The 57,671-nt window shown below is 71.7% G+C and carries 47 protein-coding genes and 5 tRNA genes (2 of these 52 cut by a window edge); 20 read left to right on the top strand and 32 right to left on the bottom strand.

Annotation, left to right across the window (positions count from 1 at the left end; translation table 11 throughout):
* Both rsmD and recG read right to left on the bottom strand, forming a co-directional pair.
* On the bottom strand, positions 1-298 hold the 5' portion of the coding sequence (gene rsmD / locus AC069T_RS09445; protein ID WP_478782172.1) for a 16S rRNA (guanine(966)-N(2))-methyltransferase RsmD. 290 nt of this gene lie to the left of the window's left edge; only the first 298 of its 588 coding nucleotides appear in the window; its start codon is at positions 296-298; the stop codon falls past the left edge of the window.
* A 110-nt stretch (positions 299-408) separates the two neighbouring features.
* Positions 409-2,610 carry an ATP-dependent DNA helicase RecG gene (recG, locus tag AC069T_RS09450; protein ID WP_478782173.1) on the bottom strand — a complete coding sequence of 734 codons (2,202 nt, stop codon included), beginning with the start codon at positions 2,608-2,610 and terminating at the stop codon, positions 409-411.
* A 161-nt stretch (positions 2,611-2,771) separates the two neighbouring features.
* Here recG and AC069T_RS09455 point away from each other — a divergent pair, with 161 nt between their 5' ends.
* Positions 2,772-4,616, top strand: a complete 1,845-nt coding sequence (locus tag AC069T_RS09455) for an HSP90 family protein (RefSeq protein WP_478782174.1) — start codon at positions 2,772-2,774, stop codon at positions 4,614-4,616.
* On the top strand, positions 4,613-7,654 hold the full coding sequence (locus AC069T_RS09460) for a tetratricopeptide repeat protein (RefSeq protein ID WP_478782175.1): 3,042 nt from the start codon (positions 4,613-4,615) through the stop codon (positions 7,652-7,654). The genes AC069T_RS09455 and AC069T_RS09460 overlap by 4 nt, the downstream gene beginning before the upstream one ends.
* Before the next feature lie 9 nt (positions 7,655-7,663).
* On the opposite strand, the gene AC069T_RS09465 is transcribed toward AC069T_RS09460, so the two are convergent.
* Positions 7,664-9,448: a DAK2 domain-containing protein gene (locus tag AC069T_RS09465; protein ID WP_478782274.1), complete on the bottom strand. Its 1,785-nt coding sequence runs from the start codon at positions 9,446-9,448 to the stop codon at positions 7,664-7,666.
* A 258-nt stretch (positions 9,449-9,706) separates the two neighbouring features.
* Here AC069T_RS09465 and rpmB point away from each other — a divergent pair, with 258 nt between their 5' ends.
* On the top strand, positions 9,707-9,892 hold the full coding sequence (gene rpmB / locus AC069T_RS09470; protein WP_004924906.1) for a 50S ribosomal protein L28: 186 nt from the start codon (positions 9,707-9,709) through the stop codon (positions 9,890-9,892).
* 188 nt (positions 9,893-10,080) lie between these two features.
* On the opposite strand, the gene AC069T_RS09475 is transcribed toward rpmB, so the two are convergent.
* Positions 10,081-11,046 (bottom strand): thiamine-phosphate kinase, encoded by a 966-nt coding sequence (locus AC069T_RS09475; RefSeq protein ID WP_478782176.1) that lies wholly within the window; start codon positions 11,044-11,046, stop codon positions 10,081-10,083.
* 206 nt (positions 11,047-11,252) lie between these two features.
* On the opposite strand from AC069T_RS09475, the gene AC069T_RS09480 reads away from it, so the two are divergent.
* Positions 11,253-11,486, top strand: a complete 234-nt coding sequence (locus AC069T_RS09480) for an Lrp/AsnC family transcriptional regulator (protein WP_358855817.1) — start codon at positions 11,253-11,255, stop codon at positions 11,484-11,486.
* Between the two features lie 20 nt (positions 11,487-11,506).
* Positions 11,507-11,995 (top strand): DUF3515 domain-containing protein, encoded by a 489-nt coding sequence (locus AC069T_RS09485; RefSeq protein ID WP_478782177.1) that lies wholly within the window; start codon positions 11,507-11,509, stop codon positions 11,993-11,995.
* 16 nt (positions 11,996-12,011) lie between these two features.
* On the opposite strand, the gene AC069T_RS09490 is transcribed toward AC069T_RS09485, so the two are convergent.
* The 3 genes from AC069T_RS09490 to AC069T_RS09500 all read right to left on the bottom strand — a co-directional run bounded on the left by AC069T_RS09490 (position 12,012) and on the right by AC069T_RS09500 (position 15,082).
* On the bottom strand, positions 12,012-13,169 hold the full coding sequence (locus AC069T_RS09490; RefSeq protein WP_478782178.1) for a D-alanine--D-alanine ligase family protein: 1,158 nt from the start codon (positions 13,167-13,169) through the stop codon (positions 12,012-12,014).
* A 135-nt stretch (positions 13,170-13,304) separates the two neighbouring features.
* Complete coding sequence (locus AC069T_RS09495; RefSeq protein WP_478782179.1) at positions 13,305-14,315, bottom strand: NAD(P)H-dependent glycerol-3-phosphate dehydrogenase; 1,011 nt, start codon at positions 14,313-14,315, stop codon at positions 13,305-13,307.
* Positions 14,312-15,082 carry a lysophospholipid acyltransferase family protein gene (locus AC069T_RS09500; RefSeq protein WP_478782180.1) on the bottom strand — a complete coding sequence of 257 codons (771 nt, stop codon included), beginning with the start codon at positions 15,080-15,082 and terminating at the stop codon, positions 14,312-14,314. The genes AC069T_RS09495 and AC069T_RS09500 overlap by 4 nt, the downstream gene beginning before the upstream one ends.
* A gap of 143 nt (positions 15,083-15,225) precedes the next feature.
* Between AC069T_RS09500 and cofC the strand changes: the two genes are divergently transcribed.
* Together cofC and AC069T_RS09510 are read left to right on the top strand one after the other, a co-directional pair.
* Complete coding sequence (gene cofC, locus AC069T_RS09505; protein ID WP_478782181.1) at positions 15,226-15,894, top strand: 2-phospho-L-lactate guanylyltransferase; 669 nt, start codon at positions 15,226-15,228, stop codon at positions 15,892-15,894.
* Positions 15,895-15,985: 91 nt separating this feature from the next.
* Positions 15,986-16,189, top strand: coding sequence for a hypothetical protein (locus AC069T_RS09510; RefSeq protein ID WP_478782182.1), 204 nt, complete (start codon positions 15,986-15,988; stop codon positions 16,187-16,189).
* 85 nt (positions 16,190-16,274) lie between these two features.
* Here the strand turns inward: AC069T_RS09510 and AC069T_RS09515 are convergent, their stop codons facing one another.
* From AC069T_RS09515 to leuC, 4 genes are all read right to left on the bottom strand, one after another.
* The gene (locus AC069T_RS09515; RefSeq protein ID WP_478782183.1) at positions 16,275-16,940 is read right to left on the bottom strand and encodes an HU family DNA-binding protein; all 666 of its coding nucleotides are present in this window, start codon (positions 16,938-16,940) and stop codon (positions 16,275-16,277) included.
* Positions 16,941-17,077: 137 nt separating this feature from the next.
* Positions 17,078-17,308, bottom strand: coding sequence for an SCO5555 family protein (locus tag AC069T_RS09520; protein ID WP_478782184.1), 231 nt, complete (start codon positions 17,306-17,308; stop codon positions 17,078-17,080).
* Between the two features lie 277 nt (positions 17,309-17,585).
* Positions 17,586-18,179, bottom strand: coding sequence for a 3-isopropylmalate dehydratase small subunit (gene leuD, locus AC069T_RS09525; RefSeq protein WP_358855826.1), 594 nt, complete (start codon positions 18,177-18,179; stop codon positions 17,586-17,588).
* Between the two features lie 6 nt (positions 18,180-18,185).
* A complete protein-coding gene (leuC, locus tag AC069T_RS09530; RefSeq protein ID WP_478782185.1) occupies positions 18,186-19,619 on the bottom strand; it encodes a 3-isopropylmalate dehydratase large subunit in 1,434 nt (477 codons plus the stop codon).
* A gap of 190 nt (positions 19,620-19,809) precedes the next feature.
* Between leuC and ndgR the strand changes: the two genes are divergently transcribed.
* On the top strand, positions 19,810-20,526 hold the full coding sequence (gene ndgR, locus AC069T_RS09535; RefSeq protein WP_028806673.1) for an IclR family transcriptional regulator NdgR: 717 nt from the start codon (positions 19,810-19,812) through the stop codon (positions 20,524-20,526).
* A gap of 184 nt (positions 20,527-20,710) precedes the next feature.
* Here ndgR and AC069T_RS09540 read toward each other — a convergent pair whose 3' ends face one another.
* Positions 20,711-21,298, bottom strand: a complete 588-nt coding sequence (locus tag AC069T_RS09540) for a DUF4188 domain-containing protein (RefSeq protein WP_478782186.1) — start codon at positions 21,296-21,298, stop codon at positions 20,711-20,713.
* 82 nt (positions 21,299-21,380) lie between these two features.
* Here AC069T_RS09540 and AC069T_RS09545 point away from each other — a divergent pair, with 82 nt between their 5' ends.
* Entirely contained in the window at positions 21,381-22,025 is a 645-nt protein-coding gene (locus tag AC069T_RS09545; RefSeq protein WP_478782187.1) for a MerR family transcriptional regulator, read from the top strand.
* A gap of 106 nt (positions 22,026-22,131) precedes the next feature.
* Here the strand turns inward: AC069T_RS09545 and AC069T_RS09550 are convergent.
* From AC069T_RS09550 to AC069T_RS09590, 9 genes are all read right to left on the bottom strand, one after another.
* Positions 22,132-22,204: transfer RNA gene (locus tag AC069T_RS09550), tRNA-Glu, on the bottom strand.
* A gap of 19 nt (positions 22,205-22,223) precedes the next feature.
* Positions 22,224-22,295 (bottom strand) — tRNA-Gln (locus AC069T_RS09555).
* Positions 22,296-22,316: 21 nt separating this feature from the next.
* Positions 22,317-22,389, bottom strand: a tRNA-Glu gene (locus tag AC069T_RS09560).
* Between the two features lie 62 nt (positions 22,390-22,451).
* Positions 22,452-22,524: transfer RNA gene (locus AC069T_RS09565), tRNA-Glu, on the bottom strand.
* Positions 22,525-22,566: 42 nt separating this feature from the next.
* Positions 22,567-22,638 (bottom strand) — tRNA-Gln (locus AC069T_RS09570).
* A 90-nt stretch (positions 22,639-22,728) separates the two neighbouring features.
* Entirely contained in the window at positions 22,729-23,463 is a 735-nt protein-coding gene (locus AC069T_RS09575; protein WP_478782188.1) for an HAD family hydrolase, read from the bottom strand.
* A gap of 111 nt (positions 23,464-23,574) precedes the next feature.
* Positions 23,575-25,089, bottom strand: a complete 1,515-nt coding sequence (gene gltX / locus AC069T_RS09580) for a glutamate--tRNA ligase (protein WP_478782189.1) — start codon at positions 25,087-25,089, stop codon at positions 23,575-23,577.
* Positions 25,082-25,870, bottom strand: a complete 789-nt coding sequence (locus tag AC069T_RS09585; protein WP_478782190.1) for a fumarylacetoacetate hydrolase family protein — start codon at positions 25,868-25,870, stop codon at positions 25,082-25,084. The genes gltX and AC069T_RS09585 overlap by 8 nt, the downstream gene beginning before the upstream one ends.
* A gap of 134 nt (positions 25,871-26,004) precedes the next feature.
* On the bottom strand, positions 26,005-26,193 hold the full coding sequence (locus AC069T_RS09590) for a hypothetical protein (RefSeq protein WP_478782191.1): 189 nt from the start codon (positions 26,191-26,193) through the stop codon (positions 26,005-26,007).
* A gap of 596 nt (positions 26,194-26,789) precedes the next feature.
* Between AC069T_RS09590 and AC069T_RS09595 the strand changes: the two genes are divergently transcribed.
* From AC069T_RS09595 to AC069T_RS09630, 8 genes are all read left to right on the top strand, one after another.
* On the top strand, positions 26,790-30,587 hold the full coding sequence (locus tag AC069T_RS09595; RefSeq protein ID WP_478782192.1) for a sensor histidine kinase: 3,798 nt from the start codon (positions 26,790-26,792) through the stop codon (positions 30,585-30,587).
* A 9-nt stretch (positions 30,588-30,596) separates the two neighbouring features.
* The gene (locus AC069T_RS09600) at positions 30,597-31,010 is read left to right on the top strand and encodes a roadblock/LC7 domain-containing protein (protein ID WP_010984127.1); all 414 of its coding nucleotides are present in this window, start codon (positions 30,597-30,599) and stop codon (positions 31,008-31,010) included.
* Between the two features lie 110 nt (positions 31,011-31,120).
* Positions 31,121-31,519, top strand: coding sequence for a DUF742 domain-containing protein (locus AC069T_RS09605; RefSeq protein WP_059131717.1), 399 nt, complete (start codon positions 31,121-31,123; stop codon positions 31,517-31,519).
* Positions 31,500-32,075: a GTP-binding protein gene (locus AC069T_RS09610; protein WP_358855758.1), complete on the top strand. Its 576-nt coding sequence runs from the start codon at positions 31,500-31,502 to the stop codon at positions 32,073-32,075. Before AC069T_RS09605 ends, AC069T_RS09610 begins: the two co-directional genes overlap by 20 nt.
* A 365-nt stretch (positions 32,076-32,440) precedes the next feature.
* On the top strand, positions 32,441-35,662 hold the full coding sequence (locus AC069T_RS09615) for a nitrate- and nitrite sensing domain-containing protein (RefSeq protein ID WP_478782193.1): 3,222 nt from the start codon (positions 32,441-32,443) through the stop codon (positions 35,660-35,662).
* A gap of 10 nt (positions 35,663-35,672) precedes the next feature.
* A complete protein-coding gene (locus AC069T_RS09620) occupies positions 35,673-36,086 on the top strand; it encodes a roadblock/LC7 domain-containing protein (RefSeq protein WP_030948713.1) in 414 nt (137 codons plus the stop codon).
* A 94-nt stretch (positions 36,087-36,180) separates the two neighbouring features.
* The gene (locus tag AC069T_RS09625; protein ID WP_358855760.1) at positions 36,181-36,771 is read left to right on the top strand and encodes a DUF742 domain-containing protein; all 591 of its coding nucleotides are present in this window, start codon (positions 36,181-36,183) and stop codon (positions 36,769-36,771) included.
* Positions 36,752-37,333, top strand: a complete 582-nt coding sequence (locus tag AC069T_RS09630) for a GTP-binding protein (RefSeq protein ID WP_471500765.1) — start codon at positions 36,752-36,754, stop codon at positions 37,331-37,333. The genes AC069T_RS09625 and AC069T_RS09630 overlap by 20 nt, the downstream gene beginning before the upstream one ends.
* Before the next feature lie 138 nt (positions 37,334-37,471).
* On the opposite strand, the gene AC069T_RS09635 is transcribed toward AC069T_RS09630, so the two are convergent.
* The 4 genes from AC069T_RS09635 to AC069T_RS09650 all read right to left on the bottom strand — a co-directional run bounded on the left by AC069T_RS09635 (position 37,472) and on the right by AC069T_RS09650 (position 42,370).
* Positions 37,472-37,663 carry an acyl-CoA carboxylase epsilon subunit gene (locus AC069T_RS09635; RefSeq protein WP_478782194.1) on the bottom strand — a complete coding sequence of 64 codons (192 nt, stop codon included), beginning with the start codon at positions 37,661-37,663 and terminating at the stop codon, positions 37,472-37,474.
* Between the two features lie 57 nt (positions 37,664-37,720).
* Entirely contained in the window at positions 37,721-39,313 is a 1,593-nt protein-coding gene (locus AC069T_RS09640) for an acyl-CoA carboxylase subunit beta (protein ID WP_478782195.1), read from the bottom strand.
* A 154-nt stretch (positions 39,314-39,467) separates the two neighbouring features.
* Entirely contained in the window at positions 39,468-41,789 is a 2,322-nt protein-coding gene (locus AC069T_RS09645) for a polysaccharide lyase 8 family protein (protein ID WP_478782196.1), read from the bottom strand.
* Between the two features lie 83 nt (positions 41,790-41,872).
* Complete coding sequence (locus AC069T_RS09650) at positions 41,873-42,370, bottom strand: hypothetical protein (RefSeq protein WP_478782197.1); 498 nt, start codon at positions 42,368-42,370, stop codon at positions 41,873-41,875.
* Positions 42,371-42,662: 292 nt separating this feature from the next.
* On the opposite strand from AC069T_RS09650, the gene AC069T_RS09655 reads away from it, so the two are divergent.
* Positions 42,663-43,283, top strand: a complete 621-nt coding sequence (locus AC069T_RS09655; RefSeq protein ID WP_478782198.1) for a YceI family protein — start codon at positions 42,663-42,665, stop codon at positions 43,281-43,283.
* A 195-nt stretch (positions 43,284-43,478) separates the two neighbouring features.
* On the opposite strand, the gene AC069T_RS09660 is transcribed toward AC069T_RS09655, so the two are convergent.
* Together AC069T_RS09660 and AC069T_RS09665 are read right to left on the bottom strand one after the other, a co-directional pair.
* Positions 43,479-44,840, bottom strand: coding sequence for a hypothetical protein (locus AC069T_RS09660; protein WP_478782199.1), 1,362 nt, complete (start codon positions 44,838-44,840; stop codon positions 43,479-43,481).
* Between the two features lie 138 nt (positions 44,841-44,978).
* Positions 44,979-48,005, bottom strand: a complete 3,027-nt coding sequence (locus tag AC069T_RS09665) for a glycoside hydrolase family 3 protein (protein ID WP_478782275.1) — start codon at positions 48,003-48,005, stop codon at positions 44,979-44,981.
* 279 nt (positions 48,006-48,284) lie between these two features.
* Between AC069T_RS09665 and AC069T_RS09670 the strand changes: the two genes are divergently transcribed.
* On the top strand, positions 48,285-50,171 hold the full coding sequence (locus AC069T_RS09670; protein WP_478782200.1) for a ricin-type beta-trefoil lectin domain protein: 1,887 nt from the start codon (positions 48,285-48,287) through the stop codon (positions 50,169-50,171).
* Positions 50,172-50,232: 61 nt separating this feature from the next.
* Here the strand turns inward: AC069T_RS09670 and cimA are convergent, their stop codons facing one another.
* The 5 genes from cimA to ureA form a co-directional block, all read right to left on the bottom strand.
* Positions 50,233-51,837, bottom strand: coding sequence for a citramalate synthase (gene cimA / locus AC069T_RS09675; protein WP_478782201.1), 1,605 nt, complete (start codon positions 51,835-51,837; stop codon positions 50,233-50,235).
* Positions 51,838-52,194: 357 nt separating this feature from the next.
* Positions 52,195-52,755, bottom strand: coding sequence for a TetR/AcrR family transcriptional regulator (locus AC069T_RS09680; RefSeq protein WP_478782276.1), 561 nt, complete (start codon positions 52,753-52,755; stop codon positions 52,195-52,197).
* Between the two features lie 80 nt (positions 52,756-52,835).
* A complete protein-coding gene (locus tag AC069T_RS09685; RefSeq protein WP_478782202.1) occupies positions 52,836-53,873 on the bottom strand; it encodes an agmatine deiminase family protein in 1,038 nt (345 codons plus the stop codon).
* A 10-nt stretch (positions 53,874-53,883) separates the two neighbouring features.
* Positions 53,884-55,581 carry an urease subunit alpha gene (locus tag AC069T_RS09690; protein WP_478782203.1) on the bottom strand — a complete coding sequence of 566 codons (1,698 nt, stop codon included), beginning with the start codon at positions 55,579-55,581 and terminating at the stop codon, positions 53,884-53,886.
* On the bottom strand, positions 55,578-56,366 hold the full coding sequence (gene ureA, locus AC069T_RS09695; protein WP_478782204.1) for an urease subunit gamma: 789 nt from the start codon (positions 56,364-56,366) through the stop codon (positions 55,578-55,580). The genes AC069T_RS09690 and ureA overlap by 4 nt, the downstream gene beginning before the upstream one ends.
* A gap of 166 nt (positions 56,367-56,532) precedes the next feature.
* Here ureA and AC069T_RS09700 point away from each other — a divergent pair, with 166 nt between their 5' ends.
* Positions 56,533-57,671, top strand: the 5' portion of a protein-coding gene (locus AC069T_RS09700; RefSeq protein WP_478782205.1) for a cytosine permease. 295 nt of this gene lie beyond the right edge of the window; 1,139 of the gene's 1,434 nt are visible here — the first part of the coding sequence; its start codon is at positions 56,533-56,535; the stop codon falls past the right edge of the window.

The following is a 57,671-nucleotide window of genomic DNA, read 5'->3' on the forward strand; positions in this document are numbered from 1 at the left end:
TCACCTCGGCGCCGGGCAGGGCCAGCGACGCGACGTTCTCCCGGATCACCCGGGCCGCGCGGGCGTCCGCCTCGACGAGGAGGGCGTGTCCGGCGCCGCGGCTGAGCGCCTCGAGACCCACGGCGCCCGAGCCGGCGTACAGGTCGAGGACGCGCTCGCCGTCGAGGGGGCCGCCCAGGAGGGACTGCCAGGTGGAGAAGAGGCCCTCACGCGCCCGGTCGGAGGTGGGGCGGGTGCCGGTGCCCGGCGGGACGGCCAGACGGCGTCCGCCGGCCCGGCCGGCGATCACGCGGGTCATCTCTTCTGTCCTTCGTGCGTGGGGGCCCGTGCGGGCGGGTGACCTCTCCAGTCTGTCAGCCCCGGCCGGGGCGGCGCCCTCTCACCCCGCTCACTCCCGTCCCCCTCTTGTCACCCCTTGTCGAGGTACTGCTCGCGCTCCTCGTCCAGCAGGGCGTCCAGAGCGGTGCGCAGGCCCGGAAGGTGCTCCAGCTCCGGGTCGGCGGCGACGACCGCGGCCGCCTCCTCGCGGGCCTCGGCGATGATCTCCTCGTCGTCGATGACCGTGAGCATGCGCAGCGAGGAGCGGACGCCCGACTGGGCCTGGCCGAGGACGTCGCCCTCGCGGCGCTGCTCCAGGTCGATGCGGGAGAGCTCGAAGCCGTCGAGCGTGGACGCCACCGCGGTCAGCCGCTGCCGGGCCGGGCTGGCCTCCGGCATCTCGCTGACCAGCAGGCACAGGCCGGGGGCGGAGCCACGGCCGACGCGGCCGCGCAGCTGGTGCAGCTGCGAGACGCCGAAGCGGTCGGCGTCCATGATCACCATCGCGGTGGCGTTCGGCACGTTCACCCCGACTTCGATGACCGTCGTCGCGACCAGGACGTCCGTCTCGCCGGCGGCGAAGCGCCGCATCACGGCGTCCTTGTCGTCGGGGGGCATCCGGCCGTGCAGGACTTCGACCTCAAGTCCCTGGAGGGGCCCCTTGGCGAGCTGTTCGGCGATGTCGAGGACGGCCAGCGGCGGGCGCTTCTCGGCGTCGTCCTCCGGGGTTTTCTTCTTCGCCTTGGCGCCCTCCTCCTCGTCGCCGATGCGGGGGCAGACGACGTACGCCTGGTGGCCGCCCGAGACCTCCTCGCGCACCCGCTCCCAGGCGCGGGCCAGGAAGTGCGGTTTGTCGGCGGCCGGGACGACATGGCTGGCGATGGGCGAGCGCCCGGCGGGGAGCTGGTCGAGGACCGAGGTCTCCAGGTCGCCGAAGACGGTCATCGCGACGGTGCGGGGAATGGGCGTGGCGGTCATGACCAGCAGGTGCGGGGGCTGCTTGCCCTTGCCGCGCAGGGCGTCGCGCTGCTCGACACCGAAGCGGTGCTGCTCGTCCACCACGACCAGGCCCAGGTCGTGGAACTGCACCTTGTCCTCGATCAGGGCGTGCGTGCCGATCACGATCCCGGCCTCGCCGGTGACCAGGTCCAGCAGGGCCTGCCGCCGGGCCGCCGTGCCCATGGAGCCGGTGAGCAGCACGACCTTGGTGGAGTTCTCGGCGCCGCCGAGCATCCCGCCCTCGGCGAGCTCGCCCATCATCTCCGTGACCGACCGGTGGTGCTGCTGGGCGAGCACCTCGGTGGGCGCGAGCATGGCCGCCTGGCCGCCCGCGTCGACGACGGCGAGCATCGCGCGGAGGGCGACCATCGTCTTTCCCGAGCCGACCTCTCCCTGGAGGAGCCGGTGCATGGGGTGCTCGGTCGCCAGGTCGTCGAAGATCTCCGCGGAGACCTTCTGCTGGCCTTCGGTGAGGGTGAAGGGCAGCTTGGCGTCGAACGCGGTGAGGAGACCGTCGGGGCTCGGCCTGCGGGCCACGGCGGGGAGCTGGGCGTCCGCGTACCGCCGGCGGGCCAGGGCGACCTGGAGGACGAAGGCCTCGTCCCACTTGAGGCGGGAGCGGGCGTCCTCGACGTCCGCCTTGGTGTGCGGACAGTGGATCTTCAGGAGTGCCTCGGGGAGGGGCACAAGGCCGCGGCCCTCGCGCAGGGATTCCGGCAGCGGGTCGACGGCCTCCTGGGCGCTCGGCAGGACCGTCTGCACCGCCTTGGCGATCTTCCAGGACTCCAGCTTCGCGGTCGCCGGATAGAGGGGGATGAGGGATCCGGCCCAGGTGTCGACCGCCTCGTCGCCGTCGCCGCGCAGCAGCTCGTACGCCGGGTGGGCGAGCTGGAGGCGGCGGTTGAAGACGGAGACCTTGCCCGAGAACATCGCGCGCGTGCCGGGCAGGAGGTCCTTGTGGGGCTTGTGCACGCCGTTGCCGAAGAAGACCAGCTGGAGGCGGCCGCTGCCGTCCGTGATGGTCACTTCCAGGCGCTGGCCCTTGCCGCGCGGGGCCTTGGGCGAGGAGAAGGTGAGCAGCCGGGCGTCGGCGACCTGGGCGACCACCGTCGCGTGCTCGTCCAGGGGCAGGTCGGCGAGGTGGGTGAGCTGCCCGCGCTCCTCGTACCTGCGGGGATAGTGGTGGAGCAGGTCCCCGACGGTGTGCAGGGCGAGATGCTCGGCCATCACCTTCGCGGTGGCGGGACCGAGCACCTTCTTCAGTGGTTCTTCGAGCGCGGGCACGAGATCCATTGCACACCACGACACTGACAATGCCGTATACGTCCGGGAAATCCGCTGGTCAGGCGGGTCGTTCGGGGCCTAGGATGACGCGCCCGTTTCGTTCGCGGTCACCGTGCCCCGGGACCGCCCGACCCCGCGCCGTCGCCCGTCCCCCCACCGGCGCTGCGACGATGGACTCACAGACTTCTCCGTCATCCCAGGCACCCCGGTCACCGCACACGTTCCAGGTGGACCTGCGCGGCCTCGTGGACCTGCTCTCGCACCACCTCTACTCCAGCCCCAGGGTCTATCTGCGCGAGCTGCTGCAGAACGCCGTGGACGCCGTCACCGCGCGGCGGGCCGAGCAGCCGGACGCGCCGGCCACGGTCCGGCTGTTCGTCGAGGGCGACGGGGGCGCCCTGCGTGTGGAGGACTCCGGCGTGGGGCTCACCGAGTCCGACGTGCACAGCCTCCTGGCGACCATCGGCCGCAGCTCCAAGCGCGGCGAGGGCCTGGAGTCGGCGCGCTCCGACTTCCTGGGGCAGTTCGGCATCGGCCTGCTGGCCTGCTTCGTCGTCGCCGAGCGCATCCGCGTCGTCAGCCGCAGCGCGCGAACGCCCGAGGCGCCACCCGTGGAGTGGACGGCGACGGACGACGGTTCGTACAACGTCAGGACGCTGCCCGACGCGGCCCGCCCCGAACCGGGCACGACCGTGCACCTGGTGGCCCGGGCCGGCGCGGGCGAGTGGCTGACCGAGGAGCGGGTGCGGTCGCTGGCCCGGGACTTCGGGTCGCTGCTGCCCTACGACGTCCGGGTGGGCGACGAGGCGGTCACGGACCTCCCGGCGCCCTGGGACCGCGCGTATCCGGGTCCCGCCGCCCGGCGGGTGGCCCTGGCGCGGCACTGCCACGACCTGTTCGGGTTCACGCCGCTGGACTCGATCGACCTGGACGTGCCGCTCGCCGGGGTCCGCGGGGTGGCGTACGTGCTGCCGTCCGCGGTCAGTCCCGCCCAGCGCGCGGGCCACCGCGTCCACCTCAAGGGCATGCTGCTCACCGAGCGTGCCGAACAACTGCTGCCGGACTGGGCGTTCTTCGTGCGCTGCGTCCTGGACACCGACAGCCTGCGGCCCACCGCTTCGCGGGAGTCGCTGTACGAGGACGAGACCCTGGCGGGTGTGCGGGACGCGCTGGGCGAGCGGATCCGCTCCTGGCTGACCGGGCTCGCCGCGGGCGACCCCGAACGGCTCGCGGCCTTCCTGTCGGTGCACCACCTGGGCGTGAAGTCCCTGGCCAGGCACGACGGCGAGATGCTGCGCACGATGCTGCCGTGGCTGCCCTTCGAGACGACCGACGGACGGCTGTCCCTGGAGGAGTTCGCGCAGCGGCACCCGGTGGTGCACTTCACGCGGACGGTGGAGGAGTACCGGCAGGTCGCGCCCATCGCGTCCGCGCAGGGCGTGGGCGTCGTCAACGGCGGCTACACGTACGACAGCGAGCTCGTCGCCGCCCTCCCGTCGGTGCGTTTGGGGACGGTCGTCTCCGAGCTGGACGCGGACACCGTGACGGCGCACCTGGACACCGTCGACCCGGCCGAGGAGCTGGCCCTCGCGGGCTTCCTGGCCGCCGCCCGGGCGAAGCTCGACCCGCTGGGCTGCGACGTCACGCTGCGGTCCTTCCACCCCCTGTCGGTGCCCGCGCTGCACCTGGACGACCGGGCGGCCCGTCACGAGCAGGCCCGCGCGGACGCCGAGGAGCAGGCCGACGACCTCTGGGCGGGCATCCTCGGCTCGCTCCGCGGCAGCGCCCCGCGCGCCCGGCTGGTCCTCAACCACCTCAACCCGCTGATCCGCAGGATCAGTTCGCTGCACGACCCCGAACTGATCGGCACCGCCACCGAGTCCCTCTACGGACAGGCCCTGCTGATGGCGCAGCGCCCGCTGCGGCCGGCGGACTCCGCGCTGCTCAACCGCGCGTTCCTCGGCCTCCTCGAATGGGCCACGCACGCCGAGTCCGGGGAGGACGGCCACCGATGAGCCAGGTCACGGACTTCGACACGCTCCGCGAGGCGATGGCGGAGAATTACGCGCAGCCCGAGGGCCCCGCACGCAACGCGCGCGCCGAGCAACTGCTCGCCGAGGCCGAGAAGCTGAACATCCCGCTCGCGGTGATCGAGGCGCTCGGACACCAGCTGAAGGTCTACAACTACAGCTCCGAGAAGGACAAGATGTTCGTCCCCTTCGCGCGCCTGCTGCGCATGTGGGACGAACACCCCGAGGACTTCGACGAGTACGAGATCCACTCCCTGCACTGGGTCTTCAAGTGGATGTCCGCCGGCATGCTCGGCCAGCCGCACATCCCGCTCGCCGCCATCGAGAAGTGGCTGGGCGAGATGGAGCACCGCTACCGCCTTGCCGGGCACTCCGAACGGGCGGTGCGCAGCGCCGAGTTCAGCGTGGCGCACCACGTCGGCGACCTGGCGCGGGCCGAGCGCGCGTACACCGCGTGGCTGGCCGCCGACCGGGACAGCATGGCCGACTGTCACGCCTGCGAGCTGCACGACCAGGGGTGGTGGCAGGTCAGGCAGGGCGGGGACGCGGACGCGCTGGAGGTCTGGCGGCCCGTCCTGGAGGGCGAGTTCACCTGCGCCCACGAGCCGCACGCCGTGCTGGCGTCCTCACTGCTGCCGCTGCTGCGGCTGGGCCGCCTGGACGAGGCACGCGCCCACCATCTGCGCGGGCTGCGGCTGGTGCGCGCGATGGAGAGCATGCGCGGCGCCTACGCGGACCACGTCGAGTTCTGCGCGCTGAGCGGCAACGAGGCGCGCGCCCTGGAGCTGCTGGCGGAGCGGCCCGCGTACTTCACGGACTCCGGGGAGCCGCGCAGCAGGCTCGACTTCATGGCCGTGGTGGCCCTGCTGATGGACCGGCTGACCGAGCTGGGGCTCGGCGGGCAGCCGGTCCCGGGGCCGGCCGGACGTGCCTGGACCGCGGCCGGACTCGCCGTCCACGCGCGCGAGGAGGCCCGGTCGCTGGCCGCGCGCTTCGACGAGCGCAACGGCACCTCGTACGTCGGCGACCTGATCCGTGCGCGCATGGCCCGGCGTCCTCCGGTGGACCGGCTGCCCCTGGGCGTGCGCAGTGTCCGCACCGCCCCGGCGCCGCGACCGGCGCCCGCCGTCGCGGCGTCCGCGGAGCCGGCCGCCGTGCCCGATCTGCCGGCGCTGCTCGCACAGGCGCGGCGGCTGTCCGCGGCGATGGCTCCCGGGGCGGTCGAGGCGTGGGCCGCGGTGGGACGCGCGGCCGGGGACCGGGAGCTGGATCCCCGCGACCGTGCGGAGATCGCCGACCACGAGGCGATGGGCCGCGGCCCGGAGGGCACCGCCCTCTTCGAGCGGGCGGCCGAGTGGTACGCGAAGGCCGGCGACCCGGGCGAGGCACTGGCGGCACGCGCGCGTGGGGCGTACGCGCACGCCGGGACGGGCCGCACCGAGGAGGCACTGGCCGCCGTGCGGGGGCCGTACGAGGAGGTGCTCGCCCTCTTCGCGGCGGACGGGACCGGAGTACGGCAGACGGCGTCCGTGCTGGTGGCACGCGCCCGGATCCTGATGCAGCGGGTGCACGAGACCGAGGCCGGGCCCCGGACCGGTTCCGGCGAGGAGCCGCGCGACGCGGGCGCGGGCACCGCCGCCGCCGACGCCGAGGCGGCCGTACGGGAGCTGCTGGCGCTCGTCGGGCCGCACACCGGGGAGCTCCGGCTCGCCGCGCGGGCCGCGGAGGCGCGGGCCATGCTCGCGGAGCTGGCCGCGCACGGCGGGGACGCCGAGGCCGCGGCCGGGCTGTACGCGCGCGCCTCGGAGGAGTTCACGGCGGCCGGGCTGCCGTGGTTCGCGGTGGAGTACCGGGCCCGGCTGGCCGGGATCGCCCGGCAGCTCGGGGACACTGACGCGGCCGAGCGGGCGGTACGCGCCGCCCTGGCGGACGGCGGCCCCCACCTGGAGGCGGCCGGGCACGCCCGACTGCACCTGCAGCTGGCCGAGATCCTCGCCGCCGACGGGCGGTTCGGGCCTGCCGCGGAGCACGCCCTGGAGGCGGCGCACTGGGCCGACGAAGGGGGCGAAGGTCCGGCGCTCGGCGCCTGGGCGCGGCATCAGCTCGGCGGGTTCCTGCTCCGGCAGGCGCGCTGGGCGGAGGCCGCGGAGGTGCTGGAGTCGGCGCTGCCCGATCTGACGGCGGAGACGCACGGGGACGGCGCGATCGTGCAGACCCTGTGGTGGCTCGGCGACTGCCTCGGCGAGCTGGGCGAGCACCGGGAGGCGGCCGAACGCCGGCTGCGGGCCGCCGACCTCGCCCGGCACTGGCCCGAGCAGCGCGACCACGCGATGCTCGCCCACCTGGCCGCCGAGGATCTCGGGCACGCGGGGCTGCCCGCCGAAGCGGATCGGGCGTACTCGCGCGCCGGTGACCTCTGGCGGTCCCTGGGCAACGTCCACGGCCTGGTCCGCTCCCTGCGCGCCCGCTCCTGGATCGCCGCGCGCGGTGACGCGGGGCTCGACGCGGCACGGGCGCTGATGTCGGAGGCGGTGCGGGAGTGCGAGCGGGCACTCCAGGACGTCACCGCCGCGTCCGCCCCCGGTCCGGCCGGCTCCCCCGGCCCCGCCGCCGACTCCGGGGTCACAGGATCCGGCCCGTCCGGCCCCGCGACGGACGAGGAGGCGCGTCGGAGCCTGCTCTTCGAACTCGGGAACACCCACCGGCAGTTCGCCGACCTGGTCGCCCGGTCCGTCCCGGACGATGCCGGGGCGGCCTCGGCGCGGGCCGCGTCGGAGGAGGCACTGGGCCAGGTCACGCGGGCGGCCGCGGTGTTCGACTCCCTCGGCGACGGCGGACTCGATGCCCGGACGGGGGCCGAGCTGTCCGCCGGGTGGCTGGAGGCCGATCTGGGGCGGCCCGCCGCGGCGTCGGCACGCGCGCGTGCGGTGCTGTCCGCGTACGGGGGGCTCGACGGCGAGGTGCCGCGGGCCCGGCGGGCCGAGGCGGAGCAAATGCTGGACCTGACGGGGACGTCCGGATGAGGAGGCCCGCTACTCCACGCCGATGAGCAGCAGCGCGCCCTGCCGTCCACCCCGGTACACCACCGTGTCGACCGCCAGGTACGACCGTCGTACGCACGCTTCGAGGCGGGCGGCGACCGGGTCGGGGGCGTCGTCGCCCAGGACGAGGGTGACCATCTCGCCGCCGGCGGACAGCATGCGGTTCAGGACGGCCTCGGCGGTGGCCGTGAGCTCGGAGCCGATGACGGCGACGTCACCGTCGATGAGACCGAGGATGTCGCCCGCCTGGCAGATGCCCGCCATGGTCCAGGACTGGCACTCCGCGACGACGACTTCGGCGTAGCGGGTCGCGCCCGCCGCCGAGGTCATCGCGACGACGTCCTCGTCGAACCGGCGGTCCGGCTCGTGGACGGCGAGCGCGGCGATGCCCTGCACCGCGGACCTGGTCGGGATCAGCGCGACCCGGACGCCTTCCGCACGCGCCTGCTCGGCGGCCGCGGCGGCGGTGTGGCGCAGCTCCGCGTCGTTCGGGAGCAGCACCACCTCGCGCGCGTGGGCACGACGCACCGCGTCGACCAGCTCGCCGCTCGCGGGCGGCTCCCCCGGCCGGGCGAGCACGGCGGTCGCCCCGGCCTCCGCGTACAGCCCCGCCAGGCCCTCGCCCGGCACGACCGCGACGACCGCCCGCTGAGCGCGCTCCCGGGGCGGACGCCCCGCGCCCGTGCCCGCGGTGTGGACGTCGCCCAGTGCGAAGTGGGTGATCCGGATGCGGTACGGCCGCCCCGCCTCGATGCCCGCCTCGACGGCGGCGCCGGCGTCGTCGACGTGCACATGGACGTTCCACAGGCCGTCGCCGCCGACCACGACGAGGGAGTCGCCGAGCCCGTCGAGGCGGTTCCGCAGCCGTGCCACGGCCGCGTCCTCCGCCTCCAGCAGGTAGATCACCTCGAAGGCGGGGCCGCCGGCGGCGGGTGCCGCGTCCGCACACGCCTCGGGAACGGCCCGTCCGGCACCGCTGTCGCTCTCCACGCACGCGTGGGGACCAGCAGCAGGAGCCTGCCGGGCCGCGGGCGGGGCCAGGACGGGTATCGCCGCCCCGCCGGGCGCGCGTCCCGTGAACGTCTCGACCAGCGCGGCCAGTACGGCCACCAGGCCCCGGCCGCCCGCGTCGACCACACCGGCGCGCTCCAGGACGGCCAGTTGCCCCGGGGTCGCGGCCAGCGCCGCCAGCGCACCCTTGTACGCCGCTCTCGCGACCGTCCCGCAGTCACCCTCGGTGCCGTCGGCCGCGTCGGCGGCGGCCGAGGCGACGGTGAGCACCGTGCCCTCGACGGGGTGGGCGACGGCCTGGCGGGCGGAGTCGGCGGCGTGCCGCAGCGCGAGCCGCAGTCCCCGTCCGTCGGTGTGAGAGGTGTCACGGTCGGCGGCGAGGACCTGGGCCATCCCGCGCAGCAGCTGGGCGAGGATCGTCCCGGAGTTGCCCCGGGCCCCGATCAGGGCCCCGTGCGCCATCGCCCGTACCGCCTCGGCCAGGCTGGGCAGCGCGGCCGGACCCGGTTCGCCGTCCGCGGGCGCGGCGCCGGCGGACCGCGCCACGGCCACCGCGGACATGGCGCCGTGCCCCGCGAAGACCGCCTCGACCGCCGTGGCCGCCGACTCCACCGTCAGATAGAGATTCGTCCCGGTGTCCCCGTCGGCCACGGGATAGACGTTGATGGCGTCGATCTCCTCGCGGGCCCGGCCCAGCGCGTCCAGGGCGAGAGCGCACCAGGTCCGCACCGCGGATGCGTCCAATGTCTGCGGCACCTGCGGCACCTGCGCCTCCTTGAGCTGCCGGACGTGGGAGGCAGCGTAGACCCAGGACGGGTCCTTGCCGGTGGACGGCCCTGCCGGGGCCGGGAAGGGGTCCCGCGCGGCCATGGTAGTTTCGTTGTACGGACGCAGTCGTTGTATGCTGCTCCGGTTGCCCGATCCGATCGGGCCTTCCCCCTGGCAGCGCCACTCAGATCCTAGATCTTGATCCCGGCATGCCGGGATCCACCGTAAGAGCATCTGAAGTCTTTGGAGTGACCCGTGGCTGCCAACTGCGACGTCTGCGGCAAGGGGCCGGGCTTCGGCAACAACATCTCGCACTCGCACCGCCGTACGCCCCGTCGCTGGAACCCGAACATCCAGCGCGTCCGTACCGTGGTGGGCGGGACGCCGAAGCGCGTGAACGCTTGCACCTCGTGCATCAAGGCCGGCAAGGTCTCGCGCTGACGCATCTTCCCCACGCTCTGGCTCCGCTCGAGCAGGGGGATTCCCCGTCGCGCGCGGCTACTGCTGGTTCGCTGCTCTGAGCCGGTCCACTTCCCAGTGGACCGGCTTTTTGCTGTACCCACGCGCGGGTGGGCCGTCCCGCCGCCGCCGGGTTGGTGCTCACCGCTCCCGCGGTGAGCACCGCGCCGTCACGACTCGATGTCCCCGAAGTGGTCCCAGCCGCCCTTGTTCGTCCAGGGCGCCCCGTCGACCGTCACCTGCGGCAGCGCGGAGGGGTTGAGCACCTCGCCGATCACCTTCCAGCGGGCGGGCAGCTTCACGTCAGGCGGGAAGGTCGCCACGATGGCGTGGTCCTCGCCCCCGGTGAGCACCCACTGGATCGGGTCGACACCGACGGCCTGCCCGATGTCGTTCATCTGCGAGGGGATGTCGATGTCCCCGGAGCGGACGTCGATGCGCACCTTGCTGGCCTCGGCGATGTGCCCGAGGTCGGCGATCAGCCCGTCGCTGACGTCCGTCATGGACGTCGCGCCGAGCCCGGCGGCCGCGGGACCCGCGTGATACGGCGGTTCCGGGCGCCGGTGCGCCTCCACGAACGCGCGCGGCGAACGAAAACCGCGGGAGAGGACGGCGAAGCCGGCCGCCGACCAGCCCAGCCAGCCCGTCACGGCGACCACGTCGCCGGGCTGCGCGCCGGCCCGGGTCACCGGCTCGTGGTTGCGCAGATCGCCGAGCGCGGTGATCGCCACGGTGATCGTGTCGCCCCGTACGACATCGCCTCCGACCACCGCCGCACCGGCGACCTGGCACTCGTCGCGCAGCCCGTCCATCAGCTCGGACGGCCAGGTGGCGGGCAGTTCGGCCGGGACGACCAGACCGAGCAGCAGTGCCGTCGGCACGGCGCCCATCGCGGCGATGTCCGCGAGGTTCTGCGCGGCCGCCTTGCGTCCCACGTCGTACGCCGTGGACCAGTCGCGGCGGAAGTGCCGGCCCTCCAGGAGGATGTCGGTGCTCGCCACGACCCTGCGGTCGGGCGCGGCGACGACCGCCGCGTCGTCGCCGGGACCGACCCGGACCGCCGGGGTGGTGGTAAGACGCGACGTGAGCTCTTTGATGAGCCCGAACTCCCCCAACTCGCCCACGGTGCCCTTCATCGTCGTACTGCTCCCTCTGCCACGACCGGTGCCCGGTCGCGAGCCGTCTCTGTACTCGGTACGGTCATGTCGACCGTCAACTTGTGCAGTCCGTGCACCCCGGCACGCAAGCCCCAGGCCCCGCGGGTCTCCCCCTGGCGAGCGGCGACACGGTACCGTGGCGTTCCTTTCCCCCACATGATCCTCGTGGCCGCCCTGGAGGTTCCGTGGTACAGGCGTACATCCTGATCCAGACGGAGGTCGGCAAGGCGTCGACCGTCGCCGAATCGATCAACAAGATCTCGGGGGTGATCCAGGCCGAGGACGTGACAGGACCGTACGACGTGATCGTGCGCGCCCAGGCCGACACCGTCGACGAACTCGGCCGCATGGTGGTCGCCAAGGTCCAGCAAGTGGACGGCATCACCCGCACCCTGACCTGCCCGGTCGTGCACCTGTAGCCCCCGTCTACCCTTGGCCGGTGAACATCTTCCGCCACCGGCCCAACGCCTCCGGGCTGTCCGTGCTCGCCCTGTTGATCGCCGTCACCGGCTGCTCCTCAGCAGACGACAGCGCCGCCGCGGTGGTTCCCAGCCCGGACGCGAAGGTCACCGAGCTGTGCCGGAACCTGGACAGGGTGCTGCCGCGGAAGGTGGACGGTCTGGAGCGTGAGGATCCCGGGCCCCGGTCCGCGTTGACCGCGGGCTGGGGAGGCCCGGCGATCATACTGCGCTGCGGTGTGGAGCGGCCCGCCGAGATGCTCGATCCGAAGGCGTCCACCACGGTGGTGAACGGCGTGGGCTGGCTGGTGCAGGAGCACGACGACGGGTCGTACGTCTTCACGTCGAGCCTGCGCAGGGCCTATGTCGAGGTGCGGCTGAGTGCGCAGCAGTCGAAGAAGGGCGCGGGTGCGATCGTGGACCTCGCGAAGTCCGTCAAGAAGGCGATCCCCGAAGGGATCGCCGACTGATCGTGCCGAGGGAGGGTCAGCGCAGTCCGGTCGACCGCCGCAGCGCCGCCCGGACCAGCAGGTCCACGAGCTCCGGGTAGCCGATGCCGCTCGCCTCCCACATCTTCGGGTACATCGAGATCGGCGTGAAACCGGGCATGGTGTTGACCTCGTTGATCACGAACTCCCCGTCCTCGGTGAGGAAGAAGTCCGCGCGGACCAGGCCCTCGCAGGACACCGCCTCGAAGGCGTCGACCGCGAGCCGCTGGACGTCGGCGGTCTGCTCGGGCGTCAGCGGGGCGGGCACGATGCCGGGCGTCGAGTCGATGTACTTGGCCTCGAAGTCGTAGTACGCGTGCGACTGGGCCGGCGGGATCTCGGCGGGCAGGCTGGCCCGCGGCCCGTCCTCGAACTCCAGGACGCCGCACTCGATCTCGCGGCCGCGCAGCAGCGCCTCCACGATGATCTTCGGGTCGTGGCGCCGGGCCTCCTCGATCGCCTCGTCGAGACCGCCGAGGTCGTCGACCTTGGTGATGCCGATCGAGGAACCCGCGCGCGCGGGCTTCACGAACAGCGGCCAGCCGTGCTCGCCGACGAAGTCCACGATCTTCGCGCGGGCGCCCGCGCGGTCGTTCTCCCACTCCCGCGGCCGGATCACCACGTACGGGCCCACCTTCAGCCCGAAGGAGGTGAACACCCGCTTCATGTACTCCTTGTCCTGGCCGACGGCCGAGGCGAGCACACCGGCACCGACGTACGGGACGCCCGAGAGCTCCAGGAGGCCCTGGAGGGTGCCGTCCTCGCCGTACGGACCGTGCAGCACGGGGAAGACGACGTCGACCTCACCGAGCGCCTTGGGGACGGCACCCGGCTCGCTGTAGACGACCTCGCGGTTGGCGGGGTCGACGGAGAGCACCACGCCGCCCTCGCTCCCCTCGGCCAGCTGGTCGACGCTGGGCTGCCGCCGGTCGACGATCGCCATGCGGTCCGGCTCGTCCGCGGTGAGCGCCCAACGGCCGTCCTGGGTGATGCCGATCGGCAGGACGTCGTACTTCGTCCGGTCGATGGCGCGCAGGACGGCGCCGGCCGTGACCACGGAGATCCCGTGTTCGGAGCTGCGACCGCCGAAGACGACGGCCACGCGCGGCTTGCGAGGCGGCTGCTCGGGGCTCTGGGGGAGGTTCTCGGTGCTCATATCGGGTTGAGGGTACCCGGTGGTAGGCGGTCAGTCAGCGCTCCACGACGGCGTTGCCCGCGGCCGTCCGGGTGCCGTCGCTCAGCGTCGTGCCGGTGACAGCGGAGCGTCGCCCCGCGGGCGGTCCCGGCAGCGTCAGCGGCGTTCCGGCTTGGCGCTGCGCGACATCAGTTCCTTGAGCGCGACCACCGGCGGCTTGCCCTCGTGGACGATGTCGACGACCGTCTCCGTGATGGGCATGTCGACGCCGTGCCGACGTGCCAGATCCAGCACGGACTGGCAGGACTTGACGCCCTCGGCGGTCTGCCGGGTGACCGCGATGGTCTCCTGGAGGGTCATGCCCTTGCCCAGGTTGGTGCCGAAGGTGTGGTTGCGCGACAGCGGCGAGGAGCAGGTGGCCACCAGGTCGCCCAGGCCCGCGAGTCCGGAGAAGGTGAACGGGTCCGCGCCCATCGCGAGGCCGAGCCGCGTGGTCTCCGCCAGACCCCGGGTGATCAGCGAACCCTTGGCGTTGTCGCCGAGTCCCATGCCGTCTGCGATGCCGACGGCGAGACCGATCACGTTCTTCACGGCGCCGCCGAGTTCGCTGCCGACGACGTCGGTGATGGTGTACGGGCGGAAGTACGGCGTGTGGCAGGCGGTCTGCAGTCGCCGGGCGACGGCTTCACTGCGGCAGGCGACCACGGAGGCGGCCGGCATGCGTGCGGCGATCTCGCGTGCCAGGTTGGGCCCGGTGACCACGGCGATCCGGTCCTCGCCGACCTTGGCCACGTCCTCGATGACCTCGCTCATCCGCATCGCGGAGCCCAGTTCGACGCCCTTCATGAGGGAGACGAGGACGGTGTCGGGGGCGAGCAGCGGCACCCACTCGGCGAGGTTGCCGCGCAGGGTCTGCGAGGGCACGGCGAGCACGGTGAAGTCGGCGTCGCGCGCGGCCTCGGCGGGGTCCGCGGTGGCCCGCAGGTTCGCCGGGAGTTCGACGCCCGGCAGGTAGTCCGGGTTCGTACGGGTGGAGTTGACCGCTTCGGCGAGTTCGGCGCGGCGCCCCCACAGGGTGACCTCGCACCCCGCGTCGGCGAGCACCATGCCGAAGGCCGTGCCCCACGATCCGGTCCCGAAGACGGCCGCCTTGACCGGCTTGCTCACGCGCCCTGCTCCTCTTCCTGCTGTGCTCTGGCGTTCGCCGCGGCCCTGCGGCGCTGTTCGATGCGTACCTCGCGCGGGTCGAAGGGCTTCTCGGGCGCCTTCTCGCCGCGGATCTCCTCCAGCTGCGTGGTGACGGCGGCCATGATGACCTCGGTGGCCTCCTTGAGGAGGTCGGGGGTCATGTCCCTGCCGTAGAAACGCGAGAGGTCCACCGGCGGGCCCGCCAGCACCCGGTGGGTCTTGCGCGGAAGGACGCTGGGCTTCCTGGCGTACGGCGCCAGGAGTTCGTTGGCGCCCCACTGGGCGACCGGGATCACCGGGCACCTGGTCTCCAGCGCGACCCGGGCGGCGCCCGTCTTGCCCGTCATCGGCCAGCCGTCGGGGTCGCGGGTGAGGGTGCCCTCGGGGTAGAAGGCGACGCATTCGCCGCGTTCCACGGCCTCGATCGCGGCCCGGAACGCGCTGAGCGCGTCGGTGCTCTCGCGATAGACGGGGATCTGTCCGGTGCCGCGCATCGCGGCACCCACGAAGCCCTTGCGGAAAAGCGCGGCCTTCGCCAGGAATCGAGGAACCCGCCCGGTGTTGTACTGAAAGTGCGCGTAGGCGAAGGGATCCACATGCGAATTGTGGTTCACCGCGGTGATAAAGCCGCCCTCAGCCGGAATGTTCTCCATTCCGCGCCAGTCCCGCTTGAGCAGAACCACCAGCGGCGGTTTGCACAGGACCGCTGCGAAGCGGTACCAGAAGCCGATTCTGCGGCGGGGCACGCGGACACCTTCCTCTTGGGCCTGGGGGCCCGCACAAGTGTCACCCGGGGCCGCCGGTCTGTCGAGAACACCGTACGCCCCGGCCGCGGGCCCGCTCCGGGGCGCGGGTCACAATGGGCGCGACAAGAGGGGACGGAACGCTCGTGCAGTGGACCTTGGTGATACCGCTCAAATCCCTGGCGCGAGCCAAGAGCAGGCTCTCGGACACCGCCGGGGACGTGCTGCGCCCGGGTCTCGCCCTCGCTTTCGCCCAGGACACCGTCGCGGCGGCGCTGGCCTGTGCCGCGGTCCGGGATGTGGCGGTCGTCACGGGTGATTCCGTGGCCGGACGCGAGCTGGCGTCCCTGGGAGCCCGGATTGTCCCCGACGAACCCGCGGGCGGGCTGAACGCGGCTCTCGCGCACGCGGCAGCGATCGTCCGTTCCCGGAGTCCCGAAAGCGCGGTGGCCGCGCTGAACGCCGATCTTCCCGCACTGCGTCCCGCCGAATTGGAACGGGTACTCGATGCCGCCGCGGAATTCCCCCGCGCTTTTCTCGCCGATGCCGCGGCAATCGGCACCACGCTGCTGGCCGCCACCCCGGGCCGGGAATTGCTGCCGTCCTTCGGCACCGCCTCCCGCGCGCGTCACCGGGCGTCGGGTGCCGTGGAGCTGGCGCCCGACGCGGTGGAGTCGGTACGCCAGGACGTGGACACCGGCGACGACCTGCGGGCGGCGCTTGCGCTGGGGGTGGGCGCCCGCACGGCAGCGGCGGCCGCCCGGCTGCTGATCCCGGGCCGGCCCGCCGGGCCTCCGGGCCCGCCGGCGCCCTGACCCGCCCCCCTCGGGACCAGTCCGCGGATCCCCGGCCGCACGTCCCGGACCTCGGGACGTGCGCAGGCTGCCCAGGCCCTAGGCTTCCCCCATGCAGGCGACCACGTACACGTACGACCCCGAGACCCGCAGCGGCCAGGTGCTGCTGGACGACGGCACCCCGGTGCCCTTCGACGCACCGGCGTTCGACGCGGGCGCCCTGCGGCTGCTGCGCCCGGGCCAGCGGGTGCGCATCGAGGTCGAGGGCGAGGGCGCGTCCCGCCGGATCACACTCGTCACCCTGCACACGTTCTGACCGCGCTCCTGCCGCCCCCGGACACGCCGCGGGCCGGGCTCCCGAGGGGAGCCCGGCCCGGCGCGTGAGTGGCCCTGCGCCCCTGCTACCTGCGGGCGGTGGCCTTCTTGGCGGTGGTCTTGCGAGCCGTCGACTTCTTGGCGGGGGCCTTGGTGGCCGTCGCCTTCTTGGCCGGGGCCTTCTTCGCGGCGCCCGTCGCCTTCTTGGCGGTGGTCTTGCTGGCCGCGGTCTTCTTGGTGCCCGTGGCGGCCTTCTTGGCGGTGGTCTTCTTCGCCGTGGTCTTCTTCGCCGTGGCGGTGGTCTTCTTCGCCGGCGTCGCCGTCGTCTTCTTGGCGGTCGTCTTCTTCGCGGCGCCCGTCGCCTTCTTGGCGGTGGTCTTCTTGGCCGCGGCCTTCTTGACCGTCGCGGAAGCACCACCGGAAAGGCTGCCCTTCGGCGCCTTCTTCACGGAGACCTCGCCACCGCGCGGCAGCTTCTTCGAGCCGCTCACCAGGTCCTTGAAGCCCTGACCGGCGCGGAAGCGCGGCACCGAGGTCTTCTTGACCCGAACGCGCTCCCCCGTCTGCGGGTTGCGGGCGTAGCGGGCCGGGCGGTCGACCTTCTCGAAGGAACCGAAGCCGGTGACCGAGACCCTTTCCCCGGCGACGACCGCACGGACGACCGCGTCCAGTACGGCGTCGACCGCGTCGGCGGCCTGCTGACGCCCGCCGACCTTGTCCGCAATCGCTTCTACGAGCTGCGCCTTGTTCACGTCTTCCCCTTCGGAGACATTGCCAGAACGAAAGTGTTCAAGCGTTTTCGCACGTTAGGCAGATATATACCGCAAATCAAACACGAAACGGGCTAATCACCCTTGTGCCGCAACGAACTCGGGCTGTCGCGGAGTTCTCAGCGTTCCTCTTCCGGGATTCGACCCTCGTCGAGGTCAGCCATGAACCGCTCCAGACGCCTTGCCGCATCGGCGAGATCGTGCTTGGCCACGGCCGTAATGACCAGCAGCTTCCGGGTCAGCGCCATCCGTACGCCCTCCGGGACTTGCAGTGTGCGCACTTGTGTGTGCGCTTCCTTGAGTTGGGCCGCGACCGCCGTATAGAGCTCGAGTTGGCCGTCGCGTTCCATGCACAGATTGTGCCATCTGGGGCGAGTTGTCGCCTGCGCAGGGGGCAACTGCGGCCCGTGGCGGCCTTCCGAACACCCCGGCGCAGCACGGCTTTCCGGTTCACGTACCCCGCCAACCACCGCCTTAACGTGGGGAGTTGGCAGGTCGGCCGGGTGCGGCCGAAGGGCCCGGGAGGCAGACACGGCTGTACCCCCAACCGTCCACGATTGGGGGTACAGAGGGGTGTTGCGGGTGGCTGAAACCAGCCTTGTTTCAGCCGCTCGTCCGGTCCATGTGTCAGACCCGGAGCGTCTTCGGCTTGTACGAAGGGCGCTTCGCCTCGTACGCGGAGATGTCGCCCTCGTTCTGCAGGGTGATGGAGATGTCGTCCAGGCCGTTCAGCAGCCGCCAGCGGGCGTTCTCGTCTAGCTCGAAGGCGGCGGTGATGCCTTCGGCGCGCACCTCGCGGGCCTCCAGGTCCACCGTGATCTCGGTCTGCGGGTCGTTCTCGGTGAGTTCCTGGAGCGCGTCCACGATGCGCTGCTCCAGAACCACGGTGAGCAGGCCGTTCTTCAGCGAGTTGCCGCGGAAGATGTCGGCGAAGCGGGACGAGATCACGGCCTTGAAGCCGTAGTTCTGCAGCGCCCAGACGGCGTGCTCGCGCGAGGAGCCCGTGCCGAAGTCGGGGCCGGCGACCAGGACCGTGGCGCCGTCGCGCTCGGGCTGGTTGAGGATGAACGACGGGTCTTTGCGCCAGGCCTCGAACAGCCCGTCCTCGAAGCCGTCCCTGGTCACCTTCTTGAGCCAGTGGGCCGGGATGATCTGGTCGGTGTCGACGTTGCTGCGGCGCAGCGGGACGGCCCGGCCGGTGTGCGTGGTGAATGCTTCCATGGCTTCTCAGACTCCAGCGGGCGTACGGGCGGCAGGCGCGTCGGACAGGTCGGCCGGGGAGGCCAGATGGCCCAGCACGGCGGTGGCGGCGGCGACCTGCGGCGAGACCAGATGCGTCCGGCCGCCCTTGCCCTGCCTGCCCTCGAAGTTGCGGTTGGAGGTGGACGCGGAGCGCTCGCCGGGGGCCAGCTGGTCGGGGTTCATGCCCAGACACATCGAGCAGCCCGCGTGCCGCCATTCGGCGCCGGCCTGCTTGAAGACCACGTCCAGACCCTCGGAGACGGCCTGCAGACCGACCCGCGCGGAGCCCGGGACGACCAGCATCCGTACGCCGTCGGCGACTTTGCGGCCCTCGACGATCGAGGCGGCCGCGCGCAGGTCCTCGATGCGGCCGTTGGTGCACGAGCCCACGAAGACGGTGTCCACCTTGATCTCGCGCAGCGGCCGGCCAGCGGTCAACCCCATGTACTCCAGGGCCTTTTCGGCGGCCAGGCGCTCCGAAGCGTCCTCGTACGAAGCCGGGTCGGGGACGTCCGCCGAAAGGGGTGCGCCCTGGCCCGGGTTGGTGCCCCAGGTGACGAACGGCGCCAGCGAGGTGGCGTCGATGACGACCTCGGCGTCGAATTGCGCGTCCGCGTCCGACTTCAGGGTCTTCCAGTACGCGACGGCGGCGTCCCAGTCCTCGCCCTCGGGGGCGTGGTCGCGGCCCTTGATGTACTCGAAGGTGGTCTCGTCGGGGGCGATCATGCCCGCGCGGGCGCCGGCCTCGATCGACATGTTGCAGATGGTCATCCGGGCTTCCATCGAGAGCTTCTCGATGGCCGGTCCGCGGTATTCCAGGATGTAGCCCTGGCCGCCGCCGGTGCCGATCCTGGCGATGATCGCCAGGATCAGGTCCTTGGCGGTGACGTCCTCGGGCAGTTCGCCCTCGACCGTGATGGCCATGGTCTTCGGGCGGGCCAGCGGCAGCGTCTGGGTGGCCAGCACGTGCTCGACCTGCGAGGTGCCGATGCCGAACGCCAGCGCGCCGAAGGCGCCGTGCGTGGAGGTGTGGGAGTCGCCGCAGACCACGGTGGTGCCCGGCTGGGTCAGGCCCAGCTGCGGTCCCACCACGTGGACGACGCCCTGTTCCACGTCGCCCAGGGAGTGCAGCCGGACACCGAACTCGGCGCAGTTCTTGCGCAGCGTCTCCAGCTGGGCCCGGGAGACCGGGTCCGCGATGGGCTTGTCGATGTCGAGGGTCGGGGTGTTGTGATCCTCGGTGGCGATGGTGAGGTCGAGGCGGCGCACGGGACGGCCGGCCTGCCGCAGGCCGTCGAAGGCCTGCGGGCTGGTCACCTCGTGCAGCAGGTGCAGATCGATGAAGAGGAGGTCGGGCTCGCCCTCGGCGCGCCGGACGACGTGGTCGTCCCAGACCTTCTCCGCGAGTGTCCTACCCATCGCTTTCCCTCCGGCCGGCCTGTGTGGCGCCGGCCCAACTAGAGATCTCCGGGGCGGCGACGCTCGTACCCCTCGTACCTGACGTCTGCCACCGGGCCCGTTGGTCCGCGGGCCGCTGTGCTTACCAGGGTGGCGCCTTCCACGGAAAATTGAACTTGCGTTTCACAGAGTGAGACGCGAGTATCGTTTCATGGACAACAGTAGCGGCGTAGGAGTTCTGGACAAGGCAGCCCTTGTCCTGAGCGCCCTGGAGTCCGGACCGGCCACCCTCGCAGGGCTGGTCGCGGCGACCGGGCTGGCACGACCCACGGCACATCGGCTCGCCGTGGCACTCGAACACCACCGCATGGTGGCGCGCGACATGCAGGGCCGTTTCATTCTCGGCCCGCGGCTCGCCGAGCTGGCCGCGGCCGCGGGCGAGGACCGCCTGCTCGCGACGGCGGGCCCGGTGCTCACGCATCTGCGCGACATCACGGGTGAGAGCGCGCAGCTCTACCGCCGGCAGGGCGACATGCGTATCTGTGTCGCCGCGGCCGAGCGGCTCTCGGGCCTGCGGGACACCGTCCCGGTGGGCTCGACGCTCACCATGAAGGCGGGCTCCTCGGCCCAGATCCTGATGGCCTGGGAGGAGCCCGAGCGTCTGCACCGCGGTCTGCAGGGCGCCCGCTTCACGGCGACGGCCCTCTCGGGCGTACGGCGCCGGGGCTGGGCCCAGTCGATCGGTGAGCGCGAGCCGGGCGTGGCGTCCGTCTCCGCGCCGGTCCGCGGCCCGTCGAACCGCGTGGTCGCCGCCGTCTCGGTCTCCGGACCGATCGAGCGGCTGACCCGTCACCCGGGGCGCATGCACGCCCAGGCGGTCATCGACGCCGCCGGACGCCTCTCCGAGGCCCTGCGCCGCACGGGCTGACCCGGATCGGGGGCGGGGCCGGCCTCAACGCCGCGGCAGGCCCTCCCCCTTCCCAGACGCCCCTGCGCCCGGGTCACGAACTCCCAGGGTCCCCCGCGCCCAGCCGGGCCTTCCGCTCTCGCGCCTCGTCGGCCCGCGCCACGCGCGCCCGCCGCTCCCCTGCCACGCCTTCCCGCCCCCGGGCTCAGCGCAGCCCGGGCTCCCCGGCACCGGTTTCCCCCGCCACAGCACCCTCCGCCGCCACGGACCCGTCCGGCGTCGCGGGCTCCCCCGGCCGGGCCGACCGGTGCGCGAACCGGTCGGCCGCGCGCCGCCCCCGCTTCTCCAGCGGCAGGACACCGTGCGCCGCCGCGAGGCCGAAGGGCGGCATGTCGACGTAGATCGACTCGTACGACCCCTCCGGTACGACGTAGGCCTCGTGCCACAGCCCGACGTGCTGACGCACCTTGCCCGCCCGCTCCTTGCGGTTGACGATCGTCCACGCCCGGTGATGCAACATGTCGGGCGCCGCCGCGTACGCGTAGAGCTTCTCCTTGGACTCCCAGTACTGGACCACGTAGTACGTCCGCGGGGAGGCGGTCAGCAGGACGTGGCCGAGCAGTCCCCGGCTCCTGTCGGCGGCCAGTTCGCGCAGCATGCGGGGCATCGCGAGGAGGACCGGCAGCCAGTGGTGCACCGCCCAGAAGTGGTTGACGCGCATGCCGATCAGCAGGACGACCACGTCCCCCTCGGCGGCTGCGGTGATGCGGCCCTCGATCGGCTTGGCGAACATGTCGGCCCCCCGGGTTGGATAACGGCACTATCCAAGTGCCTGATGCTTGGATAGTGCCGTTATCCAGGGAGGGGCGCAAGACATGCGGCTGACGGAACTGAGCGAGCGAAGCGGTGTGTCCCTCGCGACGATCAAGTACTACCTGCGCGAAGGGCTGTTGGCGCCGGGCCGCCGGGTCGGCGCGACGACCGCCGAGTACGACGAGAGCCACCTGCGCCGGCTGCGGCTGGTGCGTGCCCTGATCCAGGTCGGCCGGGTGCCGGTGGCCACGGCCAGGGAGATCCTCGGTCATGTCGACGACGACTCCCTCGGCCGCACGATCCGGCTGGGCGCGGCCCTGTGGGCGCTGCCGCAGGAGCCCGAGCCCGACGAGGCGGACCCCGCCGTGGTGACCGCGCGCCGCGAGGTGGACCGGCTGCTGGAGATGCTGGGCTGGGACACGGCGCGGGAGTTGAGCACGCTCTCCCCCGTGCACCGCTCGCTGGTGACGGCGGTGGCCACGCTCATCCGGCTCGGCTATCCCTGGAACGCCGAACTCATGGCGCCCTACGCGGAGTTGATGCACCGGGCGGCCGTGCGCGACCTGGACTTCGTGGAGACGCATCCGTCCGAGGCGGAGAAGGTGGAGACGGCGGTCGCGGCGGCGATCCTCTTCGAGCCGGTCCTGAAGGCGCTGCACCGGCTGGCACAGGAGGAGGAGTCGGCGCGGCGGTACGGCATCGAGTGAGGTGGTACGGCTCACACGGGGACGACGGCGCCTGTGGCCGTACGGGTGGCGAGAGGGCGGGGTACGCCGAAGGGCCCCCACCGGAGTGGAGGCCCTTCGAACCGCGTACCCCCGACCGGATTCGAACCGGCGCTACCGCCTTGAGAGGGCGGCGTGCTAGGCCGCTACACAACGGGGGCGAGGATCACAGGGATCCAGCTGGGCTACCAGGACTCGAACCTAGAACAACGGAACCAGAAACCGTCGTGTTGCCAATTACACCATAGCCCAATGGTGGTCTAGACCACCGCGTACCCCCGACCGGATTCGAACCGGCGCTACCGCCTTGAGAGGGCGGCGTGCTAGGCCGCTACACAACGGGGGCCCTAGCGATCCTGCATGAGAGTCAGCGGGTGCGACCCGGACTGTCCCCCTGGGAAGGATCTGTACCCCCGACCGGATTCGAACCGGCGCTACCGCCTTGAGAGGGCGGCGTGCTAGGCCGCTACACAACGGGGGCCTTGCAGAGACTGGACTCTGCGATGCAGATAAGCTCTGCGAGCTGGCCTACCAGGACTCGAACCTAGACTAACGGAACCAGAAACCGTCGTGCTGCCAATTACACCATAGGCCACTGAAACACCATCCCCGTGGGGATTCTGTTTTAGCGTGCGCCTCGGGGTTCCGGCCTTTCGGCCCGCTCTCCGGCGGCGCAGGAAGAACATTACCCGAAGGTGGACGGCGCTCCAAAACGGGTATCGGCGCCGAGGAGCGCGGGGAGTTCGGCCAGCGAGGCGATCCGGCGCGGGCCCGCGGCCGGCACGGCCGTGACGGTGTGGGCACCGTCACGGTCGATCCACACGGAGAGCAGTCCCGCGTCGAGGGCGCCCCGGCCGTCGATCTCCGGGTGGTCGCCGACGTACGCGACCTGGTGCGGGGGCAGCCCGAGGGCGTCGCAGGCCGCGTGGAAGGCCTCCGGAGCGGGCTTGGAGACGCCCAGCTCGGCGGCGCACAGCACGGCCTCGAAGCGGTCCCGCACCCCGAGGACGCGCAGCTTGCGATCCTGCACGTGGAGGCTGGAGTTGGACAGGACCGCGTGGCGGTGACTGGTGGCGAGCGCGTCCAGGACGGGCAGCACGTCCGGGAAGAGGGCCCAGACGGCCTCGTAGTGCCCGAGGTAGCGCTGGAACCAGGCGTCGGCCTCCGCGTCGGTCAGTTCCCGCGCGAGGAAGGCCCGTACCCGGTCCCGGCGCTGCTCCTCGAAGGTGGCCTCCCCCGCCGCGAACCGCGCCCACTGCCGGTCGGTGTGCTCCCGCCAGTGGGCGAGGGCCTGCTCGACGGTCCCGTACGCGTCGAGCAGGCCCTCGGCGGCCAGGTGCCCGCGCATGCCGGACCGGTCGGCGCTGGTGTAGTCGAAGATCGTGTCGTCGATGTCCCAGATCACGGCCTTGATGCCCATGGTCCGACGGTAGCTCCGGGCGGGGGCGCCTGTCCGGTGGTCGGACGGGAACGGGGTGCGCCGAGGGGGCGGCGTCCGGTGCGGACGCCGCCCCCTCGGTGTGCCGTGCGGTTACGCCGCTAGCCGGGCCAGGGCGGCGTCGACGCGGGCCAGGGTCTTCTCCTTGCCCAGGATCTCCAGGGACTCGAAGAGCGGCAGGCCGATCGTGCGGCCGGTGACGGCGACCCGGACGGGGGCCTGGGCCTTGCCGAGCTTGAGGCCGTGCTCCTCACCGGCGGCCAGGACGGCCTCCTTGAGGGACTCGGGGCTCGACCAGTCGGCCGCCTCCAGCCTGGCGCGCGCCGTGCGCAGAAGCGCGTCCGACCCCTCCTTCATGGCCTTGGTCCAGTGCGCCTCGTCGAAGACCGGCTCCGCCAGGAACAGGAAGTCGACGTTGTCCGTGATCTCGGAGAGGACCTTGAGGCGGGTCTGCGCGTGCGGCGCGACGGCCAGCCACTTCGCCTCGTCGAAGTCCTCCGGCGCCCAGGGGGCGAAGGGGGCCTTCAGCCAGGGCGCGCAGCGCTCGGTGAAGTCCTTCACGTCGAGCAGGCGGATGTGGTCGGCGTTGATCGCCTCGGCCTTCTTGAGGTCGAAGCGGGCCGGGTTGGGGTTCACGTCCGCGATGTCGAAGGCGGCGACCATCTCGTCGACGGAGAAGATGTCGCGGTCCGCGGAGAGCGACCAGCCCAGCAGGGAGAGGTAGTTGAGCAGGCCCTCCGGGAGGAAGCCGCGCTCGCGGTAGAGGTTCAGCGAGGACTGCGGGTCGCGCTTGGAGAGCTTCTTGTTGCCCTCGCCCATGACGTACGGCAGGTGGCCGAAGGCCGGGGTCTCCTTGGCGATGCCCAGCTCCCGCAGCGCCTTGTAGAGGGCGATCTGCCGCGGGGTGGAGGAGAGCAGGTCCTCGCCGCGCAGGACGTGGGTGATCTCCATCAGCGCGTCGTCGACGGGGTTGACCAGTGTGTAGAGCGGGGCGCCGTTCGCGCGGACGATGCCGTAGTCCGGCACGTTCTCCGGGAGGTAGGTGATCTCGCCGCGGACCAGGTCCGTGAAGGTGACCGGCTCGTCGGGCATGCGGAAGCGGACGATGGGCGTACGGCCCTCGGTCTCGTAGGCGGCCTTCTGCTCGGCGGTCAGCTCGCGGCAGTGGCCGTCGTAGCCGGACGGCCTGCCGGCGGCGCGGGCGGCGTCGCGGCGGGTGTCCAGTTCCTCCGTGGAGCAGTAGCAGTGGTACGCGTGACCGGCGTCCAGCAGCTTCCGCGCGACGTCCTTGTAGAGGTCCATGCGCTGCGACTGGCGGTACGGCGCGTGCGGGCCGCCGACCTCGGGGCCCTCGTCCCAGTCGAAGCCCAGCCAGCGCATCGAGTCGAGCAGCTGCCGGTAGGACTCCTCGGAGTCGCGGGCCGCGTCGGTGTCCTCGATGCGGAAGACGAGCGTGCCTTCGTGGTGCCGGGCGAACGCCCAGTTGAACAGGGCGGTGCGGACCAGGCCCACGTGGGGGTTGCCGGTCGGGGACGGACAGAAACGTACGCGTGGGGGCACCCCCTGTCCGGCCGGGGTCGAGGGACTGGGGGAGTTCGCGTTAGCCACGCTTGATCACCTTGTTGGTGAGAGTGCCGATGCCTTCGATGGTGACGGCGACCTCGTCGCCGACGTTGAGGGGGCCGACCCCCGCGGGGGTGCCCGTGAGGATCACGTCGCCGGGGAGCAGCGTCATGGCCTCGGTGATGTTGACGATCAGGTCCTCGACGGAGTGGATCATCTCGCTGGTCCGGCCGAGCTGGCGCTGCTGCCCGTTGACCGTGCACTGGATGGTGATGCCCTCGGCGATGGCCGACAGCTCGAGGTCCGTCTCCACCCAGGGGCCGAGCGGGCAGGAGGAGTCGAAGCCCTTGGCCCGCGCCCACTGCTTCTCGCGCTTCTGCACGTCGCGCGCGGTGACGTCGTTGGCGCAGGTGAAGCCGAGGATGACGTCCTTGACGCGCTCGCGCGGGACCTCGCGGCACATGCGGCCGATGACCACCGCGAGCTCCGCCTGGTGGTGCAGCTCGTTCGAGAAGGAGGGGTAGGCGATCTCGTCGCCGGGGCCGGTGACGGAGGTCGACGGCTTGAAGAAGGCGAACGGGGCCTCGGGCACCTCGTTGCCGAGTTCCCGCGCGTGGTCCGCGTAGTTGCGGCCGAAGGCGACGACCTTGTTCGGGAGCACGGGAGGCAGCAGCCTGACCTTGCTCAGCGGGACCTTCGTGCCGGAGAGCTCGAAGTCCGCGAACGGGATGCCCTTGATGATGTCGAGGACGAGCTCGTCCGGCCTGTCGCCCTCGACCGCGCCGAAAGCGACGTTGCCGTCGATGGAGAATCTGGCGATGCGCACGGGTTCCTGGCGCCCCTCTGCTGAGCCGGCTGGAGTCTGACGCTCCAGGCTAACGCGGCAGGGGGCGGGCATCTCGCGCGTGTCGCGCGGTGCGATCGGGCCGCCGCCGGCGCGGACGGCGGCCGGGGTGCGCCCTACTCGGCGACGGCCGCCGCGACCGGGGCTTCCATCAGGATCGTGCGGCGGGGGTTGGCGGTCTGCGCGGGAAGCTCCACGGAGTGCTCCTGCCGCTCCGGCGTCTGCAGTTCTTCGGCGTCGGTGAGGTGCGCCAGCGTCGTGCGTCGCGGGTTGGCAATGTTGTGGAACATCATCGTGGTCTTCACTGGTGTTCTCGACCTCGTGGGTGCGGGCGCCCCGCGCGCCCCGGGGGGCGTCGCGCGGGCGCGGGTTGTCGGATTCGCCATCCCTGTAAAGCGTCAGGCTAAACATGCGATTCCCCGGCGATGGCGTGAAGACGCCATGATTGCCGTGTGAGTTTGCTCACTGAGTAGTGGGCATAAGGCGCGAAGTGGACAGGCATCCCTACCCGGCGAAACGGACATTGCTCCACTGAAGCCCGCATTCCGCTCCCGATCATGGCGACTGGGACACCGGGTCCACCCCATGGACTCGTACACATATGCCCCTTATGAAGGGGATCGCTTTGCACGTCTCGTGACGCGCCCCTCACAAGGTGTCACAGTGGTCACAGCCTGACACTCGGGCCTTGTTGGAGATCCGGCACTGTGCTGGAATTCCACGGACCGCCGCGGGATGGAACCGGCGCGCAGGGGCGCAACGCAGCGCCGAGTGGCGGCGGGAAAGGGGAGCCAGCGCCGGTCACTCACGACCACCAGGGGGCGCACTGCGCCCTTGAACGACGCCGACACCGTCCCACCGCCTGTGCGGAGGGACGCCTGGTCCAGAGGTTGCGACGCTAGTGCAGGGACGTTTCAAGAGGGATGGCAGCGCTTCGGCGGAGCCGGAGCCGCACGGCGGGACCGACCGCGGTTCCTCGCCCCAGCACGCCCAGAACCCGGGACCGGCAGAGGTCGGCGGTGGCAGCGGTGACCGTTCCGCGCGCCCCGGCGCGAAGGGTGCCGGCACACCCGCCGCCGCGACGGTGGCGGCCCCGACCGGCCCCGGCTCCCGAATAGCACTGCGCAACTGGCGCATCTCCACCCGTCTGGTCTCGCTGCTCGCCCTCCCCGTGGTCGCCGCGACCTCGCTCGGCGCGCTGCGCATCAACCAGTCCATGGACGACATCCAGCAGCTCGACAACATGCGGCTGCTGACGGACATGACCAAGCAGGCCACCGAGCTCGCCGTCGCGCTCCAGGACGAGCGCGACCAGTCGGCCGGACCGCTCGCCCACGGCGGCACCGCGGCCGACTTCACCGTCAAGGGCGTCCGCGGCAAGACGGACGACGCGAGCAAGGCGTTCCTGCAGGGCACCCAGGAGATCGACGACGCGAGCGGCGAGGGCCAGCTCACGGGCGTCCGCGACAGCATCGTCGGCATCGCGAGCGAACTGGGCGGCCTCAACACCATTCGCAACAACGCCTACAAGGACGCGAAGAACTCCACGCAGACCGTCGAGGCGTACCACCGCCTCATCTCCCAGCTGCTCGACCTCTCCCAGGACATGGCCGAGGCGACCAGCAACCCGGAGATGATCCAGCGCACCCGCGCCCTGTCGGCCTTCTCCTCCGCCAAGGAGTACGCGTCGGTCCAGCGGGCCGTCATCGCCGCGGCGCTGCCCGCGAGCGACAAGACCTTCGGCTCGCTGTCCGCGAACGACCGGCTGTACGCCCTCTCGGCCCAGACCAGCCAGAAGTCCGAGCTGGAGAGCTTCGAGAACATCTACGGCGACGGCGCCGAGGACCTGACGAAGACCATCGACGCGAACAACCCCACGATCAAGTCGGCGGACCGGTACGCGGGCCGCGTGCTGAGCAGCGAAGCCGGCATGCGCTCGCAGGACAAGCGCTCGTACAGGGACTGGATCGACGCCGACTCCAGCAAGATCGAGCTGATGTCGAAGATCGAGCTGACGCTGCTCAACCAGATGGAGCAGAAGGCTCGTGAGCTGCGCAGCGAGTCCGAGCGCGAAGCGATCATCTCCGGTGCGCTGATCCTGCTCGTCCTCGGTGTCTCCCTGGTCGGTGCCTTCGTCGTGGCCCGGTCCATGATCCGCTCGCTGCGCCGGCTGCAGGACACCGCGACCCGGGTCGCCCAGGACCGGCTGCCCGAGCTGGTCAAGCAGCTGTCCGAGTCCGACCCGCAGGACGTCGACACCTCGGTCGAGTCGGTCGGTGTGCACTCCCGGGACGAGATCGGCCAGGTGGCCGCGGCCTTCGACGACGTGCACCGCGAGGCCGTCCGGCTGGCCGCCGAGCAGGCGCTCCTCCGGGGCAACGTCAACGCGATGTTCACCAACCTCTCGCGCCGCTCGCAGGGCCTCATCCAGCGTCAGCTCTCGCTCATCTCCGAGCTGGAGTCCCGCGAGGCCGACCCGGACCAGCTGTCCTCGCTGTTCAAGCTCGACCACCTCGCCACCCGTATGCGCCGTAACGGCGAGAACCTCCTCGTGCTCGCCGGTGAGGAGCCGGGCCGCCGGTGGACCCGTCCGGTCCCGCTGGTCGACGTGCTCCGCGCCGCGGCGTCCGAGGTGGAGCAGTACGAGCGCATCGAACTGTCCTCGGTCCCGACGACCGAGGTCGCCGGCCGGGTCGTCAACGACCTCGTGCACCTGCTCGCCGAGCTGCTGGAGAACGCGACCTCGTTCTCCTCCCCGCAGACCAAGGTCAAGGTCACCGGTCACGCCCTGCCGGACGGCCGCGTGCTGATCGAGATCCACGACACCGGCATCGGCCTCTCGCCCGAGGACCTCGCGGCGATCAACGAGCGGCTCGCCTCGCCGCCCACCGTGGACGTGTCGGTCTCCCGCCGCATGGGTCTGTTCGTGGTCGGCCGCCTGTCGCAGCGTCACGGCATCCGCATCCAGCTGCGCCCGTCCGACTCCGGCGGCACGACGGCTCTCGTCATGCTGCCCGTCGACGTCGCCCAGGGCGGCAAGAAGGTTCCCGGCAAGCCGGGCCAGGGCGCTCCGGTCACCGGTGGTCCGGCGGCCGCGCAGGCCGCCGCAGGCGTCGCCGCGGCCCGCCGCGGCAACGGCCAGGGCGGACCGGCTCTCGGCGGAGGCGCTCCCGCCGCCGGCGGCGGGCTCCTCGGTGCCGCGCCGCAGCGCGGCCAGGTGGGCGCCGGCCAGGGGTCTCGCGCCGCACTGCCCGGCAGCAACCAGGGCGGTCGCCCCGGAGCGCGCGGGCCGCAGGGTCCCGCCCTGCCGGCGCAGCACAACCCGGGCAACCCGTCGCAGGGCAGGCCGGCTCCGGCCGGTGCCGGCGCGGGCGGGTACGGCCAGAGCGCGCCGGGCGCCCCGCAGGGCCTCCAGGCCGCCGGGACCGGCGTACCGCAGAACTTCAACGAGGGCACCGGCACCCGCCGGGGCGGCTTCGGGGACGCCGGAACCGGAACGCAGCAGGGCGGCTTCGGCGACGCGGTGCCCGGTGCGCAGCAGGCCGGTCCCGCGGCCGCACCCCCGCAGCAGCCCAAGGAGTCCCGCGGCCGCCGCAGGCCGCAGCTGCCCGGGCGCGGCGGCGCGCGTGCCGAGCTGCCCGGCGGCAACGCCCAGCAGCGGCCGAGCTGGAGCGACGAGAACGCCCAGCCGCCGGTGCCGCGTGCCTCGCTCGACGCCCCGCGCGGACACGAGGAGCCGGACCCGCTGTCCTCGACCTCGCGGCTGCCGCGCGTCGACGACCGTCAGGGCCCGGGCTCGACGTCGGAGACCCCCCGGACCGACGACCGCCAGGGACCCGGCGCCACCTCGGAGTTCGCCCGCCCCGACTACGACGCCCCGCGCCCCGGCGCGGCGGCTGCGCAGAACACCGGGTCGTACGCCCGCCCCGATCTCTACGGCTCCACGAACCCGGCGTCCGCGTCGGCCACGGGACAGTTCCCGGCGCCCGGTTACGGCGCTCAGGACCCGTCGGCCACCGGCCAGTTCCAGCAGCCGCAGGTCAACGGGGCCGGGGGGCCGGCCGACTTCGGCGCGCCCCGTCCGCCCGCCCCGCAGCGTCAGCAGCCGCAGCAGCGTCCCGCGCGTCCGCAGGAGCCCGAGGCCCTGCCGCCGGCGGGTCCGGGCGACGGCCGTACGCCGCTGTACGACACGCTGGAGACCAACTGGTTCCACGGTCAGGCCCAGGGCGGCCAGGCGCAGCCCGGTCAGCCGCAGGGCGGCCAGGCGCAGCCTCAGGGCGGTCCGGTGCCGGGCGGTCAGACCCCGGGCGGCCGGCACAACGGCTCCCAGGGTCCCCAGCAGGCTTTCCAGCAGCAGTCGCAGGCACCGGCCGCACCCTCGCGGCCCGGCGGCCCGTCGGCTTCCTCCTCGTGGCGCAGCTCTCCGAACGACGATCTCGTCCGGCAGGCAGAGCGCGTCCGTCAGCCGTCGGCAGGCGGGGTCACCACCTCAGGCCTGCCGCGCCGCGTCCCGCGTGCGAACCTCGTCGCGGGCACGGCTCAGCAGCAACAGCACCAACCCGGTCCGCAGGTATCGCGTGCGCCCGATGACGTACGCGGCCGGCTGACCAATCTCCGACGGGGCATCCAGCAGGGTCGCCAGGCCGGTAGTGGCCAGACCGGCAGCTTCCCCAGCCCCACTCACCAGCAGGAGCACTAGTTGAGCCCGATGAGCCAGGCGGCACAGAATCTGAACTGGTTGATCACCAACTTCGTGGACAACACCCCAGGGGTGTCCCACACCGTCGTCGTGTCCGCCGACGGACTCCTTCTGGCCATGTCCGAAGGCTTCCCGCGCGATCGCGCCGACCAGCTCGCGGCGGTCGCGTCCGGGCTCACCTCGCTCACGGCCGGGGCCTCCCGGATCTTCGAGGGCGGCACGGTGGCCCAGACCGTCGTGGAGATGGAGCGCGGCTTCCTCTTCCTGATGTCCGTCTCGGACGGATCGTCGCTGGCGGTCCTCTCCCACCCCGAGTGCGACATCGGCCTCGTCGGCTACGAGATGGCACTGCTCGTCGACCGCGCGGGCGCCGTGCTCACGCCCGACCTGCGTGCCGAACTACAGGGAAGTCTGCTCCACTGACGGCCCTGGTTCCAGCGAACTCACGCAATCACCGTCCGGCCGACACAATCCCCCCACCGGCCCTTCCCGACGGCACGACTGACCGACTTGCTGTCCCGCCCGGAGGATTCATGACCCCGCCCACCGCCTCTCATGATCCGTACGCAGAGCCGTACGGGGACGAGGGCGACCAGCCGCTGGTACGTCCCTATGCGATGACCGGCGGCCGGACCCGGCCGCGCTACCAGCTCGCCATCGAGGCGCTGATCAGCACCACGGCGGACCCGGCGCAGCTGATGGGGCTGCTCCCCGAGCACCAGCGAATATGCCACCTCTGCCGAGAGGTGAAGTCGGTGGCCGAAGTATCGGCCCTGCTGTCCATGCCTCTGGGTGTGGCCAGGATTCTTGTCGCGGACCTCGCCGAGGCCGGACTCGTCGCCATCCACCAGCCGGGCGGCGACGAGAACAACGGCGGTGCACCGGACGTGACACTGCTCGAAAGGGTGCTCAGTGGACTTCGCAAGCTCTGACGGAGGCCGGACTACCACCTCCGCGAAGATCGTGGTGGCAGGCGGCTTCGGCGTGGGCAAGACCACGTTCGTCGGCGCCGTCTCGGAGATCAACCCGCTGCGCACCGAGGCCGTCATGACGTCCGCCTCGGCGGGCATCGACGACCTCACCCACACCGGGGACAAGACCACCACCACGGTGGCCATGGACTTCGGCCGTATCACCCTGGACCAGGACCTGATCCTGTACCTGTTCGGCACCCCCGGCCAGGACCGGTTCTGGTTCATGTGGGACGACCTGGTCCGCGGCGCCATCGGTGCCGTGGTCCTGGTGGACACCCGCAGGCTCGCCGACTGCTTCCCCGCGGTCGACTACTTCGAGAACTCGGGTCTGCCGTTCGTCATCGCTCTCAACGGCTTCGACGGGCACCAGCCGTACTCGCCCGAAGAGGTGCGCGAGGCGCTCCAGATCGGTCCGGACGCCCCGATCATCACGACGGACGCCCGGCACCGCGCCGACGCGAAGAGTGCGCTGATCACCCTGGTCGAGCACGCGCTCATGGCCCGCCTCCGGTAGGCACCCGGGAACACCTCGCCGAATTCGGGAGCGCCATACGGCAGTTGTCGTAGATTGGCTGTAGCCGGCTGTGTCCTTCGACACGGCCGGCCTCAGTGTTCATAACGTTTCGACAGAGATATCCGGTCAGACCGCCACGCGTCGCGGTCGCTTGGTGTCGCTGTGCTGATGAGTGCCCCGCCTTTTGGCGGGGCTCGCTCTTTATGACCGTTTTATCTAGGACATACATCACTCGGAATCCCTGGTTCCAAGTGTTTGGAAGAGCGCCGCCTGACGTGCTGGAATGCCTGAACTGCCCAGTAGACAAGGGCGCTGGAGACACCGCGGCACAACGTAGGTGCCGACGCCGAGAGGTTGTTGGTCGAGTGAGGCGAAGCACGAACGGTCCCGAGCCGTCGGCACGGGGCAACTTCACCCCGCCGCCGCGCGGAGCGGCGCCCGCACAAGTGTCCGACCCGGAGCCGATGGCGGCGCCCGCCCCGAGCGGCGGTCGTTTCTCCCCGCGCAACTGGCGTGTACCGGCCCGGCTGAACGCGATCCTGCTCATACCCGTGCTGGTCGGCCTGGTCATGGGCGGCTTCCAGGTGAAGGGTTCGATCGACACCTGGCAGGAGGCCGAGGACGCGGAGAAGACCGCACGCCTCGTGCGGGCCTCCCTGACCTACGCCAACCAGCTCATCGAGGAACGCGACATCACCGCGGCCCCGCTGCTGAGCGGCGCCGGGGAGAAGAACGCGACCGTCCGCAGGGCCCGTGCCGCCACCGACAAGGCCGCCGACGCCTTCGACGAGGCCGCCCGCAACATGCCGGCCAAGGCCGGCCTCGAACGCCGCCTCACCCTGTTCCGCAAGGTCGAGCCAGGCCTGATCACGCTGCGCAAGGCCGCGTACACGAACAAGCTCTCCGGCGTGAAGACCGAAGAGGGCTACGTCGCGATCCAGCACCCGCTCATGGAGTTCGCCAACGAGCTCGGCCTCGGCACCGGAAACATCACCAGCTACGGCCGGACCGTCTACGCGATCTCGCTCACCAAGGCGGCCCTCTCCCTGCAGCGGTCCATCGGTACGCACCTGCTGGTCAAGCCGGGCCCCGGCACCGGCAGCCTGACCAGCCAGCGCGTCGCCCTCTCCTCGTACGCCTACCTCGAGGGCATCGCCGTCGAGGAGTACATCGGCGGTGGCACCGCGGCCGACGCCGCCAAGCTCGAGACGGCCAGGAAGAAGCTCCAGGCCGACGGTGAGAACCAGGCCAAGGAGGCCGCCGCGGCCGCCCAGGCCAAGGGCGAGACCTACGTACCGCCGCCGTCCGAGCCCAACGCCATGGTCTCCGCGCTCGCGTCCCTGCAGTCCACGGACCCCAGCGAGCGTGCGGCGCTCGCCGCCAAGGGCACCACCACGCAGAACTGGTGGGCGGTCAACACCGCCAAGTTCGACGCCTACCGCACCATCGAGTCCGACCTCGCCGACAAGGCCGTGACCGAGGCCGCCGGTATCGCCGACGACGCCAAGCGGTCCACCTTCATCACCGGTGCGGCCGTCGTCCTCGCCCTGCTCGCCGCGTTCGTCCTGGCCGGCATGGTGGCCCGCCAGATGAGCCGCGCCATGCGCCAGCTGCGCAACGCCGCCTTCACCGTCGCCGAGCAGCGCCTGCCGATGCTGGTCGACCAGCTGTCCCGCACCGATCCCGGCCGCGTCGACACCCGCGTCACGCCCATCCCGATCACCACCACGGACGAGATCGGCGAAGTCGCCCGCGCCTTCGACCAGGTCCACCGTGAGGCCGTCCGGCTCGCCGCCGAGCAGGCCCTCCTGCGGGGCAACATCAACGCGATCTTCACCAACCTGTCGCGCCGCAACCAGTCCCTGATCGAGGGCCAGCTGACCCTGATCACCGACCTGGAGAACAACGAGGCCGACCCGGACCAGCTGGAGAACCTCTTCCGCCTGGACCACCTCGCGACCCGTATGCGCCGCAACGGCGAGAACCTCCTGGTCCTCGCCGGCGAGGAGCCGGGCCGCCGCTGGGACCAGCCGGTTCCGCTCGTCGACGTGCTGCGCGCCGCCTCCTCCGAGGTGGAGCAGTACGAGCGCGTCGAGCTCTCCGGTGTCCCGGAGGCCGAGATCCACGGCCGCGCCGTGACCGACCTCGTGCACCTGCTGGCCGAGCTGCTGGAGAACGCCACGACGTTCTCCTCGCCGCAGACCAAGGTCCGCGTCACCGCGACCCGGCTGCCCGACGGACGCATCATGGTCGAGATCCACGACAAGGGCATCGGCCTCACCGCCGAGGACTTCGCCGACATCAACCACAAGCTGGCCAACCCGCCGACCGTGGACGTGGCGATCTCCCAGCGCATGGGCCTGTTCGTGGTCGGCCGGCTGTCGGACCGGCACGGCATCCGTGTCCAGCTGCGCCCCTCGGGCGAGCAGGCCGGCACCACCTCGCTCGTCATGCTCCCGGACGCGATCACCCACGGTGGCGGTGGCGACCACCAGCTCCAGCGCGACGAGTTCACCGTCTCCCAGATCATCCCGGAGCAGCAGCAGCCGACGTTCCAGGGTGAGGCCTTCCAGGGCCAGCCGATGCGGACGGCCGCCGAGCTCGGCTTCGACGACAGCCGCTACACCGAGGTCCCGGACGACATCCGCGAGCTGGACCCCGTCGGCCGCTCGCTGATGCGCGAGGAGCGCCGCGCGGCCCTGGAGGCCCAGGCACAGGGCCAGGAGGCCATCGAGGGTCCCCGGTACCAGGACGGCTTCGACGCCCAGCAGCACCCGTACGACACCGGGCAGCCTTCGTACGACAACCAACCCGGGTACGACAACGGGCAGGGCACGTACGAGGACCAGCAGACGACGTACGAGCAGCAGACGGCGTACGAGGGACCGCAGCAGTCCGCGTACGACGAGACGTACTTCCCGTCGAACGGCGGCTATCCGGAACCCGCGTACCAGGAGCCCGCGCAGGAGGAGCGGCCCCCTGCCCGCGGGGCCGCGTCGCCGACCTTCTCCGCCTTCCAGGAGCAGTCCCACCAGGACGACTGGCCGCAGCAGGATGCCTACCAGGGCGGGTATCGGTCTGAGTACGCTCCGGAAACGGAATCGCCGCAGGCCGCTGACGCAGAGCGGGACCGCGTAGGCTTCGAGCGTCCGGGACCGGGTCCCTCCGCCGTCCACGCGCTGACCGACGCCGGGCTTCCCCGCCGCGGATCCACCGCGAACGGAGACGAGGGCCAGCAGCGCGAGACCCAGGATCCGTCCGCGGCCGCGCAGAACAAGGACGACTGGCGCTCGTCGAACGACGACCGGTGGCAGCGCGCCGAACAGCTCCGCAAGCCCAAGGCGGGCGGAGTCACGTCCTCCGGTCTGCCCCGGCGGGTACCCAAGGCCAACCTGGTCGAGGGGACCGCGGAATCGACCCCGCAGGGCGGCCCTCAGGTCTCCCGCGCCCCCGAGGACGTCCGGGGCAGGCTGAGCAACCTGCGCCGGGGCGTCGAGCGGGGACGCAATGCAGGCAGTGACACGAACGGCCAGGCCACTGGGGATCACCGCAGTGGGCCTGACAGCACCTACAACCAGGAGCGTTAGTGTGAGCCCGATGAGCCAGGCGGCACAGAACCTGAACTGGTTGATCACCAACTTCGTGGACAACACCCCCGGGGTGTCGCACACGGTGGTGGTCTCCGCCGACGGACTCCTTCTGGCGATGTCCGAAGGCTTTCCGCGTGACCGCGCCGACCAGCTGGCCGCCGTCGCGTCCGGACTGACCTCGTTGACCGCGGGAGCCTCCCGCATCTTCGAGGGCGGCAGTGTGAACCAGACAGTTGTGGAGATGGAGCGGGGATTCCTCTTCCTGATGTCCATTTCCGACGGTTCGTCGCTCGCGGTCCTCGCACATCCCGAAGCGGACATCGGTCTCATCGGGTACGAGATGGCGCTTTTGGTGGACCGTGCGGGTACGGTTCTGACCCCTGATCTTCGTGCGGAGCTCCAGGGGAGCCTTCTCAACTAGCAGACAGACCGTGCGTTTTGCCGTCCCGAGGCCATAAGGTTTCGGGACGCGGCTCCACATTGATGGGTGCCCGGCACAGTCGGAGGAGGAGAAAGTGGCAACACCCCCAGGCGGTTCGTCTTCGGGCAACTGGTCCTACGGCCCCGGCCAGGGGCAGGGTCAGGGTGACGGTTCCCAGAACCCGAACCGGTACAACTTCCCCTCCGCGCCGAGCCACCGGCGTCAGCCGTACGCGCCCCAGGGCCCCCAGGGCCCCGGTCCCTCGCCGTACGACCAGCCGCCGGCACCGCGCATCCAGCCCGTGCAGCCGCAGCGGCGCGCCCCCGAACCGGCGCCCGCGGCGTCGAACCCGCTGGTACGTCCGTACGCGATGACGGGCGGCCGTACCAGGCCCCGCTACCAGCTCGCCATCGAGGCGCTGGTGCACACCACCGCTCAGCCGCACCAGATGCAGGGCCAGTTGCCCGAGCATCAGCGGATCTGCAATCTCTGCCGAGAAATCAAGTCGGTGGCCGAAGTCTCGGCGCTGCTGACGATCCCCCTCGGCGTGGCCAGGATTCTCGTCGCCGACTTGGCGGAGGCGGGCCTGGTCGCCATCCATCAGCCCGGCGGCGACGAGAACGCCGGCGGACAGCCAGACGTGACTTTGCTCGAAAGGGTGCTCAGTGGACTTCGCAAGCTCTAGCGGAGGGCCTTCCCGCTCCACCACGTCCGCGAAGATCGTGGTGGCGGGCGGCTTCGGCGTGGGCAAGACCACGTTCGTCGGCGCCGTCTCGGAGATCAACCCGCTGCGCACCGAGGCCGTCATGACGTCCGCTTCCGCGGGCATCGACGACCTCACCCACACCGGAGACAAGACGACGACGACCGTCGCCATGGACTTCGGCCGTATCACCCTGGACCAGGACCTGATCCTGTACCTGTTCGGCACCCCCGGCCAGGACCGGTTCTGGTTCATGTGGGACGACCTGGTCCGCGGCGCCATCGGTGCCGTGGTTCTCGTGGACACCCGGAGGCTCGCCGACTGCTTCCCGGCTGTGGACTACTTCGAGAACAGCGGCCTGCCGTTCGTCATCGCCCTCAACGGCTTCGACGGCAACCAGCCGTACGGTCCCGACGAGGTCCGGGAAGCGCTCCAGATCGGCCCCGACACCCCGATCATCACGACGGACGCCCGGCATCGCGCCGACGCCAAGTCGGCGCTCATCACGCTCGTGGAACACGCTCTGATGGCCCGCCTGCGCTAGGCGCGGCCGCACCGCGGACAAAGGGGCGCCCTCTCCGGCGGAGAGGGCGCCCCTTTGTCGTGGCCGGATCGGCAGCGGGTGCGGCGAAGGGGCCCGTTCCGTGCGGAACGGGCCCCTTCGGTGTGCTCGGAGCGGCGGCTAACGCCAGCTGTGCGGGGCGCGGAAGCCGGGCTCGCGCTCCAGACGGCGCCAGCCGGCCCTTCCGCGGCCGCGGTGGAGCGGAGCGGCGGTGGGGGCGGCGGCGGCACGGGCCAGGAGGATCGCCGTCAGAGCGGCGACTTCCTCGGGCTCGGCGTGGCCCTTCTCGACGCGGATGTCAGGGGTACTCATAGGTCTCAGTCTCCGTGAGAGAGGTTTCCGCGGGGGTACCGCGGAGGGTCCGCAGGGTTACTGCGGCGGGTTGCCGTGCTTGCGGGAGGGCAGGTCGGCGTGCTTGTTGTGGAGCATCGCCAGCGAGCGGATGAGCACCTCGCGGGTCTCGGCCGGGTCGATGACGTCGTCCACCAGGCCGCGCTCGGCCGCGTAGTACGGGTGCATGAGCTCGGACTTGTACTCCTTGACCATGCGGGCCCGCATGGCCTCGGGGTCCTCGGCCTCCGCGATCTGGCGCCGGAAGATGACGTTGGCGGCACCTTCGGCGCCCATCACGGCGATCTCGTTCGTCGGCCAGGCGTAGGTGAGGTCGGCACCGATGGACTGGGAGTCCATGACGATGTACGCGCCTCCGTAGGCCTTGCGCAGGATCAGCGAGATCCGCGGCACGGTGGCGTTGCAGTAGGCGTACAGCAGCTTCGCGCCGTGCCGGATGATCCCGCCGTGCTCCTGGTCGACGCCCGGGAGGAAGCCGGGGACGTCCAGCAGCGTGATGATCGGGATGTTGAAGGCGTCGCACATCTGGACGAAGCGCGCGGCCTTCTCCGAGGCCTCGATGTCCAGGACGCCGGCGAGGCTCTGCGGCTGGTTGGCGACGATGCCGACGACGCGGCCGTCGAGCCGGGCCAGCGCGCAGATGATGTTGCGGGCCCAGCGCTCGTGGATCTCCAGGTAGTCGCCGTCGTCGACGAGTTCCTCGATGACCTTGGTCATGTCGTACGGACGGTTGCCGTCCGCCGGGACCAGGTCGAGGAGGACGTCGGAGCGGCGCTCGGCCGGGTCCTCGGAGGCGGTCGTCGGCGGGTTCTCCCGGTTGTTCTGCGGGAGCATCGACAGCAGGTAGCGCACCTCGGCGAGGCACGTCTCCTCGTCGTCGTAGGCGAAGTGGCACACGCCGGAGGTCTCGGCGTGCACGTCCGCGCCGCCCAGGCCGTTCTGCGTGATCTCCTCGCCGGTGACCGCCTTGACGACGTCCGGGCCGGTGATGAACATCTGCGAGGTCTCGCGGACCATGAACACGAAGTCCGTGAGCGCCGGGCTGTAGGCCGCGCCGCCCGCGCAGGGGCCGAGCATGACGGAGATCTGCGGGATGACCCCGGAGGCCCTGGTGTTGCGCTGGAAGATGCCGCCGTAGCCGGCCAGGGCGGAAACGCCCTCCTGGATACGGGCGCCCGCGCCGTCGTTCAGGGACACCAGGGGCGCCCCGGCCGCGATGGCCATGTCCATGATCTTGTGGATCTTGGTGGCGTGGGCCTCGCCCAGCGCGCCGCCGAAGATCCGGAAGTCATGGGCGTAGACGAAGACCGTGCGGCCCTCCACCGTGCCCCAGCCGGTGATGACACCGTCCGTGTACGGCTTCCGGTTCTCCAGGCCGAAGCCGGTCGCCCGGTGCCTGCGCAGCTGTTCGACCTCCTGGAACGACCCGGGGTCGAGCAGCAGCTCGATCCGTTCCCGCGCGGTCAGCTTGCCTTTGGCGTGCTGCGCCTCCGTCGCCTTCTCGCTGGGGCCCCGCAGCGCCTCCGCACGGATCGCGTGCAGTTCGGCCACGCGCCCGCGCGCGTCAGCGGGTTCGCTCCCGGCAGGTCCAGCCTCGTCCAAAACGGTCATGTAGCGACCTTACGAAGTCCGGCAAGGAATGCGAGCCGTCGACTCCGTACAGTCTCCGGGCTGTTTTCCTGGTACCACTGAACAGAACCCCGGGCCGATGCAGGCAATCCGACTGCTCAGAGGGCCTGCGGCTTGTAGAGGTCGCACAAAGACGTCAGCTGAGAGTCACCTCACATTCGTGGGTGGCACATACCTCCCCCGGAGTGACGCGCAGCCTCAGACGGCGGCCTGTCGCGAGGATCTCGACCGCGGGATCCGCCGTGACGGCCCTGCGGACCGGCCGGTTCCAGACGATCTCCAGGGCCCGGCCGGTGCGCGGCGGCTCGCTCACGCAGAGGGTGGCGGTGCGCCCCCGGCGGCGGACCAGCACGCTCGCGCCCGCCGAGGAGGTCAGCGGGCCCGCCGTACCGGCCGCCCAGAAGTTCGCGGCTGTCAGCCCCAGGGAGCCCACGTGCACGGCCTGGCAGCGGGCGTCGTTGGCGAGGACGGACAGCCACCGCCGGTCGGCGGCGCGGGCCGCGACGGCGCGGCGGGAGGCGCCGGGCATCAGCAGGTACGCGTACGCCGCGTCGACGGGGTCGGCGCCGTGGTCGAGCCAGAGGGTCTGCCAGCGCCGGGTGCGCCGTTCGGTCGTACTCGTGGTGTTGATGTCGGACCAGGCGCCCGTGCGGTCCTCGCGCAGGGTGCGCAGCGCCGCCGTGCCGCCGGGGCCGGGGAAGACCCATCCGCCGTGGCCCTCCAGGTGCGCCCAGCCGCCGCGGACGGTGAACCTCTGCGTCCCGTTCTCCCCCAGGTTCCGGTTGTCCACCACCGTCTCGACCGGGACTCCGTCGGCGGCGGTGATGCCGGCGCCCAGACAGATCAGCGCGTCCGGCACGCAGAACCACGACTTGCGGGCCTCCAGCGTGGAGCCGAGCCCTCTCAGGTGCTGTCCCACGGCGGCGCACTCCCCGTCCGTCGTGCCGCCGACCCAGGTGGCGGCGGGCCGTGCCGCGCCCCACTCGCCGCCCTCCCGGTCGGCGAGGGGGATGGTGGAGACGGTGGTGCCGGGGAGGCGGTACCAGTCCACGGTCGGCCAGTACCAGTCCGTGTACTGGCCCGAGTCGCCCGCCCACCACAGCAGCATTCCGGCGCCGGTGTGCCAGCCGCGCGGGTTCTCGCCGTTGCCGCACTCGTAGTGTGCGATGCGGTCCGAGGCCATGGAGAGGTTCGCGGTGAAGCCGGGGCCGCGGTGCACGGCGCGGTCCATGGCGGCGAAGAGCCGGTGGCCCGCGGGTTCGGGGGCGGCGGCCACCGGGGAGTCGGCGACGGCGTGCAGCCGCGCCAGGTCGGCCACGCCGAACTGGGGAGCCGTGAGGACCGGCGACACGGTGTCCCGTTCGATCCAGCCCTTGATCCGTCCGTGCCAGCGCTCCCGCTGCTCCTCGCCCGCGCCGACCGCGAGCAGGGCGATCGCGGCGATCAGGCCCTGGCCGTGGAAGTGGTCGCTCCGCATCACGTGGCGGTCGTCGCTCCTCAGGTAGCCGCGGCTGATGGCCCGCCCGTTGACGCTGTCCATCACCAGCCCGTCATGGATGAGCGGCGCGTACGCGTGCTCGACGCTGTCCAGCACGATCCGCCTGGCCGGGTCGGTCACCTCCCAGGCGGATCCGGCGAGCAGCGCGAAGAGCCGGCCCAGTCCGTCGAGCATGACCTGCCCGTAGGTCCCCGAGTAGGCCACCCAGGTGTGCTGGACGAACGACCCGTCGGCGTACAGCCCGTCCCCGCGGGTCACGTGCGGGAAGACGGGTGAGAGGGCGTCCCGGGCGAGCGCGATCTTCTCGGGGGACCGGCCGAGGATGCCCCGGAGGGCGACACAGCGGCACAGGTCGACGCGGTTGGCGCCGGTCGAGGTTCCCGCGTAGTCGCGGAGCATCGCGTCCGGGACGAAGTGGTCGACGGCCGCGCAGGCGGCGGCCCGCTGGGCGCCGCTGAGCCGGTCGTGGAGGGCGGCGACGATGTCCATGAGGAGCCGGGGGCTGCCGATCTGCCACTCCCACCAGTTGCCGTACCGGGTGGTCGAGGGGTTGTAGACGGTGGCCATGACGTGGTCGAGGCCGCGCAGGACGTCCGCGAGGAGCGCGTCGTCACCGGTCGATCCGGTGCCTTCCTGGACGTAGGCCTGGGTCATCGTCCACAGCCTGCCGAAGCTCTGGGTGATACCGGTGGGCGGGTCGAAGGGGTGGCCCGGCCACAGCGAGGCCGGGGCCGGGGCCATGGTCGCACGCAGGGCGCGGGCGAGGTCGCCGGTCTCGCGGAGGCGGGAGGCGTAGGGCTCGGCGCGCGGGTCGTAGCCGGTGCCGAGGGCGAGGGACAGCCAGCGCAGGCGGAGGGTGTCGTAGGGGTCGTCGGCCGCGGCTGCGGGGGGTGTGGCGGTGACGGTGGCCATGAGCGCGGCCGCGAGCAGGAACGAGCGTCGCGTCGGAGTCATGCTCATGCCGTCTACCACCTCACCCCCCGCAGTGGAACCAGGCGGTGCGTTACCGGGGTGCGCGCCTGGGCGGGAACCGGGCTTTGGGGCTAACAGCCGCCGCAGTTGTAGTACAGGACGTCCCAGTGGTTGCCCTCGTCGGCGTAGACGTTGCCGGAACCGGACCTGTACTGCGGGGCGCCGTCGCCGCGCAGGCCGATGTAGGTGAAGTTGTTCTTCACGTAGTTGGTGACGCAGGTGGCCTTCGCGAAGTCGAGCTTGTAGCCGTTCCAGTGCGAGTACGTGCCGCTCGCGTGGCCCGTCTCGGTGCCGCCCGTGATGTTGAGCGCGCAGCCGCTGGCCCCCTTGAGGGTCTGGGCGCCCTGCGCGGTGGCGAGGTTGAGCTGCTCGAAGGACGTGCAGGTGGGGTTGTTCCGGTCGGAGCAGCCGCCCGACGAGGACCAGGTGATGCCGACCTGGCGGAACATCGAGGTGGCGGTGGCGTGACTGATCTTGGTCACGGCGAAGGCGTCGGAGGCGGTGCCGACGACGGCGACGCCGGGGGCGACGACGAGAGCGAGTGCGGTCAGGGCGGAGCGGATCTTCATGGGGTGTCCTTCCTGCGGGTGACCGGTGCTGTGGGGCGGCTGTGCAGGTGGAGCAAGGAGATGGTGCCCGAGGTCTACGCGTGTCCACCAGAGGGCGGACCGTCACAGCTGCGGAAGTCGCTAGGCGGCCGGAGGCAAAACGCGCCGTAACGCCATGAACACACTGCGGATGAAGTTGAAAAGCCAACGGAATAGGTCTACGGTCTCCCGTGTTGGTCTGGTTGAAAGTTCAACAGACTCCGTAGTTGCGGCTTCCGGACGAAACCGCGACCCGTTCTGCAAGGAGCACGTCATGGGAATCTTCGGCCGCAGGAACACCGAGACCCCGGCCGCCGGGACCGCCACGATCACGGCGCCCCCCGCCGCCGACCTGGCCGCGCTGACCGGCGACTACACGATCGACCCCGGGCATTCGACGATCGGCTTCGTCGCCCGGCACGCGATGGTCACGAACGTCAAGGGCAGCTTCACGGACTTCGAGGGAACGCTGCACCTGGACGGGTCCGACCCGGCGCGGTCCACCGCGTCCCTCGACGTCCGGATGGACAGCGTCAACACCGGCTCCGCCGACCGCGACGGACACCTGAGGAGCGCCGACTTCTTCAAGACCGACGAGTTCCCGGCGATGACCTTCCGGTCCACCGCGGTGGAGTCCCTGGGCGGCGGCGACTACCGGATCACCGGTGACCTGTCGATCCTCGGCACCACCCGGCCGGTCGGCATCGACCTCGAGTTCAACGGCGCCGCGAAGGACCCGTTCGGCAACGAGCGCGTGGGCTTCGAGGGCACGTCGGAGATCCTGCGCTCCGAGTTCGGCCTGACCTGGAACGCGGCCCTGGAGACGGGCGGCGTGCTGGTCTCGGACAGGATCAAGCTCAACTTCGACATCTCCGCGATCAGGAAGACCGGCTGAGCCCCGAGGCTCACCTCAGAACGCGCCCGCCCCCGTTACTCCCCCGTACACGGAGGGCGGGCGCTCCTTCCCGCCTGGCCGTCGTCACCGCCGGGAACCTCCGCCTCCCTCCGGACGGGCGACGACCCGTGGCCGGCCCGGCGGGGCGGCCCAGCCGCCGGTCCGCCCGGCCGGCCGCGGACCCGTTCCGGGGCCTCAGAAGCCGCCGCCGCCGAAGTCCCCTCCCCCACCGCCGCCGAAGTCGCCGCCGCCCCCGCCGTCCCCGAAACCGCCGCCGAAGTCACCGGGGTCGAAGTTGGAGCCCGAGACGTCGCCGCCGTCGTAACCGCCGGCGCCGAAGTCGCCGTAGCCGGAGCCGTAGTCGGACGCGTACGACGGGGTGGCCATCGCGCCGCCCAGCATCGTGCCGATCAGCAGGCCCGGGAGGATGCCGCCGCCGAAGTAGCCGCCGGCCCAGGGGCCGTAGGCCGGTCCTGCGTCCCAGTACGGACGGCGGCCGTACGCGGTCTCGACCTCGCGGACCGCCGGATCGACGCCGTCGGCCAGGCGGGCCCGGTCCGCCGCGCAGACCGGCACCTCGCGGGGCGCGCCGCCCGACGGGGTCCAGGGCGCGTCGGCGACCGACGGCCCGTGGCGCGGATCGAAGAAGCAGGGTGCCCGGCGCTCCGGGAGCGGGCGTCCCTCGCGGCGCGCGGCGAGCACCGCGAGCGAGAAGCGGCCGTCCTGGAGGGACTCGGTGACCGGCCGCACGTCCTCCGGCCGCCGCGCCGCGGCCATCGCCGACTTCGCCCGCTCGTAGGCGTCGAGGGCGTGCTCGTAGTCCGCGCGCATCGCGTCGTCCGCGCCCGGCTCGGCCGGGTGGAAGTCGAGCCGGTCCAGCTCCTCGCCGAAGGCGGTGATGTCCTCGTCGACGACCACCCGGAGCCGGTCGAGCGCGGCCCGCTGCTCCTCCTCCTTGCGGCGCCGGTTGCGCCGGACCAGCGTGTAGGCGCCCCCTGCGCCGACGACGGCCACCGCGCCGACCGTGATCAGCCCGCCGGCCGGGACACCGCCCCCGCCGCCCGAGTCCCAGCTCCCGGGCGCCGAACCGCCGATGGCGGCCACGGCACGGTCCGTGAAGTCGTTCAGCTGGGTGGCGGTGCCCTCGTCCCGGACGCTGGTGACGAGGTTCCGCACGGCCGTGCGGGACAGCACCGAGGAGTCGGCCCGCGCGTCGAACCGGTCGCCAAGACGGATCGCGTAGAGACCCGTGACGCCGGTGGCGGTGCGCAGGTTCTGGAAGAGGTCCTGTGTCGGGAAGTCCGCGGGCAGCACGGCCACGAAGACGGGCTTGTCGGCCTTCTCGATCTTCGCGGCGAGGGCGTCGGCGTCCGCCTCGGACAGCTGGCCGGAGGCGGCCGGGTCCACGTACACCGGGCTCTCGCGCAGTGCCGCCGCGATCGTCGAGACGTCGGTGGCCGCGCGGGCCGGGGGCGCTCCGGCCGCAAGGACGGCCAGCGCGGCGAGGACGAGCGCGATCAGCAGACCGGGGAAGCCCCGGATCAGTGCGGCCTTCATATCTTCGAAGCTACCTGACGGGTCCCGAAAGCGGGCATCGGTGCCCGGGCCCGCACACGTTCGCGGGCTCCGCCGTGGATTCCGCCGCGCACCTGCCGGAGGGGCCGCACGGCGGCCCCTCCGGCGTTTCGGTCGAGGTCAGGCGGACTTGTACGCCGCCGTCAGCCTGGCGACGGCTTCCTTGTAGCGGCCGGTCAGCAGGAGGTGGTCGGCTTCGGCGAAGGGCTTCGCCGTCGTGGCCGTGATGTCCGTGCCGATCTCCTGCTGGACCAGCAGCCGCGCTCTGGTCACGGCGGCGCGTCCGACCGCGTCGGCGCCGGTCCGCTCCGCCGCCGCGGCCTTGAGGGCCAGGACCTTCAGGGCTGCCGCACCACCCTGCGGGACCCTGGTCAGTGTCGTCAGACCCCAGCCGTACGGGAACTGCGGGTCGTACGCGGAGTCGCCGACGTTGATCGGCAGCTGGGTCTCGGACTTCGGCCAGGTGACGGGGAGCTGACCGGTGAAGGCCCGCTTCCCGTACAGGACGTCGGCCACGCCGTCGCCCTCCGTGCCCGGCAGCCAGGACGCCACCAGGGCGTCGATGTCTCCGAGGCGGTCGCCGATCAGCTGGGGGCGGCCGGAGACGATCAGCACCGCGCACTTCATGGCGCCGCACACCTTGTCGACGGCCGCCTTGTCGGCGGCGGTCAGCTCCAGGTCGTTGCCGTTGCCGACGTCACCGACCCCTTCGGCGTACGGGGTCTCGCCGACGACGACCACACCCACGTCGTACCCGCCGGTCGGGGCCGAGGCGTCCTCGGAGTAGTCGACGGTCGCCCCGGGAGCGGCCTTCCTCAGGCCCTGGAGGACGGTGGTGCCGTCCGTGATCTTCCCGGAGGCGCCCTGCCAGGTGATGGTCCAGCCACCGGTCTGGTTGCCGATGTCGTCGGCGTTGGAACCGGCGACGTAGACCTTCTGGGACTTCTTCAGGGGCAGCACTCCGCCCGCGTTCTTCAGCAGCACCTGGGACTCGGCCGCCGCCTGGCGGGCCACGGCGCGGTGTGCGGCCGAACCGATCCGCGTCGCTCCGCTGGTGTCCGCGTACGGCTTCTCGAAGAGGCCGAGCCTGAACTTCTGCGTCAGGATGCGGGCGACGGCGTCGTCGACCCGCCGCTCACTGATCCGGCCCGCCCTCACCTCGTCGACCAGGGTCGTACGGAAGTTCTTGTACTCGTACGGGACCATGATCATGTCGAGACCCGCGTTGACGGAGGTGCGGACGTCGGAGGCGTAGTCGCCGGGGATCTGGTCGATGGCCGCCCAGTCGCTGATGACGAACCCGTCGAAGCCCATGCGGTCCTTCAGGACCCCGTTGATCATTTCCGCGTCGGCGTGCATCTTCACCGGACCCGCGTCGTCGCCGATGATGTCGAGCGAGGAGTAGGACGGCATGACCGTGCCCACGCCGCGGTCCACGGCGGTCCGGAACGGCGCGAGGTGCACCGCCTCCAGCTCCTGGCGGGTGACCTTCGTGACGCCCTGGTCGATGGTGTACGAGCCGGTGGTGGACGAGCCGTACGCGGTGCCGCCGTCGCCGGCGAAGTGCTTGGCGGTCGCCAGCACCCGGTCGTCGTCCTTCAGGTCCTTCCCGTCGCGGGCCCCCTGGAGGCCCTGGATGACCGTCTCCATGGACTGGACGAGCGCCGGGTCCTCCCCGAAGGACTCGTAGGACCGTCCCCAGCGCTCGTCGCGCGTCACGCACAGGCAGGGGGCGAAGTCCCACGGGATGCCGGTGGCCCGCACCTCGGCCGCGGTCACCTCGCCGGTCCTCCGGGCGAGATGGGGATCACGGGTGGCACCGATGCCGATGTTGTGCGGCATGACGGTCGAGCCGATGAGGTTGTTGTGGCCGTGCACCGCGTCCACCCCGTAGATCAGCGGGATCTGGAACCGCGTCGCCTGCGCCCGGAGCTGGAAGGAGTCGATCATCCGCGACCACGCCTCGGGCACGTTCGGGGTCGGGGTCGAGCCGCCGCCGGAGAGCAGTGAGCCGAGGTCGTACGCGGCGATGTCGCCCGGCGCGGTGAGCGCGCCGCGCTCCGCCTGGGTCATCTGACCGGCCTTCTCCGCCAGGGACAGCCGCGACACGAGGTCGGCGACCCGCTTCCTCACCGGGAGCTTCGCGTCCAGGTACGGCAGGCCGTGGGCGTCCACGACGACCTGCGGGTTCTCCGCGGGGGCCTTGGCTCCGGTGACCGTGAGCCTGAGCGGAATGCTCTCGGCGCTCTCGGCGGACCGGTCCCTGAGCGTGGGGATGCGCACCGTGCGCGAGGTGCCGGAGGCGGTGCCCGCGGGGAAGGTGAGTTCGCCCTGGACCCGGGTGTAGTCCCGGCCGGCCTCGGCGGTGCCGCCGGCCGTCTCGTAGGCGACGGTGACCGGCTCGTCGACGGGGACGGAGCCGGTGGTGGCGACGGAGATCTTCACGGCGGCCGTGCCGCCCTCCTTCACCGGATGGACGGCGGCGTCGGTGACCACGCTCGCCCGCAGGGACTGGGCGCCCTTGCCGTACAGCTCGACGCCGTCCAGGGCGAAGTCGCCCTTGACACCGGTCGGCAGTGTGAGCGCGTACCCCCACATGCCGGTCAGGCCGAGGACCTGGTCGATGCCGCCGACGGGCTGGTAGTCCGTGCGATAGGTGAAGTCGGTGAAGGGGATCTCGATCTGCTTCCAGCCGGTGAAGTCGTCCGTGAAGGACGTCGTCCACAGCTCGGAGGCCTCGCCGTTGGCGCCGCCGTCCTTGATCTCGAAGCTGATCTTCCTGGCGGTGTTCCCGCCCTCCCACCAGAAGCGGATGCCCCGGTGCGCGGACCAGTCGTGGGCGGGGCGGTCGAAGGCGAAGTCGTGGGTGAAGCCGCCGTATCCACTGATGTCGTAGCCGCCGGTGAGGACCTTGTCGCCCTGGGGGGCGTCGTCGCGGGCGGTCAGGGCCAGCCGGGGCGGGTCGTCGGCGTCGCCGCCCCAGGGGAAGATGCCCTCGGCGGGCGGATTCGCGAACGGGACCTCGCCCTCGAAGGTGTCGACGGGCACGGGGGCCGGTTCGTCGGCGCCCGCGGCCGCGCCCGCCGCGGTGAGCGGGAGCAGACCGGTGAGCAGAGCGGCGCAGGCGAGCAGGGCGGTTCTTCGCACGGACATCCGGTCGAGCCTTCCCATGGGCTTCCTCTCGGCTCTCGCGTTCCTCGGAGACGATCAGGTTCCTCTTACGGCTTAGATCACGGCGTGAGTTAACTGGGGTCCCGCCGAGCCGTCAAGACTTCACGCCAGAACCGGTACACAGTCAATTCCCGGCGTAATCAGGGTGGTTGTCGGTTCGGCTTGTGAACACGCAACCTCTTGACGGGTGCCGGAAGCCGTCATTTACTCACCGGTCGCACGCCCCACTCCCCCACCCCAGAAGGGCGGCGCACCATGAAACGCGCACATTCCACGAGGAGAGGCGGCCGGGCGGCCCGGCTGTTCGTCGCCGCACTGCTCACCACGGCGGGCCTGACCGCCGTCGCCGCCGCGCCCGCGCACGCGGCCGGCGAACAGATCACGGCCTACCTCACCACCACGGACGACGACGGTGGCCGCCATGTCGTCCGCGGCTTGCAGGCGCAAACACCGTTCGCCTTCCAGTCCGGCAGCGGCGGGAGCGGCGAGAACATCACCGTGGACGAGAACACCCGCTATCAGACGTTCACCGGCGGGGGCGCCTCCTTCACGGACACGGCGGCCTGGCTGATGAACAGCAGCGGGGCGCTGACACAGTCGACCCGGGACGCGACCATGCGGAAGCTGTTCTCCCCCGCGGACGGCATCGGGCTGTCCTTCTTGCGCAACCCGATGGGAAGCTCGGACCTCGCCCGCTACGGCTACACCTACGACGACATGCCCTCCGGGCAGACCGACGCCGACCTCTCCGAGTTCTCGATCGCACACGACCTGGCCGATGTGGTGCCGCTGACGAAGCAGGCGCGCCAGCTCAATCCGGCGCTGACCGTGATGGCCTCGCCGTGGACCGCGCCGGCCTGGATGAAGGACAGCGGGCAGCTCAACGGCGGCTGGCTCAAGGCGGAGAACTACGGCGCCTACGCCTCGTACTTCGTGAAGTACCTCCAGGCGTACCGCGACCAGGGGATCCCCGTCTCCTACGTCACCGCGCAGAACGAGCCGACCTGCTGCGCCGGTTACCCGTCGATGAGCTGGAACGCCTCCGGGCTCGCCTACTTCACCAAGAGCGAGCTGCTGCCCAAACTCCAGACGGCGGGGCTGTCGACGAAGGTGCTCGCGCACGACTGGAACTGGGACGTGTACGACGCCTACGCCGCCCAGACCGTCGACGACGCGGCGGTGCGCGCCCACCCGAACTTCGGCGGGGTCGCCTGGCACGGTTACGGCGGTGACGTCGCCAAGCAGACGAGCGTGCACAGCCAGTACCCGTCCCTGGACGCCTTCGGTACCGAGCACTCGGGCGGCACCTGGATCGCCAACCAGCAGCGCGAGGACATGCTGGACATCGTGAACTACACGCGGAACTGGGCGAAGTCGGTGACCAAGTGGTCGCTGGCGGTGGACCAGAACCGGGGTCCGCACAACGGCGGCTGCGGCACCTGCTCCGGGCTGATCACCGTCCACAACGGCGACGGGCGGAGCGGGCAGGTCGACTACACCGTCGAGTACTACACGATGGGCCACCTCACCAAGTTCGTCCGGCCGGGCGCCCAGCGGATCGCGTCGACGGCGAGTTCGTCCGTGCCGAACGTGGCCTGGCGCAACCCCGACGGCTCGAAGGCGCTGATCGCGTACAACGACGCGTCGTCCGCGAAGACGGTGACGCTCGGCTGGGGCGCGCAGCACGCCACGTACTCGCTGCCCGGCAAGACCTCGGCGACGTTCACCTGGTCCGGCACGCAGGCCGGGGGCGGGGACGCGGCCGGGGCGTTCGTGGGGCTCGCGGGCAAGTGCCTGGACGTGGCGGGCGGTTCGTCCGCGAACGGCACCGCCGTCCAGCTCCACGACTGCAACGGCTCCGCCGCCCAGCGCTGGACGGTGCGGGCCGACGGCGCGGTCCAGGCGCTCGGCAAGTGCCTGGACGTCACCTCGGCGTCCACCGCCGACGGCACGAAGGTGCAGCTGTACGACTGCAACGGCACGGCGGCCCAGCGCTGGTCGTACAACGCCTCCACCGGCGACGTGGTGAACACGGCGGCGGACAAGTGCCTCGACGTGACGGACAATTCCGCGGCGAACGGGACGAGAATCCAGATCTGGAGCTGCACGGGCGCGACGAACCAGAAGTGGCGTCTGCAGTAGCTGGCGCCGCTGAGCACCCCGGCCGGACGGGCCGGCCACCTCGGCCCGTCCGGCACCCGGCCTACGCCGCCGGTTCCACTCCCGCGCGGAGGAGGCCGTAGGTGTACGCGTCCTCCAGGGCCTGCCAGGACGCGGCGATCACGTTCTCGGCGACGCCGACCGTGGACCACTCCCCGGTGCCGTCGGACGTGGAGATGAGGACGCGGGTCGTGGAGGACGTGCCGTGCTTGCCCTCCAGGATGCGCACCTTGTAGTCGACCAGCTCCAGCTTGGCGAGCTGGGGGTAGATCTTCTCCAGGGCGACGCGCAGGGCCCGGTCCAGGGCGTGGACCGGGCCGTTGCCCTCGGCGGTGGCCACGATCCGCTCGCCCTTGGCGAAGAGCTTGACGGTCGCCTCGTTGGCGTGGGTGCCGTCGGGGCGGTCCTCGACGATCGCCCGCCAGGACTCGACCTGGAAGTACTCACGGGGCCTGCCCTCGGCCTCCTCGCGCAGCAACAGCTCGAAGGAGGCGTCGGCGGCCTCGTAGGTGTAGCCCTTCAGTTCGCGTTCCTTGACCCGCTCGACGACCCGGGCGACCAGTTCGCGGTCATCGCCGAGGTCGACGCCGAGTTCCTTGCCCTTGAGCTCGATGGAGGCGCGGCCCGCCATGTCGGAGACGAGCATCCGCATGGTGTTGCCGACCTGTTCGGGGTCGATGTGCTGGTAGAGGTCCGGGTCCACCTTGATCGCGGAGGCGTGCAGGCCCGCCTTGTGGGCGAAGGCCGAGACGCCGACGTAGGGCTGGTGCGTGGAGGGGGTGAGGTTGACGACCTCGGCGATGGCGTGTGAGATCCGGGTCATCTCGCGCAGCCTGCCCTCGGGCAGGACCTTCTTGCCGTACTTGAGCTCCAGGGCGGCGACGACCGGGAAGAGGTTGGAGTTGCCGACCCGCTCGCCGTAGCCGTTGGCGGTGCACTGGACGTGGGTGGCGCCCGCGTCGACGGCGGCCAGGGTGTTGGCCACCGCGCACCCCGTGTCGTCCTGGGCGTGGATGCCGAGCCGGGCGCCGGTGTCGGCCAGCACCGTGGAGACGACGGCCTGGACCTGCGCCGGGAGCATGCCGCCGTTGGTGTCGCACAGCACGACCACGTCGGCGCCCGCCTCGGCGGCGGTGCGGACGACCGCCTTCGCGTACCCGGGATTGGCGCGGTAGCCGTCGAAGAAGTGCTCGCAGTCGACGAAGACCCGGCGGCCCTGCGCGACCAGGTGGGAGACGGTGTCGCGGACCATCTCCAGGTTCTCCTCCAGCGTCGTGCGCAGGGCCAGCTCGACATGCCGGTCGTGGGACTTGGCGACGAGCGTGATCACCGGCGCGCCGGAGTCCAGGAGCGCCTGCACCTGGGGGTCCTCGGACGCCTTCGCGTGGGCCCTGCGGGTGGCGCCGAAGGCCACGAGCCGGGCATGCCGGAAATCGATCTCCTGCCGGGCGCGGGCGAAGAACTCGGTGTCCCGCGGGTTGGCGCCGGGCCAGCCGCCCTCGATGAAGCCGACGCCGAAGTCGTCCAGGTGCCGTGCGATGGCCAGCTTGTCCGCGACCGTGAGGTTGATGCCCTCACGCTGCGCGCCGTCGCGCAGCGTCGTGTCGAAGACGTGGAACGAATCGTCGAGCTCGCTGGTTTCGGTCATGGTCTCTGGCTCCTGTATCGGATCTCGGTCTACCGGAATGACCGGCTCCACCGTCCCCCAATGATCCCTCGCGCTCTCTTCCCGGCTGGTGGTGGGCGCCGGGAAAACGAAAAACCTCTCGCGGGTGCGAGAGGTCTGCGCGCGGGTCGAGACGACGGTGCCCGCCCGTACGTGGTGGTACGTGGCGGTCACTGCGGACCGGCGCGCCTGCTGCCAATAATCATGGCGAACGAGAGCACGGAGGCAGTCTGGCACAGCGGGGCCCCCGCGCTCACGGGTGTCTCAGGATGCGGGCCGGACGTTCCGTCCAGGCGACCGCTTCCGGCCACCGCCCGCGCTCAGGACCGCCGCCCGCCCTCAGGACTCCCGCTCGGGCGCGGCCTCGCCGAGCGACTCGTCGAGGAACTCCCGGACGTGGTCCAGGACCTGCCCGCGGTCCGTGCCGCGCAGACCGATCGCCACATGGATGGAGAAGCCGTCGAGCAGGGACCGCAGCCGCGCGGCGAAGCGGTCCGGGTCGACCCGGCGGAACTCGCCCCGCGAGACGCCCTCGGCGAGCAGCGCGACCAGGTCGCGGTGCCAGGCGCCCTCGATGGCGGCCTGCCGGTCGCGGGCCTCCTCGTCGGCGTTCTGCGAGCGGTTCCAGACCTCCAGCCACAGCGTCCAGTGCGGGTCGCGGTGTCCGTCGGGCACGTACAGGTCGACGTACGCGTCGAGACGTTCCCGGGCCGTGCCGCGCGCGGCGAGCAGCCGGCCGCGCTCGGTGCCGAGGCGCCCCTCGCTCCATTCCAGGGTCCGCAGCAGCAGCTCGTCCTTGGAGCGGAAGTAGTAGAGGAGATGGCCGCTGCTCATCCCGACCTCGCGGCCGAGCGCCGCCATGGTGAGCTGCTCCAGACCGCGCTTGGCGATCATGTCCATGGCGGTCGCCAGCACGTCCTCGCGGGCAGGCGCGTTCCTCCTGCGCGGTGTGCGGCTCCCGGCCACGTGCGACTCCCGGTTCAGACCCTCGGCTGCTGCTGGGTGATGCAGTGGATGCCACCGCCCCCGGAGAAGATCGTACGGGCGTCCACCAGCGTCACCGTCCGCTCCGGGAACAGCCGCCGGAAGATCCCGGCGGCGATCTCGTCCCGGGGGTCGTCGAAGCCGCACAGCACCACACCGCCGTTGCAGAGGTAGTGGTTGATGTACGAGTAGTCGGCCCAGTGCCCGTCGGCCTCCAGCACCGTCGGGGCGGGGATCTCGACGACCTCCAGCCGGCGGCCCCGCGCGTCGGTCTGCCCCCTGAGCAGCCCGGCGATCTCCTTGCCGACCTCGTGGTCGGGGTGCGCCGGGTCGGGCTGGGAGTGCGTCACGACGACACCGGGCCGTGCGAAGGCGGCCACGATGTCGACGTGCCCGAGCGTGCCGAAGCCGTGGGGGGGATAGTCGCCGGTCAGCCCGCGGGGCAGCCAGATCGCCTTGCGGGTGCCGAGCTGGGCGTGGATCTCCGCCTCGACCTCCTCGCGCGTCCAGTGCGGGTTGCGCTCGGGGCCGAGCTGCACGGTCTCGGTCAGCAGGACGGTTCCCTCACCGTCGACGTGGATCGCGCCGCCCTCGTTGACCAGCTTCGAGGCGTACGTACGGGCCCCGGCCAGATCGGAGACGTACGCGGCGGCCTTGCTGTCGTGCTCCCAGCGGGCCCAGTCCTGGGCGCCCCAGCCGTTGAACGTCCAGTCCACCGCGGCCAGTCCGCCCTTCCCGTCGGTGAGGAAGGTGGGGCCGATGTCGCGCATCCACGCGTCGTCGAGCTCCCGCTCGACCACCTCGACCCCGGGGCCCAGGAGTTCGCGCGCCCCGGCCGACAGGCCCGGCCCGCACACCACCGTCACCGGCTCGAAGCGGCGGACGGCGCGGGCCACGTCGGCCCACGCGCGGCGGGCCCCGGCCAGGTCGTCCGGGTCGTCGAAGGTGGGGTTGGGGCCCGGCCACGCCATCCAGGTGCGTTCGTGCGGGGCCCACTCGGCGGGCATGCGGAAACCGTCGGCGGCAGCAGACATGGGGGGGTCCTTAGAGGAAGTACAGGCGGTTGAGGGAGACGGAGTCGGCCGGCTCGGAGCGCAGCGGGTCGCCGTCGAGGGTGACCAGACCGGTGCGCTGGTCGACGTCGACGGCTCCGGTACGGGAGTTGAGGTGCAGGTCGGCGGGGCCGATGCCGCGGGTGCCGCGCACGGCGACCCGGCGCCGGCGGGTGGGCATCAGGTCCTTGCCCAGGTCCACGGCGGCCTGCGCGACGAAGGCGACGGAGATGTCGGCGGGCGTCGCGCCGTACGCCCCGAACTGCGGCCCGAGGACGAGGGGTTCGCAGGTGTCGGTCGCTGCGTTCGGGTCGCCGACGACGCCGTACGCGGGGAAGCCGGACTTGAGCACGAGCTGCGGTTTGGCGCCGAAGTACTCGGGGCGCCACAGGACGATGTCGGCGAGCTTGCCGACCTCGATGGAGCCGACCTCGTGGGCGAGCCCGTGCGCGACGGCCGGGTTGATCGTCAGCTTGGCCACGTAGCGCAGGACGCGCGCGTTGTCGTCGCCGGTGTCCGCGCCGCCGTCGAGGGGGCCCAGCTCGGCCTTCATCTTCCCGGCCATGGCGAAGGTGCGGCGTACCGTCTCGCCGGCCCGGCCCATGCCCTGCGCGTCCGACGAGGTGATGCCGATCGCGCCCAGGTCGTGCAGCACGTCCTCGGCGCCCATGGTGCCGGCCCTGATCCGGTCGCGGGCCATCGCGGCGTCGCCGGGCAGGTCGGTCTTCAGGTCGTGGACGGAGACGATCATCCCGTAGTGCTCGGCGACCGCGTCCCGGCCGAAGGGCAGGGTGGGGTTGGTGGAGGAACCGATGACGTTCGGGACGCCCGCCATCTTCAGGACGTTCGGCACGTGACCGCCGCCGCAGCCCTCGATGTGGAAGGCGTGGATGGTGCGTCCGTCCAGGACCCGCAGGGTGTCCTCGACGGACAGGCACTCGTTCAGCCCGTCGCTGTGCAGGGCCACCTGGACGTCGTGCTCCTCGGCGACCCGCAGCGCCGTGTCCAGTGCCCGGGTGTGGGCGCCCATGTCCTCGTGGACCTTGAAGCCGGAGGCGCCGCCCTCGGCCAGCGCCTCGACGAGGGGTGCCGCGTCCGAGGACGAACCCCGGCCGAGGAAGCCGATGTTGACCGGCCAGGCGTCGAAGGCGCCGAAGGCGTGCCGCAGTGCCCAGGGCGAGTTGACACCCACGCCCCACACGGGCCCGAACTCCTGGCCTATGACCGTGGTGACACCGGAGGCGAGGGAGGCCTCCATGATGCGCGGCGACAGCAGGTGCACGTGCGTGTCGACGGCGCCTGCGGTCGCGATGAGCCCCTCGCCCGACACGATCGACGTGCCCGTGCCGACCACGACGTCCACGCCGTCGAGGGTGTCCGGGTTCCCCGCCCGCCCGATCGAGCAGATCCGGCCCTCGCGGATGCCGATGGAGACCTTCCGGATGCCCTGGGCCGCGTCGATCACGACGACGTTGCTGATCACGACGTCGCAGGTGTCGCGGACGGCGGCGGCCTTCAGGTGCAGTCCGTCGCGGGCGGTCTTCCCGAAGCCGGCCAGGAACTCGTCCCCGTACTTCTGGGCGTCCGACTCGATCCGGACCGTCAGTCCCGAGTCGCCGAGCCGGACGCGGTCCCCGGCCCTCGGCCCGTGGGTCGCGGCGTACGCGTGGGGGTCGATGCCGCTGCTCATCGTCCGTCTCCTTCGGTCGTGCGCGGTGCGCCGGGGCGGGCGGATTCGGCGGGCGGGGCGGGCGCGGGCGCCCCGCTCCCCTCGAAGGCCGGCGTGGGCGCGCCGGCCGGTCCGGCGCCGAGGTAGCCGCAGGCGGCGGCCCGGCGGAGGGCCTCCTGCCGGGCTCCCGGCGCGTCCAGCGGTCCGTCCACCAGGCCCGCGAACCCGATCGCGACGCGCTCGCCACCGATCGGCAGCAGGCCGACCCGGGAGCTCTCGCCGGGTCCGAACCGCACCGACGAGCCCGCGGGCACCGCGAGCCGCATCCCGTACGCCGCGGACCGGTCGAAGTCGAGCCGCGGGTTGGCCTCGAAGAAGTGGAAGTGCGAGGTGACGGAGACCGGGACCGTCGCGGTGTTCGTGACCGTGAGCCGGACGGCGGCCTCGGGCTCGGCGTGCCCGGGGCCCGGCAGCAGCGCGCCCGGCGCGTGCTCGCCCAGCCCCCCGCCGATGGGGTCGCTCACCACCGCGAGCCGCGAGCCGTCGTCGAAGACGGCCTCGACATGCACCTCGGTGACGACGTCGGCCACGCCCGGCAGGACGTCGTCGGGGCCGAGCACCGCACGCGCCGCCGCGATCGCCTCGGCGAGCCGGCGTCCGTCGCGGGCCGCCTCGCAGACGGTGTCGGCGATGAGGGCGGTCGCCTCCGGGACGTTGAGCCTGAGGCCCCGGGCCCGGCGGGCCCGTGCCAGTTCGGCGGCCCCGAAGAGCAGCAGCCGGTCACGTTCGGTGGGGGTCAGTCTCACGACGCGACACCTCCTTGCCTTCCACCATTTAGAGCATCACTCTAACCACAGCCTAGCCGTGCATCTCAGCAAGCGGAAGCATTGACGGGTTGGCCTGGAACGCGTCACATTGAACGCCGCTCAAATTCATGGGTGTGCACATGCGGCCGACCGAAGGAGACCAGCCATGCCGATGGAACGGCACGGAGTCGACACCATCCCCGACGAGGAACGCACCAGCGGACCCCGCGACCTCGTCTCGATCCTGCTCGGGTCCAACCTGTGCCTCGGCGTGATCGTCTTCGGCTGGCTGCCGCCGTCCTTCGGCCTCGGCTGGTGGGCGTCGGTCAGCTCGGTCGTGGCGGGCACCGTCGTCGGCACGGCGGTCACGGCCCCGCTCGCCCTGGTGTCCCTGCGCACCGCGACGAACCTCTCGACGTCCTCGGGCGCCCAGTTCGGCGTCCGCGGCCGGCTGGTCGGCTCGGTCGTGGGCCTGCTGCTGGCCCTCGGCTACACCGCGCTGACCGTCTGGATCGGCGGCGACGTGATGGTGAGCGTCCTGCACCGGCTGTCCGGGCTGCCGGCGACGGAGGCCTCGTACGCCGTGGTCTACACGCTGCTGGCCGCGGCGACGGTGGCGGGCGCGGTGTACGGCTACCGCGTGCTCCTCGCGATGTCGCGCGTCCTGGCCGTCGGCATGACCGCGCTGCTGGTCCTCGGGGTGATCGCGTACGCACCGCACTTCACCACCGCCGCGCTCCCGGAGACCGGCGGCTACCTGCTCGGCTCGTTCTGGCCGACGTGGCTGCTGGCGGCGGTCGCGGCGGGCCTGTCCGGGCCCATCGCCTTCATCACCCTGCTCGGTGACTACACCCGCTACATCTCCCCCGCCCGCCACAGTCCGCGCACGGTCCTGCACGCCACCTGGCTCGGCCTGCTCGCCGGCCTCCTGGTCCCGCAGCTCTTCGGCACCTTCACCGCGTACGCCGCCCGCGCCGCCCTCGACTACGCCGGACCGCTGGTGGCGGCCTCCCCCGGCTGGTACCTGGTGCCGCTGCTGCTCGCCGCCTCGGCGGGATCGGTCGGCAACGCGGGACTGATGCTCTACTCGATGGGCCTGGACCTCGACGCGATCCTGCCGCGCGCCTCGCGCCCCCGGGCCACCTGCACGGTCGCCGTGGTCGCCACCGCGTGCGTCTTCGCCGGCCACTACGCGTCCAGCACCCAGGACGCGATGACGTCCTTCGTGCTGCTGCTCACGGCGATCGGGACGCCCTGGGCCGTCATCACCCTGATCGGTTTCGTCCGCTGCCGCGGCGTCTACGA

Source organism: Streptomyces sp. NPDC043867 (assembly GCF_056435845.1).

Excerpts from the sequence above, each read along its gene's own strand:
- recG (WP_478782173.1), bottom strand. The coding sequence starts at position 2,610 with ATGGATCTCGTGCCCGCGCTCGAAGAACCACTGAAGAAGGTGCTCGGT.
- AC069T_RS09455 (WP_478782174.1), top strand. The coding sequence starts at position 2,772 with ATGGACTCACAGACTTCTCCGTCATCCCAGGCACCCCGGTCACCGCAC.
- AC069T_RS09460 (WP_478782175.1), top strand. The coding sequence starts at position 4,613 with ATGAGCCAGGTCACGGACTTCGACACGCTCCGCGAGGCGATGGCGGAG.
- AC069T_RS09475 (WP_478782176.1), bottom strand. The coding sequence starts at position 11,046 with ATGAAGGGCACCGTGGGCGAGTTGGGGGAGTTCGGGCTCATCAAAGAG.
- AC069T_RS09490 (WP_478782178.1), bottom strand. The coding sequence starts at position 13,169 with ATGAGCACCGAGAACCTCCCCCAGAGCCCCGAGCAGCCGCCTCGCAAG.
- AC069T_RS09510 (WP_478782182.1), top strand. The coding sequence starts at position 15,986 with ATGCAGGCGACCACGTACACGTACGACCCCGAGACCCGCAGCGGCCAG.
- AC069T_RS09520 (WP_478782184.1), bottom strand. The coding sequence starts at position 17,308 with ATGGAACGCGACGGCCAACTCGAGCTCTATACGGCGGTCGCGGCCCAA.
- leuD (WP_358855826.1), bottom strand. The coding sequence starts at position 18,179 with ATGGAAGCATTCACCACGCACACCGGCCGGGCCGTCCCGCTGCGCCGC.
- leuC (WP_478782185.1), bottom strand. The coding sequence starts at position 19,619 with ATGGGTAGGACACTCGCGGAGAAGGTCTGGGACGACCACGTCGTCCGG.
- ndgR (WP_028806673.1), top strand. The coding sequence starts at position 19,810 with ATGGACAACAGTAGCGGCGTAGGAGTTCTGGACAAGGCAGCCCTTGTC.
- AC069T_RS09540 (WP_478782186.1), bottom strand. The coding sequence starts at position 21,298 with ATGTTCGCCAAGCCGATCGAGGGCCGCATCACCGCAGCCGCCGAGGGG.
- AC069T_RS09545 (WP_478782187.1), top strand. The coding sequence starts at position 21,381 with ATGCGGCTGACGGAACTGAGCGAGCGAAGCGGTGTGTCCCTCGCGACG.
- AC069T_RS09575 (WP_478782188.1), bottom strand. The coding sequence starts at position 23,463 with ATGGGCATCAAGGCCGTGATCTGGGACATCGACGACACGATCTTCGAC.
- AC069T_RS09600 (WP_010984127.1), top strand. The coding sequence starts at position 30,597 with ATGAGCCAGGCGGCACAGAATCTGAACTGGTTGATCACCAACTTCGTG.
- AC069T_RS09605 (WP_059131717.1), top strand. The coding sequence starts at position 31,121 with ATGACCCCGCCCACCGCCTCTCATGATCCGTACGCAGAGCCGTACGGG.
- AC069T_RS09620 (WP_030948713.1), top strand. The coding sequence starts at position 35,673 with ATGAGCCAGGCGGCACAGAACCTGAACTGGTTGATCACCAACTTCGTG.
- AC069T_RS09635 (WP_478782194.1), bottom strand. The coding sequence starts at position 37,663 with ATGAGTACCCCTGACATCCGCGTCGAGAAGGGCCACGCCGAGCCCGAG.
- AC069T_RS09640 (WP_478782195.1), bottom strand. The coding sequence starts at position 39,313 with ATGACCGTTTTGGACGAGGCTGGACCTGCCGGGAGCGAACCCGCTGAC.
- AC069T_RS09645 (WP_478782196.1), bottom strand. The coding sequence starts at position 41,789 with ATGAGCATGACTCCGACGCGACGCTCGTTCCTGCTCGCGGCCGCGCTC.
- AC069T_RS09650 (WP_478782197.1), bottom strand. The coding sequence starts at position 42,370 with ATGAAGATCCGCTCCGCCCTGACCGCACTCGCTCTCGTCGTCGCCCCC.
- AC069T_RS09655 (WP_478782198.1), top strand. The coding sequence starts at position 42,663 with ATGGGAATCTTCGGCCGCAGGAACACCGAGACCCCGGCCGCCGGGACC.
- AC069T_RS09660 (WP_478782199.1), bottom strand. The coding sequence starts at position 44,840 with ATGAAGGCCGCACTGATCCGGGGCTTCCCCGGTCTGCTGATCGCGCTC.
- AC069T_RS09670 (WP_478782200.1), top strand. The coding sequence starts at position 48,285 with ATGAAACGCGCACATTCCACGAGGAGAGGCGGCCGGGCGGCCCGGCTG.
- cimA (WP_478782201.1), bottom strand. The coding sequence starts at position 51,837 with ATGACCGAAACCAGCGAGCTCGACGATTCGTTCCACGTCTTCGACACG.
- AC069T_RS09680 (WP_478782276.1), bottom strand. The coding sequence starts at position 52,755 with ATGGACATGATCGCCAAGCGCGGTCTGGAGCAGCTCACCATGGCGGCG.
- AC069T_RS09685 (WP_478782202.1), bottom strand. The coding sequence starts at position 53,873 with ATGTCTGCTGCCGCCGACGGTTTCCGCATGCCCGCCGAGTGGGCCCCG.
- AC069T_RS09690 (WP_478782203.1), bottom strand. The coding sequence starts at position 55,581 with ATGAGCAGCGGCATCGACCCCCACGCGTACGCCGCGACCCACGGGCCG.